This is a genomic window from Ruegeria arenilitoris, assembly GCF_013031355.1.
In the GTDB taxonomy this organism is placed as follows: domain Bacteria; phylum Pseudomonadota; class Alphaproteobacteria; order Rhodobacterales; family Rhodobacteraceae; genus Ruegeria; species Ruegeria arenilitoris_C.
In genome coordinates, this window is record NZ_WPZO01000001.1 from 224,221 (window position 1) to 281,891 (window position 57,671).

Genomic DNA, 57,671 nt, shown 5'->3' on the forward strand with positions numbered 1-57,671 from the left:
AAAATGTGTAAGAGTTCCCTCGCGCGGCCGATCCGCGCGCGGGATCATTGCAGCACCTCAGAGCAGGGAAAAACCATGACCACGCAGGAGACAGGCAAAGAACTCTGGGCCGTACGCTGGGCTGAGCGGGCTACCGGATTTCTCGAAAAACCGCTGGTCAGGATTGCGGTGCCGGTTCTGGTTACCCTGATCGCACTGGTGGTGTTGCATGAGCTGTCTCATCACGTGAAATGGGGCGACGTGCAGACGGATGTGGCGAACACCTCGTGGAAGCTGATGTTCGTCGCCTTCTGCTGGACCTGTTTCAGCTTTCTTTCTTTGTCCATGTATGACGTTTTCGCCGTGCAGAGTGTGGCGGATGGCGAGGTACCCCTGCCGGTCGCAGGCTTGGCCGGGGCCAGCGGTTATGCTGTATCCAATTGCCTTGGGTTTTCCTACATCACCGGCACGGCAATCCGGTATCGCATCTATGCCTCGCTTGGGCTGGACCTGAGCCGGGTCGCCGGTGTCATCGCGACCTCTTGGATCGCATTCTGGTCAGGGCTGGTTCTGTTGCTGGGCTTACTGCTGACCCTGCATCCCGACGGTATTTCCAACGTTCTGCCTATCAGTGACACCACGGAAACAGTGATCGGGTTGTGCATGCTTGCCGCCCTCGCAGTCTTGTATATCTGGCTTGCGAAAGGTGGCCGCAAGCTGGCTTATGGCGGGCTTGGGTTCAACCTGCCCGGTGGCAAGCTGGCTGGCTTGCTGACTCTGGCCGCGATCGGAGACCTGTTTGGCGCCTCGATGGTGCTTTACACGCTGATGCCCGATGACCTTGGGGTCGGCTATCCCTATTTCTTCACGATCTATATCGGTGCGATTGCCGTTGGTATCGTCAGCCATGCCCCGGGCGGGATCGGCGCATTCGAGGCGACGCTGATCGCCGGTCTGGGCGCTTCGGGCCGCTCAGACGTGATCGCGGCCTTGCTGCTGTATCGGCTGGTTTACACCTTCTTGCCCTTCGTCATCGCCAGCCTTTCAATCGCAGTCGCCTCGGCGCTGACGCATCGCCACCATATCAGCGGCGCGGCGACCTGGGTCTATCGTGCGATCCGCCCGATTGTCCCGATGGTGGCCGCAGGCGTGACTGCGGTGGCAGGGATAATTCTGCTGGTCTCGGGCGCCTTGCCGTCCAGCACGCAGAACCTCGGCGTGTTGCGGGATTTCCTGCCTTTGTCTTTTGTCGAGGCCTCGCACCTGGCGGGCAGTGCGGTTGGAGTGCTGCTGATCCTTGTGTCGCGCGGGCTGTTCCGCAAACTCTATCGCGCGTGGATCGTAGCGATGTTGCTTATGGTGGCGGGGTTTGTCGCTTCGCTGACCAAGGGGCTGGATACGCATGAGGCGATAGGCATGTTGGCGTCCATCGCCGTGCTGGCCACGTTCCGGGGGGCGTTCTATCGTGTCAGCGGGGCTTCAATCTTTCGCCTGAACATCCCGTGGCTGGTCAGTGTCTTCGCTTTGCTGGCGGTCATCTTCTGGATCGGGCTATTCGCCTATTCGCATGTCGAATATCAGAACGCTCTTTGGTGGGAATTCGCGTGGAACGGCGACGCCTCGCGCTTTTTACGGTCCAGCCTCGTGGTGGCAGTCATTCTAGGTGTGGTGGCTATTAACTCGCTGTTCGGGCGGGAAATTCCCCAGTTGCAGCGCACCGAGATTCCTCCGGCCGTGGAACGCCTCGCGCTGGAAAGCGAAGATACCGAGGCGCAGATTTCACTGACCGGAGACAAGCAGTTCCTGATCGCACCGGATGAAAGCGCGTTTCTGGCCTATGCCGATACCGGCAACGCGCTGATCACCAAAGGTGAGCCGGTTGGAGACGAAAAAGCCGGTCAGCAACTGATCTGGCAACTGCGCGAAATGGCTGATCGGGAAGGCAAGCTATGCGCGTTTTATAGCGTGTCCACCAAGTACCTGCCGACCTTCCTGGACCTTGGCCTTTCGATCCTGAAAATCGGTGAGGTTGCACGGGTGCCGCTGAAAGACTTCTCGCTGGATGGCAAGTCTCGCAAGCGGTTCCGGCAGGCCAAGAACCGGGCCGAGCGTGAAGGCTATGTGTTTGAGGTCATCCCGAAAGAGAAACTGGCCCCGGTATTGCCTGAACTTCGCAAAATCTCTGATGACTGGCTTCAGCAAAAGGCGGGCGAAGAGAAGGGGTTTGCCCTCGGTGGGTTTGATGAAAAATACCTGTATTATTTTGATCATGCCGTGCTTCGGAAGGGCGATACAGGCCAGATCGTCGCCTTTGCCAATCTGTTCCAAGGCGGAAACAAGTCCGAACTGTCTCTGGACCTGATGCGGTACGAGCCGGACGGTTCGAATTTCATCATGGACGCTTTGTTTGCCGAGATGATGTCCTGGGGCGCAGAGCAGGGGTTCCACTGGTTCTCGCTGGGGGCTGCGCCGTTTTCGGGGATCGAGAACCGGCAGTTGGCCTCATTCTGGAACCGCGTCGGCGGATTCGTCTATGAACACGGCGAGCAGTTCTATCACTTCGAAGGGCTGCGGTCGTTCAAACAAAAGTTCGACCCGGAATGGAGCCCGAACTATCTGGCCAGCCCCGGTGGCTTCGCAGCACCGCGCATCCTGTATGAAGTGAATATCCTGATATCCGGCGGTCTGCGTGGCCTGACCAAGTAGACCTTAGTTCAGGCTGGCGCCGGTTGGGGTTTCCTGCAGCAGGTCGCCCCAATCGGTGCGATAGGCCATTTCGGCCAGCACGGTTTCGGGCAGGAATTCATGATTCTGACGGATTTGCCAGCCGCCGCCCAAACCTTTGTAGACCGCCACCAGATTGCTGGACACCTGCTGCCGCGCCTCGATCAGGTTGGCCTGTGACCGTAGCAACGCGGTCTGCGTGTTCAGAATACGGGAGTAGTCGGCAATGCCGTCGCGGTATTGGTCAACTGCAATCTCAGCCGCCTTGCGGGACGCAGCGACGCTGTTCTCATAAAACCCAACCTGTTTGCGGGATTGGGCATAGGCAACCATCGCACTTTCAACCTCGGAATAGGCGGTAAGAACGGTGTTCTGGTAGTTGGCGATCAGCGCCTGATAGGCCGCGTCCTGAGCGCGAACGTTGTTTTTGATCCGGCCATAGTTCAGCACGTTCCAGACCACTCCGGCATTGGCCAGACTGGTTGTGCTGGCCGAAGAAAACAAATCCCGCCCGCCTGAGGCTTGCAAGCCGATGGACCCCGACAGAATGAACTGCGGATAGAGATCGGCCATTGCGATCCCCACCTGCGCCGATTGCGTGGCCGCCGCCAGTTCGGCTGCACGCACATCCGGACGGCGGCGCAACAATTCTGCCGGAACACCAACGGCCACGTTGGAACGGGCCGAGGGGATGCGACCGGAATTGCCCAGCAGGCTGGTCATCCGCGACGGTGTGTTACCCAGCAACACGGCCAGCGCATTCTTGGCCTGCTGAATGTCGCTTTCGATCTCGGGCACCAGGGCCTTGGTGTTGTTCAGCAGGGCGGTGGATTCCTGCACGTCTAATTCGGTCGTCACACCGTTGTTGAAACGCAATTCTGTCAGGTCCGCAGAAGCCTGTTGCAGCTGAATGTTCTCGCGCGCGACCCTCAAAGATTCCTGCAGTGCGCGGATATTCACATACAGCGCCGCAACATCCCCGGTTAGCGTTACAAGTGCGTCGTCGTAGTTGGCCACCTGGAGCGCCAGATTGGACCGCGCCGCCTGAACGCCGCGGCGCTGCTGGCCCCAAACGTCCAGCTCCCATTGCGCATCGAACCCGACTTGTGAGGTCGAAAACTCGGTATCCAGAGGAATGATCCGTTGGATATCGGAAACTGGCCTAAGATTATCGCTGATCTGCCGTCGCTCGATCGACCCGCCGATGGCCTGCGATTGCGGATACAGCTCTCCGAATGCGATCCCCAACTGCGCACGGGCCTGTAGGACACGGGCGCCGGCCACTTGCAGATCAAGGTTCTGGGCATAGGCCTCGGCAATCAGCTTGTTCAGGGTGGGATCGTTGAACGTTTCCCACCATTTCACCACCGGCGCGCTGCGCGATGTCAGGCCGCTGGGTCCGGCGCTGGGGCTGTTTACCTCGATCCATTCCTTCACGACCGGAGAATTGGGGCGCACGAAGTCCGGGCCAACTGGGGTACAGCCGACCAGCAGGGCCGCGCATAGGGCGGTACCGATCAGTCTGCGGTGAAGCTTGGCCCGGGTCATGTCATGCGTCCTCAGATATCCAGTGGTCGGATGAAGTTGGCGAAGGAGTAAAGGCGGATGTTGATGCGCCGCAGGAACTCGAAACTTTTGCCCTGTCCGGTGTAGATTGCCACCGCCGCGTGGCCACCAGCAGGGAAGGTGTGACCGTCGGGAATGTCGACCGAGATTTGTACTGCAATGCGACCCGGCAGTTTCGGCAGCTCGAACCCGGGCAGGCGGCCCGAGGGTAGGTACTGACCCTGACGAGTGGCCCACCAGATCGCCTCAACCTTGCCGTTCAGAATTTCACCGGGATAGAGATCAAGCGCGACCTCAACCGGTTGCCCAACTTCGACGAATTTCAGGTTCTGCTGGCGATAGGTGGCCAGAATGTAGGGGTTGTCCTTTGTGACAAAGCTGGCGATTGCCCCCAGGCGGATATCACCCACAACCAGACCCGGGCGGGCCTGTTGCGACACGATCATGCCGTCTTCGGGTGCGTAAATCGTCGTGTTATCAAGGAAGTACTGGGCTTTCTCCAGTTGAGCCTGCGCCTGAAGGATACCCGTGTTCACTCCGTCAATCTGAGAATCCAGCGCCAATTGCGCTTTCTCCAGATTGGCTTCGGCCTCTTTGATCTGCGCCTGATCCTCCGTGACCTGTTCGTTCCATCGGTCCAACTCGTCCTGACGTGCGCCGCCCGCAGGCACGAGATTTTCATAGCGTGCCTGTTGCGTTAGCGCGTAGGCCAATTGCGCATTCGCACGTTCTACGTTTTCCGCGGCGACAATGACATCCTGTTCCAAAATCTTGGCATTCTGCTCGGCAGCAACCAGTTGCGCGGTGGCCTCCTCGACCTCAAGCGAGAATACGGTGTCGTCAAAGCGATAGAGGGGATCGCCCTTCTTGACCTCGGTGTTCGGCTCGACCAGCACCTCTGTCAGGATGGTCGGCTCGGTCAGGCGCGGTACGATCTGGATGGTTGACCGCACAACATGGCTGTCGATCGAGAAGGGCTGAAAGAAACGCAGCGCCACCAGAAACACCAGCAACAGGTGGGCGCCAATCCAAAAGGTGACGATCCCCCAGGTGATGTTGAATTTCAGCCATTGGACTTTGAAAAAAATGAACCAGACAAAAATGATGTAGAACAGCGTAATGCCGAGGGCGACGAACATAGTCTGTGAATTCCTTTGGCCTTAGCTCTTCTGGGTGTCGTCAGGGTCCAGCGGGTCGCGGTATTCTTCCTTTACCGAACCGCCCAACCGTTTGATTTCCTTGCGGATGGCGTCTTTCTCGTCGTCGGGCGTGCGGCGAATATCGACCGTGACGCCATCGTGGAATGCCCACATGAAGGCGTGAACCCAAGGGACAACGGCCAGAAACCCCATCCAGCCCATGATCTTGACGGCTTCGGCATGGGGATGGTTGCGCTTGATCGCGATCCGCCCGGGCAGCCCCATGATGAACAGAAACAGCGCCATTACTGCCGCCAGCAGCAATATCAGTGCCACGAATGTCAGATAGTCGTAAAAGCCAAGCGGCTGTCCCAGTAGTCCCATGCTCGTGCCTCCTTTTGGGAAGGTTGACTCATCCTCAGCCGTTGCCACCCATTTCGTCAATCAATTTATAGCTGGTGGGAGGATCGGCACAGATACCCGGTCCACATTCCACCAAGGTCGAGACCGCGTTCAGTGCGGCCAAACCGAACATGATGAAGAACGCGGCTTTCGCCAGTAGGCTACCGCCGAAGCGGGGCTGAGGTTCGCTGTTGTACTGACGGTCAAACATCAGCATGAGTGCCGTGCCCAGCAGGATCAGGAAAAAGCAGATCGCTGCCCAGGTGTAGTAATGCAGTCCCAGCACGGGTGAGCCGTAGTGCCCGGTACCCGGCACGATATGCAGCAGGATCTGGCGTACGGCGACGCTGCCACCAAACATCGCGCCAAGCAGCATGATGCCGTAATTCCGGGGACGGGCACCGTACAGAAGGTTCAGCCCCAGACCCACGCCCACGGCGACAAAGCCAACACGTTGTAACAGGCACAAGGGGCAGGGCAGTTCGTAGAGTTTCAGCTGATAGACATAGGCCAGCAACAGCACCATGCTGACCGCCAACATGCCAAGTGCATTCAGAGTGCGTGAGAGTTCAGGTGTCATCCGGGCTCTCCTACAACTGGATTGTCAGGTGGCTGGTGGCGTGGAAATTCAGCCAATACACACTCAACGCCAGCGTGAAAAAGAACAGCACATTGGCGGCTGTCGTGCGATTAAAGTAATTCAGCCCCATCGTGGCTGTAAGTAACGCAAACAAAAGCGCTATCATGGCCCGGATCTCCCCTCCCGTGCGACGATTGCAATATGCGCGAGTGTGTCAGGCGAAGATCAGTCTGGCAAGAACCAGTGACTTGGATTCATCTTTAGTGCGAATTACTTAACGTCAACCACAGAGCTTTACCTGCGTGTTCCATTCCTTGCATTTGCGGGTCAGATCGTTGGGCAGGGCTTGGTCGGTATAGAACACGTCCACCTCGGACAATGAAGCAATCCGCGCCGGGGCGGTACGCTGAAACTTGGACTGGTCTGCAACAAGGCAGGTCTTGCGCGCCTGTGAGATGATGGTCTGGCTGACGCGCACTTCCTGAAAATCGAAGTCCAGCAGGTCTCCGTTTATGTCCAGTGCGGAACAGCCGATGATCGCATAGTCAAACTTGAACTGTTCGATGGTTGAGATTGTCAGGTTGCCGATTAGCCCCCCATCCGAGCGACGCAGCACGCCGCCAGCCACGACGATCTGACAATCTGGGTTTTCGACCAGGATGTTTGCGACGTTCATGTTGTTGGTGACCACCATCAGGTCCTTGTGGCCCAGCAACTGCCGGGCAACGGCCTCGGTCGAGGTGCCTATGTTCAGAAACACGGACGCTCCGTCCGGTATATCCTGCGCGCAGTGTTGCGCGATGCGCGCCTTTGTGTCCGCGTTCAGGGCGCGGCGGTCTTCATAGCCGATATTGGATACGCCCGATCGCAACACCGCGCCGCCATGCACGCGGTCGAGCTTTCCCATGTCGGCCAGTTCCGACAGGTCTCGGCGAATGGTCTGAACCGTTACTTCGAACCGCGCGGCCAGATCTTCGACCATCACGCGGCCGTCCTGTTTGGCGATGTTCAGAATATCGGACTGGCGAAAAGATAGGGACACGGTTGGCTCCAGATTGGGTGAGTTCGTTTTTGTTCTGTTTTTCGGAATATTCAACAGAATGACATCAAGAGGCGCAATAATTGACTATATCTGTGACAAAACGAACATAAACGAAAACAAACGTTGACGAAACGAGGCCTCCCAAGGTTAATGAGCGCGCGTCTTCCACCAATGGGGAATCACCCGGATATGAAACAGACACAGGAACAGGTCTCTGACCTTTTCATTATTGGCGGCGGCATCAACGGGTGCGGCATTGCCCGCGATGCGGCGGGGCGCGGGCTGTCGGTGACCTTGGCCGAGATGAACGATCTTGCCTCGGCGACGTCTTCGGCGTCGACCAAACTGTTCCACGGTGGGTTACGGTATCTGGAATATTTCGAGTTCCGCTTGGTGCGCGAGGCGTTGATCGAGCGGGAAACCCTGCTGCGCGCAATGCCGCATATCAGTTGGCCGATGCGATTTGTGCTGCCGTATCACGAGGATATGCGCTTTGACTCGGAAACCCCGACCTCGCGCCTACTCAGCACGGTGATGCCGTGGATGAAGGGTCGGCGTCCGGCCTGGCTGATCCGTCTGGGTCTGTTCATGTATGACCATCTAGGTGGGCGCAAAATCCTGCCGGGCACAGACGCGCTGGACCTGAAAACCGCACCGGAAGGGCGGCCGCTGCAGGACAAGTTCGAGACGGCCTATGAGTATTCGGATTGCTGGATCGAGGATTCCCGGTTGGTTGTCCTCAACGCCCGCGATGCCGAGGCGCGCGGGGCAAAGATCATGGTGCGCACCGAGGTTCTTTCGGCGGAACGCGTAGACGACTTGTGGGAAGTGACGCTCAGGGATCGTGACAGCGACGAGACACGTGTGGTTCGTGCCAGAATGTTGATCAATGCTGGCGGCCCGTGGGTTGGCGATATCATCCAGACGAAAGTCCGCGTGAACTCGCGCGAAGGTGTCCGGCTGGTGCGCGGCAGCCATATCGTGACCCGCAGGCTGTTTGACCACGACAAATGCTATTTCTTTCAGGGTGAGGATGGCCGCATCATCTTTGCCATCCCGTATGAGCGCGACTTCACCCTGATCGGCACCACAGATCAGGATCATCCGAACCCGTCCGAACCTCCGATCTGTACCGAGGCCGAGCAGGACTATCTGTGCGCCTTCGCGACGAAATACTTCAAGAGGCCGGTGACCCGAGAGGATGTTGTCTGGACCTATTCCGGCGTGCGTCCTTTGTACGATGACGGGGCCAGCAGCGCGACGGCGGCAACGCGGGACTATACGTTAAAGGTCGACGCGCAGGGCGGGGCGCCCGTTCTGAATGTCTTTGGCGGCAAGATCACGACCTACCGGCGGCTGGCCGAAAGTGCGTTGGAGAAAGTGGCCGAGCATTTCGCAGACCTGCCCGGACCTTGGACAGCAGGCGTTTCCTTGCCCGGCGGTGATTTCCCTGTCGATGGGGTGCAGGATCTGGTGGCTGGGCTTGAGGCGGATTACAGCTTTCTGGATCGCGCCTGGGCTGAACGTCTTGTGCGAGCCTATGGCACCGAAGCCCGCGCTATTCTGGGCGATGCCAAATCCTCGGGGGATTTGGGCGAGGATTTTGGTGCTACGCTGACTGCGCGTGAACTGGAATGGCTGATGGACAGGGAATACGCGCGCAAGGCCGAGGATGTGGTCTGGCGCCGGAACAAACTGGGTCTGCGGTTGACGACCGACCAAATTGCCCGGATTGAAGACTGGATGTCACAGCGCTGCGCGCAAGCCGCTGCCTAAGAAAAAAAGCCCCGCCGATTTGGCGGGGCTTTTCTTTGACTTACGCCGCTTCCTCGGAAGGTCCCGGATCGTTCTTGGTTCCCTTGATCCACTCCCTGAGGCTTTGCATCAGGGCATACAGAACCGGTACCAGAATGACGCCGACCAGTGTGGCCGCCAACATACCGCCGAACACCGCGACACCGATGGCTCGCTGACTGGCCGCGCCCGCACCATTGGCCGCCAGCAGCGGCACAACACCCAGCAGGAAGGACAGCGCGGTCATCATCACCGCGCGGAAACGCTGGTAAGCGGCCTCGACGGCGGCGTCCTTGATCGACAGGCCATTGGCCCGCTGTTCCATCGCAAACTCAACGATCAGAATGCCGTTTTTCGACGCCAGCCCCACAAGCATGATCATCCCGATCTGCGTATAGAGGTTGATGTCACTGCCAACGATGGCCACCGCGGCCACCGCTCCGAACAGGGCGACAATCACCGACAGCAGGATCGAAACCGGCATCGTCCAGCTTTCATATTGCCCGACAAGGAACAGATAGCCGAACAGGATCGCCAGACCCAGAATGACGATTACCAGGCTGCCAGAAGCCAGCTGCTGTTGCGCTGTCCCGGTCCATTCGAACGCATAACCCGGGGGCAGGGCGGTGGCCGATTCCTCGGTCATGACGGTGATCGCATCACCTGTGGAAAGCCCCGGGGCAGGAACCGCCGTCACGGTTGCCGAGCGGAACAGGTTGTGGCGTTTCAGCAGGACCGGCCCCAGCACGTTCTCAACATCAACGAGCGTACCCAGAGGGACCATCTCACCTTTTGTCGAACGCACGTAAAGGTTCGAGATATCATCGACCTTGTCGCGATAGCTGCCATCCGCCTGGATCATCACGCGATAGACCCGGCCGAACAGGTTGAAGTCGTTCACGTAGTACGACCCCAACTGGGCCTGCATGGTCTGGAACACTTCGGCCACGGACACTTGCAGCGTCTTGGCTTTTTCGCGGTCCAGATCAACGAACAGCTGCGGCACGTTTGCGCGGAAGGTGGTGTAGGCCTGACCGATTTCAGACCTCTGGTTCGCCGCATAAACGAACGACCCCACGGCCGAGGCCAGATCCTGAGGCGATCCGCCGCCGGTCTGCTGGACTTCCATCTCGACACCGGCCGACATACCCAGGCCTTGAATGGGCGGCGGGTTGAAAGCCACGATCGAGGCCGCGGACTCGCCATAGGCGATGGCCAGGACCTTTTGCAGGATCGCGTCCGCGCTCAGATCGTCTTCCTGACGCTCATCCCAGTTGTCGAGGTTCACAAAGATCGCTGCGCCGTTCGTCGTGGTCCCGTTCAGGATCGAGAATCCGTTGATCAGAACGGTGCTTGCTACGCCGGGGATTTCCTGAATCTGGTCGTCTACCCGAGCCGAGACAATCTCGGTGCGTTCCAGCGTTGCCGCGTCGGGCAGCTGAATATCAACGAACAGATAGCCGTTATCCTCAAGGGGTAGGAAGCCGCTGGACGTGTTGGACATGATGGTACCAGTGCCCATCGCCAGCGCAACGATGACTCCAAGACCGACGACCGGCAGGATCAGAAGCTTGCGCACGATGGCTACATACCCGCTGCGAATGCCGCCGATGAAATTCTCGAAGACGGCCAGCAACCCCTTTGGCGGGCCCGAGCGGGCGCGCAGAACCAGCCCGCACAAGGCCGGCGACAGGGTCAGTGCGTTGATCGACGAGATCACAACAGCGGTCGAGATTGTCACGGCGAACTGCGAATAAAGCCGCCCCGAGATACCCGGCATAAAGGTCACCGGTACGAACACAGCCAGCAGAACCAGCGTGGTCGCAATCACCGGGCCGGTGATCTGACCCATGGCCTTGCGGGTGGCTTCGGCAGGGGGCAGCCCCTCGTCGGCAATGATCCTTTCGACGTTTTCGACCACAACAATCGCGTCATCCACGACGATCCCGATAGCCAGAACCAGCGCAAACAGCGAGATCGTGTTCAGCGACATTCCGAACAACAGCAGGAAAGCGAATGTCCCGATCAGAGACACCGGGATCGCAACGGCCGGAATGATTGTTGCCCGCCAACTGCCCAGAAAAACAAACACAACCGAGATCACCAGAGTAAAGGTCAGGATCAGGGTCGTGATCACGTCGTTCAGAGATTGTTCCACAAAGTCGGTGGTGTTGAAAGGAACGTCAAATTCCACGTCCGTCGGAAAACTGCGCGACAGGCGGTCAAGTTCTGCCTGGACCCGCTCGGACACAGCCAATGCGTTTGCGCCGGGGGCCTGGTAAATACCGATGACGGTTGCAGGAACACTGTCAAAGTAACCCGAGGCCGCATAATACTGCGCACCCAGTTCAACCCGTGCGATATCCTTGACCCGAACGATCGAACCCGCGTCACCGGTTCGAATGACAATTTCACCGAATTCGGCGGCTGAGGTCAGGCGCCCCTTGGTTTTGATCGTGTACTGAAACGTCTGCCCTTCGGGAACAGGGGGGGCACCGATCGAGCCGGCCGACACTTCAACGTTCTGCTCGCGGATGGCGCTGATTACGTCACCAGGCGTGATGGACAATGCAGCCATTTTGTCCGGATCCATCCAGATCCGCATGGCGTATTCCAGATTGGTCAGAACGTCCGCCTTACCAACGCCTTGAACCCGTGCCAGAGCATCTTTCAGGTTGATCGAGGCATAGTTCGACAGAAACACACTGTCATAGGTGCCGTTGGGCGAGGTCAGCGTGACCAGCAACAGCATGTTGGTCGACGCCTTCTGCGTGACCACGCCCGAGGACGTCACCTCGGTCGGCAGCGAAGACATCGCCTGCGCCACCCGGTTTTGCACGTTGACCGAGGCGATGTCGGGATCGGTGCCAACCTCGAACGTGATGTTCAGCGAATACGAGCCGTTGTCGGACGAGGTGGACGTCATATAGATCATGTCGTCCACGCCGTTCACCTGTGCCTCAATAGGCGCAGCGACGGTGTTTTCCACCGTCTCGGCATTTGCGCCGGTATAGGTGGTGGACACACTGACCACGGGCGGCGTGATGTCCGGAAACTGGGCCACCGGCAGAACCATGTAGCCGATGATGCCCATGATGGTCAGGACAAGCGAAATAACTAGCGCCAGCTTGGGCCGGCTGATGAACAGGGCAGAGAACATCGGTTACTCTCCCGGCTGCTCAGAGGCCACGACCGCATCCACGGCCACACCCGGACGAACCCTTTGCAGGCCCTCGACGATGACGCTTTCACCTTCGCGCAGGCCATCCTTTACGATGATTGCAGTCTCGACGGTGTCTCCGGTGGTGATATAGCGCTGCTCGACCATCTGCTTGTCATTCACGACCAACACGAATTCTCCTCGCTGGTCACGTTGCAGCGCGGCCTGAGGGATCAGGACCTCAAGTGTTGGCTCCAAAGCTTCGATCTGAACGCTCAGGAACTGACCGTCGACGATCAAACGAGCGGTGTTATCAAATTCGGCCCGAACTGCAATTGCGCCTGTCAGAGGGTCGATGCGGTTGTCAACGAAGACGATCTTGCCGGTTTCATCCAGATTGGTGCCGTTGGGCAGGGTTAAGTGCACGTTTGGACTTTTGCTGCTTTCGGCCAACGAGGCTGCGCTCTCACCATATTGCTCAAGAACCGTAGTGAATTGTTTTTCGTTCAACGAAAAGTTCACATAGATCGGCGCCTCGCTGACCAGATTCACAAGAGGAGGGTTCGTCGGCCCAACCACGTCGCCCACACTTGTGGCGACGCGGCCGAGACGCCCGGAAAAGGGGGCGTGAATTTTGGTATAGCTCAGGTCCAGCTCAGCTTGCTGGATTGCGGCATGGGCTGATTTGACTTCAGCCTCGGCGACCAGTTCATTCGCACGTGCGATGTCCCGCTCGGATTCGGGGGTCGCGTCGCGTAGGTAAAGCTCTTCCTTTCGGGCCAGCTCTACCTTTGCCAGTTCCAGATTGGCCTCAGCACGGTCCAAATCGGCCTTGCGGGCTTCGAGTGTGGCTTCATAGAGATCGGGTTCGATCGTGAACAACAAGTCGTCTTTGCTTACGAGTGAACCGTCAGTTACTTCCTGGCTTTCAAGAAATCCGTTAACCCTCGCTACGATGTCAACCTTGTCGATCGCCTCGGCACGACCGATGAAAACAGCTTCTTCAGTGATTTCCTGCGTATAAGCCGCAGCGATGGACACCTTAGGGGGCGGGGCGTCGCTTTCATCCTGCGCCAGGGCCGCATTTGCCATGCACATACAGACCAAAGCGGCAACGGCTGGCCCGTAGAAGCGGGATTTGGAGTTCTTCAATGCAAGGGACATGGCAGGCGCCTCGTTAAAGCTATGGATCATGCGCCCGGGCTGACTGACCGCCCCGACGAGTCGAGTGAATTTCTGGTCAGGATGGCTGTTTTGCGTGTATATCTCAAGCTTCTTGAATGCGAATTAATCGTTCCGGTCGGCAGAATTTTTCGCGCCGTCAGGCGAACTTAGGCTGATTTTCTTAAGTCCGCTTTTTCAATTTCCCGCCGGAAAAACGAAAACGAGGGCCGCGCGGGCCCCCGTTTTTGTGTTCGACATTGAGTTTTGGATCAGTCGCGTGTTCCGGCAAACCGGGTCTGCCAGTCTTCGCGCTGCTCGTCGGTGATTTTGGCGAACAGAACGTCCGGCACGGTGAATTCATGACCCGCGGGCAGGGCGCTGAGCGCGGCCTCGACATCCTCGGGCCAGCCGGTGTCCAGCGTGTTCATCGCGCTCAGCATCTTCGCCGAGGTTTCGGGGATGAACGGGGCGCTTAGAACGGCGTAGAGACGGATCAGGTTCAGACCCAGGCGCACTTGTGTTGCCGCCTGTTCCGGATCTTCCTTGAACGTGGACCAAGGGGCAGCGGCCTGCAGATATTCGTTGCCCGCCACCCAGATCGCTCGCAACTCCTGCGCGGATTTGCGAACCTCCATCGCCTCCATATGCCCTTCATAGGCGCGGACACGACGGGTGAGTTCTTCGATCAGCGCCTGTTCGCGTTCGCCATAGCTGCCGCCTTCCGGCACGGCTTCGCCGAACTTCGAGCGGCAGAACTTGGTGATCCGGCTGACAAAGTTGCCCAGCACGTCGGCGAGGTCTTTGTTCACTGATTGTTGGAAGTTCTCCCACGTGAACTCACTGTCGCTGCTTTCCGGCGCATGGCTCAGAAGCCACCAGCGCCAAAAATCGGCGGGCAGGATTTCCAGCGCCTGATCCATGAACACACCGCGGCCCTGAGAAGTCGAGAACTGGCCACCGTCATAGTTCAGGTAGTTGAAGGATTTCAGGTGGTCGACCATCTTCCACGGCTCGCCCGAACCCAGAATGGTCGCCGGGAAAGACAGGGTGTGGAAGGGCACGTTGTCCTTGCCCATGAACTGGACATAACGCACGTCATCGGCGCCTTTGTCGGTGCGCCACCAGCGCTCCCAATCGGCATCAGATTTGCCGGTGGCATCCGCCCATTCCTTGGCGCAGGCAATGTATTCGATCGGCGCGTCGAACCAGACGTAGAAGACCTTGCCTTCCATCCCCGGCCAGTCCTGATCACCTTTTTTGACAGGCACACCCCAGTCCAGATCGCGGGTGATACCACGATCCTGAAGGCCGTCGCCGTCATGCAGCCACTTCTTGGCGATTGAGGTGGTCAGGATCGGCCAGTCGGTCTTGCTGTCGATCCACGCGTCCAGCTGATCCTTCATTGCCGACTGACGCAGATACAGGTGTTTGGTCTCGCGCACCTCCAGATCGGTCGAGCCGGAAATGGCCGAGCGCGGCTCGATCAGATCGGTCGGGTCCAGCTGCTTGGTGCAGTTCTCGCATTGGTCGCCGCGCGCACGTTCGTAACCGCAATTGGGGCAGGTGCCCTCGATATAACGGTCGGGCAGGAAACGGCGATCAGCGTTTGAATAGACCTGTTTTTCGCTGACCTCGCGGATCAGCCCGGCATCGTCCAGCTTGCCCGCGAAATGCTGGGTCAGCTTGCGGTTCTGCTCGCTGGACGAGCGGCCAAAGTGATCGAAGCTCAGACCAAAACGCTGCGCGATGTCGGCCTGAACGGCATACATGTCCGCGCAGTATTCCGCGACGGGTTTGCCCGCTTTGGCAGCGGCCAGTTCGGCCGGCGTGCCGTGCTCGTCCGTGGCACATAGGAACATGACCTCATTCCCCCGGCCACGCTGGTAGCGCGCGTACAGGTCGGCAGGCAATTGCGAGCCGATCAGGTTGCCGAGGTGCTTGATCCCGTTGATGTAAGGGATCGCCGAGGTGATGAGAATCCGAGCCATTTTGCGTTTCCACGTATCTATCTGCGCGCCCGTCTACCTTATGTGATCGGTCAGCAAAAGCCCGGTTTCGCCGGTAAACGCCCGAAACGACGGATAACTGCATGTCCAGCATGGTCTTCGCGTGATGGTCCCTAACCGTGTATGATGGGCGTGCATATTTTTCAGGGGGGATAAAATGAAGCTATTCTTGGTTCATCGCCTGATGCAGGCGTCCGCAATTCTCTGTTTAACCCTTTTCTTGACGCCGAGCAGCCAAGCAGACCAAGGCAAAGCCTTGGATGCGATTGACAGTTTTGACAAAGCGATGCTGTCGATTTTCCACCGCGGTCAGGATGAACTGACGGCGCAGACACGGCCGGTCATGGTGATTGCTCGGGATGTGACGATCCTGTCCGAGGATGGTCAGGTGTCGTTTCCAAGGGACGCGCCAAACTACCTGATCTTCAAATCCACATCCCACGTTCTTCTGGGGATTATCGGTGCCGTTACACCGTGGCCCAAAGAAAACGATGACGATGCAAGGTGGAAAAAGGACTTTGAGGCCATTACGCAGGAAATCGACACGCTTTTGCCGTGGATAGAGAAGCTCGACCTGCCAGAAGAAGAAATCGCCCGGCAACGGCAAATGCTTGAGGCCGCACGCACCTTCACCAATGCGGCGGTCCAGCGCGGCACCCTCAACCGTCAGGATGTCTCAGATGCGATCAACGACATGCGACCGGTCTGGGCAGCCAACATGCGCGAAGCGGCGCGGGCCGAGCTTTCCGCGTTGCACAAGGCTGTGTCTGATGCGCGTGCCGGCGTCAGCGAAAAGGTCTGGGACGAGATGTATGTCGTACATCACGGCGGCTCCAATGTGACCGGGATCAATGTCGTCGAACTGTATCTGGAACGCGTGATGCCGCAAAAGGTAGCGGCGGGTCAGATAATGTTTGCCGAAAATGCGCACGGCAACAAGGCGATGGCTGATTTCGTCGGCTATGAGAAGATGCAACGCCTTGTCGGCGCTTGGGCCTTCGGCGATCCGGCGCGTATGGAAGTTGACCTCTTGGGGTATGAGGCAGGTGCCTTGCTTGATGAAATGATCCCGTCCTCGCCGCCGGAGTAACGCTCCGGGCTTTATTCCTCGCGCGACCTCTTGAGCAGCCGCCCGATGGTGAACGAGGTGCGCGGCGCATAGACATAGTTGGTCCGCTCGTCCGGTGTCGGGCGCGAGCGCATCCGGGCGACGCCAAACACGATCAGAACCATATGTCCGGCTGCCACAAAGGCGAACAGGGCACCTGGGCCAAATTCCTGGATCAGCGTGGATGAGATGTAGGGTGAGGCAATTGCCCCCAACGCGTACCAGAACATCAGCGCGGCCGACAATTCCACCCGTTCTTCCGTGGTAGCAAAGTCATTTGCGTGTGCGGAGGATACCGAGAAGATCGGAAAGGTTGTCAGGCCAAAGATTCCAGCGGCCAGCATAACACCCAGCGTACCGGTGCCGGATGCGGCCATCGTAACACCACAGCTGAGGACGGCAGCACCGGATAGCCAGATCAGCACCCAGCGCCGGTCATATTTGTCGGCCAGCCATCCCAACGGGTACTGCGCCAGTGCTCCGCCCAGTACGAATGACGCGAGGAAGAACGCGATCTGATCCACCCCCAGACCGACTTCCTGCCCGTAAACGGGGCCGACCATGCGGAAAGAGGCCGAGCTGAGCGCCGCAACGATCACACCCGCCACCGCCAGGGGCGAACTGCGCCAGGCCAGTTTAGGTCGCAGGCGGGGGGCGTCAGGTGTGATCGGCTGGCTGGCCCGGGTCAGTGTCAGCGGCAATAGCGAAGCGCAACACAGGATCGCCAACAGGTTATAGGACACGTACGAGGCGGGCGGCAGCACGGCAATGATCAACTGCGCCCCCAGCGACGCCCCCATGTCGACGAACCGATACGTCCCCATCGCCCGCCCACGGGTTTCGTTGGTGACTTTGGCATTCAGCCAGGCCTCAATCACGGTGTAGCTGCCTGCAACGCAGGTGCCCGAGGCAATCCGCAACAGGGCCCATAAATAAGGGTTGTCAGTCAGTGTGTGCCCGATCAGCCCCATCGCCCCCAAGGCCGTACAAACGGCAAAGGCTCGTGAGTGTCCGACGTTCCCCATAAGCCGCGGGGCCCACCAGCAACCAATGAAAAAACCAAGGAAATGCGACGACCCCAACAGACCGATCTGCTCGGTCGTGAAGTCCAGTGTAATGCCCGAGATGGCGTCCAGCGGTCCGACGCCGCCGGTGGAAAGCTGCAGCAGAATGACGGAAAGAAAAAGGGCGGCAAAGGAAATGATCGTGCGCATGATGGGCCCAGCTTTACTCAATATTCCGGTAATGCGCGCGCCTTATCGACGCGGAGGCGTCGTTTTTTGCCTATTCCGCTTTTTTGATCTCGGCCCGTATGTCCAGTCCGACGGTGTCCTGCACCAGATCGGCATAGCCGGACGCGCCGAAATCGTGACGGTTCAGCGCGCCGGTCAGGCGGATGGACAGCATGTCCAGATTGTCCGACGCGCTGCCCGAGGGGCGAAAGAGGTCGGCCTGCAGAGCAATCGGTTTCGTGACGTCGCGCAGGGTCAGGTCACCGATGACTTTCGCCCCGCGCGATATACGCCCGCCTTCGCCCAGCTGCACCCTGGTCGATACAAAATGAATGGTCGGAAACCGTGCGACATCCAGAACGTCTGGGCCCAGCATCGCGTTTCGGGCGAACGGCAGTCTGGTGCGGGATTCGGCGGCGTTCAGGGTGACGCTGACGCGGCTGTTGGTCAGATTGCTCAGGTCGATCCGAATATCTGCCGACTGGATCGGCATGGTGCCGGACTGGGCGAGGCCTGACAGATCGAAGGTGAAGGCAACGGATGTTCCTTTGGGCACCAGCACGTAACGGCTCTGGCCAGCGTGGGCCGGGCGGGTCAGAGGCAGTGTGGCCAACCCGGCCAGAAGCGTGCGCCGGGTCAGGTGGGTCATGCCAAGGCCTCCTGCCTGCGGGGGCGTGAACGGTTCAGCAGCAACAGCAGGATGGCAATGTTCAAGCCGTTCCACAAAATGCCGTTGATGAAGGCCAGTTGATAATTACCGGTCACGTCGTAAATCCAGCCGGACATCCAGCCACCCAGAGCCATACCCATGATCGTCATCATCATGACGAACCCGACGCGGGCGCCGGCCTCTTGCGGGGGCATGTATTCGCGGACCACGAGGGCATAGCTGGGCACGATACCGCCCTGCGCCAGTCCGAACAGCAAGCTGATGACGTAGAGCGAGACCATCCCGTCATAAGGCAGGAACAGGAACAGAGCGATACATTGCAGGACTGAGCCGATCAGTAGGGTCATGACCCCACCCAGCTTGTCGGCCACAAGGCCCGAGATCACCCGGCTGACCACCCCGCCCAGCAGCATCAGCGACAACATCTCGGCCCCGACGGCCGGGCCGTATCCCAAGCCGACGCAGTAAGAGACGATATGAACCTGCGGCATCGACATCGCCACGCAGCAGCCGATCCCGGCTAGACCCAAAATGTATTGCAGGGCGCGTGGCGATATTCCAACGCTGCGGGCGTTGATCTGCGCATTGGCGGCGGCGGTGCTGTGCGCTTCGACCGGGACTTGACGGCGTAGAAGAAGGGATAGGGGGATTACGACTGCCAAGGTTATGACCGCCAGCGTCAGATAAACCTGCTGCCAACCGTCGCGGGCCAGAATGCCCGACAGGAGGGTGGGCCAGATCGCCCCGGACAGGTAATTCCCGCTGGCCACCAGCGCGACGGCGATCCCGCGCCGCCGCATGAACCAGTGCGAGATATCAGCGATCAGCGGCCCAAACCCGATCGACGTGCCCAGCCCCAACAGCAGATGCGCCACCGACAGCAGCAGGATATTCGGTGCCCATGTCGCCAGTAGGTAGCTGATTGCGCTTAGAATTGCAGCTCCGATCAGCGCCTTGGTCACGCCCAGCCGGTCAACCATCTGCCCCAGCCACATGTTCCCTAGCGCAAAACCGATCATGGCCAGCACATAAGGCAAAGAGGCCTCGGCCCGGCCGGCTCCGAACTGCGCCTCAACTGCGGGCATCACCACGATCACCGCCCACATGCCCACATTTGCCACCGTGGCGATGGCGAGCGTGATCAGAAGGCGTATCCAGGAATAGCGGCTGTCATGGATTGGGTGGCTCATGCTGGAACGCTAGGACGGGGTCGGGGCTTTTGCCAGTCACAAGTTTTGTGATCCTCGTGAGGTGTCACACCAAAACATCTTCGGTCTCGATCCGTTGCAGGTTCAGTCCGGCGCGCGGTTTGGTCTGGGTGGCTCGCCAACTGACCGGGGGCAGGGCGCGGGCGCGCCGACGGGTCAGGGTCCAGCGGCGGGCCTCTCCCTGATGGGTCGCGGCCATGTGCCAGCGAGTCTCAACCCCTTGCGCGCCGCCATCGCCGGGCGTCAGCAGCAGACCCAGCGGAGCCCGCCCCATCGCGCCACCCTGTTCTGCGGCCAGATGCATGCGCCGCACCGGCGTCAGGCCAGGCGCGCCGGGCAGATCGCCGATGATCAGCGGGATCGCTCCGCTGCGCAGGGCCTCTTCCATGCACCATAACAAGTCCTCGGCGCGGGTGGGGCGGACGAAGATGAACCGGGCGGGATCGGCAAAGGGCATCATACCGTCGGGGTTCAACTGGTCGGGTTCCCACGCGGGCGAAATCCACAGCACCGGCCCCTGCGCCTGACCTGCCAACCACATGGCAAAGCTGCGCCGGGCGGGGCCACAGGCCTCGTGCACGCGGGCCAGTTGCAGGGTGATCTGCGGGTGCAGGGCCAGCCCCGGCGCCTCACGCGCGGGTTTGCGGCCAAGAAGGTTTGTAGACATGCCATCAATCTAGCATGTTCTCATTTTGTTCTCAATCGGGGAGTGCCGCCAAAGACCCTTTTATCGCGACAGGATCATACGGCCATCGGTGAACTGGATATTCGAAAACCGGTGCAGATAGTCCATGCCCAGCAGCGACTGACGCAAATCACCCTCATTGACCCAGGCCGCAACGCCGTGGTCGGTGATCGGGCCCAGCTCAAGACTGTCCAGCCGGATGGGCGCGGTGCGCACCTCTCCGTTCGCGGTCGACGCGCGACCGATATAATTCAATTGGTCGGGGTCAACGCCGATGCGTCTGGCGTCCTGTTCGCTGAACACAATCTGGCTGGCACCAGTATCGACGAGGAAATTGATCGGCTCACCATTCACCAGCACGGGCAGGTAATAGTGGCCGTCATAGGCACGGGGCACTTCAATAGTCTCGCCGGTGACGGTCATCTGCGGGGCGGGGGCAACGGTCGAGCGGATATCTTCCCAAAGGCCAACAACGGCAATGACGCCGACAAAGATAAACACCCAGGCCATGGCCTGCTGCATGGTTTTGTTCAGGGTTTGGCGGTTCTGCGAGATGAACCAGAACAGCACCGCCGTGCCAAGCACGACCAGATACACCAAACGTCCAAAGTCACCTTCCATACCGTACCCCTTACTAGATTCACTTTAACGTATATGGGGATTTAAGATGCAAAACCAAAGGCCTTGAGGCCGTCCAGTATGAACTGAACCGACAGCGCCGCCAGCAGCATCCCCAGCAGCCGGGTAAGGACATTCAGGCCAGTCTTGCCAAGAATGCGAGCGATCAGGCCGCCGGACAGGAAGAAGGCCAGAACCACGGCCATCACCGCCAGCATGACGATGCAGGCTTCGATAATTCCCAGAACACCGGGGTGCTGGCCGGCCAGCAGGATGATCGTTGCAATTGAACCCGGTCCGGCGATCAGCGGAATAGCCAGGGGAAACACCGAAGGGTCGGGATGCTCCTCTTCCTCGGCCCGGTCCTCGCGCCGTTTGGTGCGGCGTTCGAAAAGCATGTCCAGCGCGGTCAGGAACAAGAGCGCCCCACCAGCAACGCGGAAGGCGGCCATCGAGATACCGACAAAACCCAGAACGGCTTCGCCAAAAGCTGCGAAAGCGATCAGGATGCAGACAGCCGTCAGGCAGCTGCGGATCGCTGTTTTGCGGCGGGTTTTGGCGTCCATGTCCTGCGTCAGCGCCACAAAGATAGGTGTGGTGCCGAAGGGGTCGATCACCACGAACAGGGTGGTGAAGGCGGTGATGAAAAAGGCCAGATCCATCATGCGGCATTCTCGGCGTTTTCAAGACGTTCGGCGGCGGCGACCCATAGGGCCTCGGCTTTTTGCATGGCTTCGACGACCTCGGCGAATTTCCGGTTCCAGGTTTCAAGATCGTTGATCTTATCGTCCTCGTACAAAGCCGGGTCCGCCAGCTTGGCCGAGAGCTTGTCGTGCATATCCGTCAGTTTTTCGATCCGGTCCTCGCATTTGCGCAGATCGGAGCGCAGGGCCAGCATCGCCTCGCGCGAGGGGCGCTTGGGCTTGGCGGTCTGCGGTTTCACTTTGACCGGTTTGTCCCGGGCCAGCAGCATGGTGCGATAGGCCTCGAGGTCGCCGTCGAAGGGTTTGACCGTGCCATCCGAGACCAGCCAGAGCCGGTCCGCGACCAGCGACAGCAGGTGCATGTCGTGGCTGACCAGAACCACCGCACCGGAATACGCGGTCAGCGCTTCGACCAAAGCCTCGCGGCTTTCGATGTCCAAGTGGTTGGTCGGCTCGTCAAGGATCAGCATATGCGGCGCGTCGATGGTCGCGATCAGCAATGACAGGCGCGCCTTCTGACCACCGGACAGCCGCCCGACCAGAGTTTCGGCCTGGTCCGCGTTCAGCCCGAACCCGGCCAGACGCGAGCGCCACTTACCCGGCGCCTCATCAGGGCGTAGGCGGCGCAGGTGGTCCAGGGGTGTCTCGTCCACATGCAGCTCATCCACCTGATGCTGTGCAAAATAGCCGATGCGCAGCTTGTTGCTGCGGGTCATCTTGCCCGCCATCAGGGGCAGGCGGTTGGACAGCAGCTTGGACAGGGTCGATTTGCCCTGACCGTTCTTGCCAAGCAGCGCAATCCGGTCGTCCTGATCAATTCGCAGGTTCAGGCGACGCAGGACCTCGGTCTCGCCATAGCCCGTCACACCGCCTTCGAGATGGATGATAGGAGGGGACAGTTCCTCGGGCTCGGGGAAACTGAACGCACGGAGTGCTGCCTCTTGCGGGGTCGAGACCAACTGGATGCGCTCAATCATCTTCAGGCGAGACTGGGCCTGTACAGCTTTGGAGGCTTTGGCACGGAACCGGTCCACAAAGCTCTGCAGATGGGCGATGCGGGCCTTGGCCTTGGCATTCTCGGATTCCGCCTGCGCCAGACGTTCGGCGCGGCGTTCTGCGAACTTGTCGTAGGGCACCGCGTAGTAGGTGAGCTTGCGGTCTTCCAAATGCAGGATCGACCCCACGGCCCGGTTCAGCAACCCACGGTCGTGGCTGATGATGATCACAGTATGAGGATACTTGGCCAGATAGCTCTCCAGCCACAGCGCGCCTTCGAGGTCCAGATAGTTGGTCGGTTCGTCCAACAGCAGCAAGTCGGGCTGAGAAAACAGCACTGCCGCCAGCGCCACGCGCATCCGCCAACCGCCCGAGAAATCCGAACAGGAGCGCAGCTGGTCTTCATCGTCGAACCCAAGTCCCTTGAGGATCGAGGCCGCGCGCGCCTCGGCCGACCAAGCGTCGATATCCGCCAGACGGGTCTGAATCTCGGCAATACGCGCCGGGTCTTCGGCGCTGTCGGCTTCGGCCATCAGTGCGCTGCGCTCTGTATCGGCGGCCAACACCGTGTTGATCAGCGACACATCGGAGGAGGGTACCTCTTGTGCCACACCGCCGATCCGAGCGCGTTTCGGCAGCACGATATTGCCCGACTCCAGCGCCAGTTCGCCTCGTATCAAACGGAACAGGGTGGTCTTGCCGGTGCCGTTCCGCCCCACCAGTCCAACCTTGTGGCCGTCAGGAATGGTGGCGCTGGCGCCGTCAAACAGGGGGCGGCCTTCGACCGCATAGGTGATGTCTTCGATCCGTAACATGGCCCGAGCACTGAGGCACCGCCCGAGCCTTGTCAATGGGATTGATCAGGGCAAAGCTGGCTAAGGCTGGCTGCCTGATATCATTTCAGGTGCAACGCGATCTCTTCTAACGGGTAAGAGTTGAAGCCAACCATGGGGCTGTCGCCGTTTTCGCTAAAGGCAAATACGTGGATCTCATCATGGTATAGCGTTGCGCGACAAAAGGTTTCGGTTTGGGGCAAGTTCTTTGGGCAGGTTTCCAGATCCGTGTGGGCCACTGAGGTTTCAAAGACTTCGTATGTCAGCGGCACCGCAAGATCAGCGGCCAATGCGGTGGTTGCCGTCAAACCGGCGATCAGGGTCAGTGTCATTTTCATCGTGATGCTCTCATTTTGCTTTCTGTCTCTGTTCGCGCAATGCATAGCTGACAAAAAAAGTCGGAAATTAAAAGCTCATACAGAAGACTGCGTCAATCCTTCGCGCTTTCGGGGCTATCATCCTCGGGTATCGGTTCTGCTCCGCCAAGCGCCCGTGGCGCTGTCGGCATTTTGGCCGGGGCCCTGCGCGCATTGGATCGACCAGTTGAACACGGCACTCGACACAATCTGATCGGCAAATCCACGCCGTTTCATCATTGTACTTTTCATGAGCCAAATACCGTGTTAGGCGGCGCGCGATGGATTTCGGCGCGACCCCGCGCCTTATGTTAAGGAGAGGCCGACATGGCACTGGAACGCACATTCTCGATCATCAAACCCGATGCAACCCGCCGCAACCTGACTGGCAAAATCAACGCCAAGTTCGAAGAAGCCGGCCTGCGTATCGTTGCGCAAAAGCGCATCCACATGACCAAGGAACAAGCCGGCAAGTTCTACGAAGTGCACGCCGAGCGTCCGTTCTATGACGAACTGTGCGAATTCATGTCGTCGGCTCCGGTCGTTGTTCAGGTTCTGGAAGGCGAAGGCGCCATTGCCAAGAACCGCGAAGTCATGGGCGCAACCAACCCCGCAGATGCAGCCCCCGGCACCATCCGCGCCGAGTTCGCTGAATCGGTTGGTGAAAACTCGGTCCACGGTTCGGACGCTCCGGAAACCGCAGCTGTTGAGATCGCCTACTTCTTCTCGGGCATCGAACTGGTCGGCTAATCCGCCATCAGATCGGATTTATGGGCCGCTCCCGGTAACGGGTGCGGCTTTTTTCATACCGGCTTGAGGTCGTCCACCGAGACCCGCACGCCGACCGCGTCCAGATCCGAGATCATCTGAGTTTCAGGCGCGGCGCGGACACTGCCCTTGATCGCGTCAAACCTCTGACGCAGGGCATTTTTCTCATCGCCTTTGCAGTCATTCCACGGCCGTCCCTGCAACCCCATCACCAGCACGTAGTAGCCGATGAAATGTGGCCGGGTTCCGGCACGCACCAAGCGGGCATAGGCTTCATCTGGACCCAATTCACGCAATTGCTGCGCCGAGTGAATCCCTGCGCGGGCGCAGGCCTGTTCGAAAGCTGGGCCAAGGTTGCGGATTGAAGAGACGGGATCGGACATGCCCAACTCATAGCCCTGTGGAGCAGTGATGTCGACCTGACGCAGGGTTTGTGCAACATCTGACTTGCCAGATAGGCTGCCCTGCGATTTCATGACGTTATGCTGTCAGGAGGTTGGCCATGTCAAAGAACACGGAAGCCGGCGAAACGCCTGACAAGAGAAAAAAGAACACTTCTATTGGGTTGGACGGAGAGACGTTGATAGCCCTCAAGATCCGGGCAATCGAAGAGGGGACGAGCATCCGGAAGATCATCGAGACTTTGGTGAATGACTATCTGGATACGCCGAAAAAGGGTCATTCGTGATGGGGCAGGCAAGTGGGTTTTTCATCGTTTCTGGCAAATTCGATCTGGCGGGGTTTGCCGACGCGCTCAAGGGGCTGACGCCCGAATTCGAGATGCCAGCAACCGCGCGACCGTTTGACCTGCTGGACTGTCATGATCAGTCGCTTCGGTCAGAAGGGCAGTTGCTGATTGAGGCCGACGGCGCATTGCAATTGCTGCAGGCCGACGGCGATGTTCTGGGGCAGGCCTGTACCGGCAAAGGAAAGTTCGTTCAGGACCTGCCGGACGGCCCTGTGAAAACGGCGGTGACGGGGTTCCCCAAATTGCGCGCGTTGATATGCATGGGCTCGGGCCTGATCGAATCCGGAAATTTTGCGGTGTTGGATGACCTGCAAAAGACGCAGGTTCGGGGCAGCGTTGTGACATTATCTACGGAGGAGGGGCAGGCGACCCTTCTGAACGTGCAGCCGATGCGCGGCTATGACCGTGCCTTTCACGCTGTCTGCGCGGCGCTGAAGACCATGGCGGCCTCGGGGTTTGAGGCGGTGTTTGCAAGCCTGTTTCCTGGCGCCATCCCCTATAACGCAAAGCCCGATGTTACTTTGGGCACACAGGAGCCTTCCATCGAAGTGGCGGCGGATATCATTCGCACCTATCTGGCCGTCGCACGCCAGAACGAGGCTGGCGTGATCGCTGATATCGACACCGAGTTCCTGCACGACTACCGCGTCTCGCTGCGCAGGGTCCGGTCGGTGTTGAGCCTGTTCAAAGGTGTATTCTCACCGGAACAGACCGAAACTCTGAAACGCGAATTCTCGGATCTGATGGCCCCGACTGGGCGAGTGCGGGATCTGGATGTCTACCTTCTGGAAAAAGACATTTACTTCAATTTGATACCGCCCAACCTTCATCAAGGTGCTGAGGCGATGTTCGCCCAATTCGCCAAGGAACGCACCCGCGCGCTGGCCGCGTTGACCCGGCGTTTTCGCAGCGCGGCTTATGGCAAGAAGATGGAGGAGTTGGCAGCTTTATTCGCCGACTTGAAAGGGTTGGAACCTGGTCCAAATGCGGATCGCGGGGCCTATAGCTATGCCTGTGCGCTGATCTGGAAACGGTATCGCAAGGTGTGCAAGCTGGCCCGCGGCATCACATCGGAAACACCGGATGAGATCGTGCATGACCTGCGGATCGACTGCAAGAAACTGCGCTATTTGATGGAGTTTTTCGGCCCTCTGTTCGACAAGGGTGATTTCAAAACACTCATCAAGCCATTGAAAAAGTTGCAGGATAATCTGGGCTTGTTCAATGACTACTCGGTCCAGCAAGAGGCGTTGTTGGCGTTCGTGGCATCCCAAAGCAACGCGCAAGGTCGGGCAAATGCGCAACTCGCCATGTCTGTCGGCGGGTTGATCGCCGTGCTCGACCAACGCCAAAAGGCCGAGCGCGACCGCGTGATTGCCAATTTCCAGCATTTCGACAGCCCGGACATCCAGAACCTGTTCCGAACCCTGTTTCACCACAAGGAGGATTGAGGAGTGAAGATCATTGCCTGCTACAGCAACAAGGGCGGAGTGGGAAAGACCGCGACCTCGGTGAACCTGGCATATGCCTATGCACAAGCGGGGTACACGGTGCTGCTGTGCGATCTCGATCCGCAGGGGGCGTCGGGGTTCTATTTCCGGGTGAAACCGTCGAAAAAGCTGACGGACGCGCGGTTCTTTGAAGATGTAGAACGGTTCACCAAGTCGATCCGGGCCAGTGATTTTGCCGGGCTGGACGTGCTGCCTGCTAACCTAACCTTTCGCGATTTCGACGTCTTCCTCTCGCGGATGCGGAACAAACGGTCGCGCCTGAAAAAGGCCTTGGCCACCGCGGGTAGTGATTATGACGTGATCATTCTGGATTGCCCGCCGAACTTTTCGACCCTGTCCGAGAATATCTTCAAAGCTGCCGATCAGATTCTCGTGCCTGTTATCCCGACGACCCTGTCAGAACGGACGCTTGAACAGCTGGTGAATTTCTTCGACGATCACAAGCTGCCAAGGAAGAAACTCAAGGCGTTCTTTTCGATGGTGCAGCGGCGCAAAACCCTGCATCTGGAGTCGATGGAGAAGATGCGTAAAGTGTACAAAAAGCGGTTCCTGCACACCGAGATTCCCTTTGCTGCGGATATCGAACGCATGGGGCAGAACCGCGCCCCGGTCAGTATCTATGCCGGGCGCAGCGCCGCAAATGTCGCCTATCAGGCGCTGTTCGATGAATTGGAAAACGGAGTGATTTCAACCAAATGAGCACCGAAATTGAACGCAAGTTTCTGGTCGCGGACCTGCCGGACCTGAGCAGCGCGGAAAAGGCCGTCGTGCGCCAGGGCTATCTGACCGCACCTGACGATTCCACTGAACTGCGTCTGCGTCAGAAAAACGATAGGTACTTTCTGACTCTCAAGGGTGAAGGCGCTTTGGCGCGGGTCGAGCGCGAGGCTGAAATCTCGGCAGAACAGTTCGATACCTTCTGGCCCGAAACGGACGGGCGCCGGGTGGAAAAGGAACGCTTTACCGGGCAGTTGCCGGATGGGCGGGTGTTCGAACTGGACGTGTTTCTGGGCGATCTGGCGCCGCTACGTCTGGTCGAGGTCGAGTTTCAGACTGAGGCCGAAGCCGAAGCCTATAATCCGCCTGAATGGTTCGGTGCGGATGTGACTGCGGACAGACGATACAAAAACAAGACGATGGCGATCAAAGGTATTCCGGCTTAGGGCTTGCGTGCCAGCTTGATTACCACCTCAAGTCCGGGGTCGCAGTTGTGCGCCTCAAACGCGCCGCCGTGCATTCGGGATATCGCGGCAACCAGGGCCAATCCCAATCCGGCATTGCGCTCGGTCCGGGCCGGGTCGAGCGTGACAAATGGCATTTGCAGACGCGGCAGGTACTCTTGTGGCACGCCCGGACCTCGGTCGCGGACGCTAAGGCTAGTATAAGGGCCGTCCTCGGATAGGTTGATCGTGACCGTTGTATCCTGCGGGGCATAGCGCATTGCGTTTTCCAGCAGGTTCGACAGTGCCTGGGACAACAGCGGCCGGTGCCCGGGAATTGACCCGGCGTTGCCCGTAACCTCAAGCCGGATACCCTGATCGTCGGCGACGGGTTCGTAAAGTTCGGCCACATCCTCCACCAGTTGTTGCAGGTCCACCGGTTCGAACTGTTCCCGGCCGACGCCGGCCTCGGCGCGTGAGATTTCGGTCAGCTGCCCCAGTACGTGCAGCACGTGGTCGATTTCGGTGCTGGCCCGCGCAACGTCGATCTCACGTTCCTGATCCGTTTTACCGGGGTCGGACAGAGCCTCAACCCGCTGTTTCAGGCGCGAGAGGGGTGAGCGCAGGTCATGCGCAATGGAATTCGATGTGGTGCGCAGGTTGCTGACCAATTCCTCTATCTTGTCCAGCATAGTGTTGAGCGTACCGGCCACCTGATCGAACTCATCTCCAGTGCCGCGCAGAGGCATTCGGCGGGACAGGTCGCCCGAGACGATGTTTTCGGCGGTACTGGCGATATCGGACAGGCGAGAAAAGACCAGACGGGTGAACAGCCAGCCAGTCAACACGCTCAGCGCCAGCGCAATCGCCAGTGCGATGCCAACCGAGCGCAGCAGCACGCGATCGAACTGTTGCCGCGCCAGCGCGTCGCGCCCAACCAGCAGGCGTTCGCCGCCGGGCAGGCGGACCGAGGCGGCCGAGATGGGCACCAACTGGTCATTATCGGCGCGGCGCAGCTCAAGGTCGACCCAACCGCTGCCCGCCGTGATCCCCTCGGGCCATTGTTTGAGGTTGCCTGCCAGTTTGGCGCCGAACCGATCCGTCAGAAGATAGAGAGCATCCCTTTCCGAGGCGGTGGGAATGCGCCGTTCAATCGCGGTCATCAATCCGATCAAGCCGCGGCGTTCGTATTCGTCCGCCAATCCGGTCAGTTCCGCCGACACGACCGAACGGGTCTCGCCCTCAATACTGCGGTTGGCGGTAACATAGACCAATGCCAGCACGGTGGCCGTCAGCAAAGTGCTGAGAACCATGCTGGCCAGTACAAGGCGTGTGCGAGAATTGTTGAAGGAAAGTCTTATGTTATCCATCAGATATCATGTAGCCCGCACCCCGGACGGTTTCGATCAACGGCGGTTCCCCGCCTTCGTCCAGCTGACGCCGCAGCTTTGAGATATGGACGTCGACCACATTGGTATTCGGGTCGAAATGATAATCCCAAACGCCTTCCAGAAGCATAGTACGAGACACCACGCGGTTCTTCCGACGCAGGAAGAATTCAAGGATCTGAAACTCGCGCGGGGTTAGGGTGATCTCACGCCCGTTGCGGGTGACCTTGCGGGTCAGCAAGTCCATCTCTAGGTCACGGCAGGTCAGGGTGGGGCTTTCCTCGGCCTCTTGCGGGCGACGCAGAAGGGCCTCGATCCGGGCGTGCAGTTCTTGGAACGAGAACGGTTTGACCAGATAGTCATCGGCCCCGGCCCGCAGCCCTTTGACCCGCTCGTCCACGGCGCTCATCGCGGTCAGCATAAGAACCGGGGTTTTCACGCCAGCCGCGCGCATCGACTTGATCAGGGACAGTCCATCGAGCCCCGGCAGCATCCGGTCCAGTACCACGGCGTCAAATCCGCCGTCTGTGGCATGGTACAGGCCCTCGCGACCGTCCTCGGCTGCTTCGACGACATAGCCTTCTTCACCAAATCCTTTGGCGATGAAATCTCTGGTGTCTGCGTCATCTTCGACGACCAACAGGCGACGGCTCATGATCCGAATTCCTTTCTACTGGAAGTAAAGCATAGTTTTCGGGCAAAGCACATGGTTTTGCTAAGTAATCTGCCGGGTGCGGAATTTCGCACCCGGCAGTCCCGGCGGTTTGCGGACAATTCAAACCCGCCAGGGAGGCGCCCGCCATATTTCCCCATCACGTGGCGCGCGCTGGTGTCAGATCAGGCGACTTCCACCGCTACGAAGATCTGGTTCCCGCCGCGATTGATCAGCACAAGCGCGGGATCGGTCTTTTCGCTGTCCAGCGCGGCTTTCAACGCGTCCGGGGTTGCGGTTTCCTGGCCGCCCAGTTTCACGATCACATCGCCACGCTGCAGACCGGCCTTGGCGGCAGGGCTGTCCGGTTTCAGGTCGGTGACGACCACACCGGCGACATTTTCTCCCACACCCATTTCGGCGCGGTTGGTGTCGGTCAGCGGGGCTACGGTCACGCCCAATGCGGTGCCCGAGATTGTTTCGTCCATGGACTTGTCGATCTCGGCCGAGGCGCTTTGATGCTGGCCAATGGTCAGTTCGATCTGCTGTTCCTTGCCATCGCGCAGAACGGTCAGAACGCTGTCGGTGCCCACCTTGGTGGTGCCGACAAGGATCGGCAGATCGCTGCTGGAGTCGACGGCCTCATCGTTGAAGGTCAGGATGACATCACCCTGCTTCAACACTCCATCCGCCGGGCTGCCATCAACGACGTCTGCAACAAGCGCGCCGTGCGAGGCATCGATGCCCATGGCCGCAGCGATCTCGGGGCTGACGTTCTGGATCGATACGCCCAGCCAACCTCGGCTGACCTGACCGTCATCGCGCAGATCAGCTGCGATGTGTTCCACGATATTCGAGGTCACAGCAAAACCCAGACCCACGGACCCGCCGGTAGGGGAGTAGATGGCCGAGTTCACGCCAACCACTTCGCCTTCCATATTGAACAGCGGACCGCCCGAGTTGCCTTTGTTGATGGCTGCGTCGGTCTGAATGAATTCGGCATAGGGCCCGGCCGAGATGTTGCGGCCCTTGGCCGACACGATCCCGGTTGTCACGGTCGAATGCAGTCCGAACGGATTGCCGATTGCCACGACGTCTTCACCCACGCGGATCACGTCGCTGTCGCCCAGGCTGACGGCTTGCAGCGCCTCGTCGGCTTCGATCTTCAGAACGGCGATGTCGGTCAGCGGGTCGGTGCCGACGACTTCGGCCTCGTAGGTGCGGTCGTCGGACATGCGAACGGTAACCGTTTCGGCTTTGTTGACGACATGGTGGTTGGTGACGATGTATCCGGCTTCATCCAGAACAAATCCAGAGCCCAGCCCCTGTGCTGGCCCGCGCTGAGGTGCGTTGAACCCTTCGGGTGCGCCAAAGCGTTTGAAGAACTCTTCAAACGAGTGCTGGTCACGGTTGAAGTTCTGCGCCGGATCCGGTGCCGCGCCCTGTTCCGCGATGATGGTGACGACCGAAGGCGATACGTTTTCGACCAGATCGGCCAGAGCTTCGTCGGCCATCGAGGGCAGGGCGGTGGTTGTCAGCATGGCGGCGCTCAGCGCGCCGGCGCCAACCCAACTGGCTGTCCCGGGCAAAAGAAGAGAGGATTTGCGGATGCTCATTTTTATCTCCTGTTTATATCACGCGGTTGCGGCCGCGCGTTGGAACAGGAGATGCGCGCTTTGTCTGAGTGTTTCCTGAGCGAAATGTTAATAAAACTTAATTTTGCCACAAACAGACGGTTCTATGCCGCCGAGTCGAAGGCGGCGATCGGAGGATTTGTGCGAATCACCGTGTACGAATCGGTGGATTGTTGCCGGTTTGGGTGCCAATAGGCAAAAAGGGTTGAATTGAATCAATTTCGTTAACAAAGCAGCTGCCAAATTATTCCATTTTTTGGCGATCTCCCATGAGTTGTGGTCATGCTTGAACATTGACGAAACTCGTAGATGCAATTGATCGCAAAAACGACAGATATCTTCTTAGGTTTGTGCTTAATGGCGGTTGATGGGGCGTGAGGCGGAAATCCAATTCTCCTTAAGGTTGAATTTCATCTTGGCGATGTTGCGCAAAAACCATTCCAAAAGATGCAAAATTAACCGTTCTTTCCAATTTTACGTTGTTTGATCGCATCGGATCGGTGACGATGAAAGAGCCCAAGCGAGGGGGAGCCGGTGGCACTAGGGGGTGCCTAAGGCTTGTCACAGTCACTGGAAACGCTGAGCGGCATGTTAACGAGGGGGTCTTGTTTAGGTTCGGCGGCGGAATAGCCAGGATGCCAATTGGCATTATTGGCCGCGTTTCCGGGATTGATGAAAAGTGGTAGTCCTGTTTTGGGTACCGGCCCGGTCGACAACGACCGGGCCGCGTTACTTTTCAGGTGGCGCGATTTGCGCGCCACGCGGCCCAATCCTCGGGCGTGTCCAGATCCAGCAGGGCATTTTGACCGGGCAAGGTGTGCAGATGTACTTTGGCGGCATTGGCGCGGACGACGGACTGCGCGCCTTCATCGCCTGACAACCCGCTAAGATGCTCAAACAGGCTGCGATCAAACACGACAGGGTGGCCCGGTTTGCCATTGGCCGTTGCACCGCGCCAGATCAACTTGTCCGGGTGGGATCGAACCGAACTAAGCATAGCCGTAAGGTCCTCGGTGGTGATTTCTGGTAAGTCCGCCAGCAAGATCATCACAGCGGGTGCATCGCCTGATACTTGCGCGAGTGCTCCGCGCAGGCTGGCATTCATGCCTTCGCGGGCGTCCGGGATACTGACCCGCTGCAAGTCCAGTCCGTCCAATACATCATGGCGTTCGTGCGGGGCCGGGGGCAGCGCGACGATTACCGGGGCCGCACGCAGGGCGATCAGGGTCGAGCGGCGCAGCAATGGCACGCCATCCACGATCTGCAACAGTTTGTCCTTGCCGCCCATGCGGCTGGATTGTCCGGCGGCCAGCAATAGAATGGGTATGTCCGTCATGCCGCCACCATGCCGCCGGATCCGTGCGGTGTCATCCCCGCATTCGCGTCCCGTCCGCATCGAACAGAGGCTCGGAGATCACCTTAGCTTTGCGCAAATGGCCGAGGATTTCGATTTCAACCTCCAAGCCGTCGGTCACCCGTTCAGCCGGCAGAAACCCGAGTGCAATCGACTTTTGGGCATAATGCGAGTACCCTCCTGACGTGCAGAATCCCACGACTTTGCCGTCCAGCCAGATCGGCTCATACGCGTTCACGTCGGCGTCGTCGGCTACGACCTCAAAGGCCACAAGTTTGCGTGCGGTTCCTTGGGTCCGTTCCTGTTCAGCTGCGGCCCGACCGATGAAATCTGTGGGTTTCGAGAACGCAATAAACCGGTCCAGCCCCGTTTCGGCAGCGGTGTAATCGGGAGAGAATTCCCTCATCCATGAGCCAAAGAACTTGTCCAGACGCAGGCTCATCATCGCGCGCATTCCAAAGGGCACCATGCCGTGCGGTTGACCGGCCTGCCACAGTGTCCACCAGAGCTGCCTCTGCGCCATCGGATCGCAATAAATCTCGTACCCCAGATCGCCGGTATAGCTGACACGCTGTACGATGCAGTCGGTCATGCCAACCGTTATGCACCGCACGTCGAGGAACCGCAGGTCCGAGATGTTGTCGCGGGTACAGGCGGACAGCACGTCAGAGGCCTTCGGACCGGCGATCTGAAACCCGTTCAGCCGATCGCTGATGTTTTCGATGGTCACGCCGTCTTGTTGGTGTTGCAGGAACCAACGCATATGGAACGCCTGCGCACCATAGGAGGCCGTTAGTTGGAATTCAGTCTCACTCAGGCAGGAGACAGTGAAATCTCCGATCAGCTTGCCCTTGGGGGACAGCATCGGTGTCAGGGAGACCCGACCAGGTTGCGGAATCCGCCCCGCCATGATCCGGTCCAGCCAGGCGCGAGCTGCAGGGCCGGAGATGCGATATTTGCCGAAATTGTGAACCTCGTTGATGCCGACACCATTGCGGACCGCGCGCACTTCACGCCCCGTTGCGTCGAACGCGTCCGAGCGACGGAATGAGGGTGTTTCGTATCCGGGTTCGTCGTCCTGCGCGAAATAGTTCGGCACTTCCAGCCCGTATTGCTGACCCCAGACCGCGCCCAGATCGCTGAAGATGTCGTACATCGGGGTCGTGCGGTTCGGGCGGGCAGCGGGCAGTTCCTCGTTCGGATAGGCGACGCTGAACCGTTTCTGATAGTTCTCGATTACTTTCGGCCGGGTGTAGCCGGGGCTGATCCAGTCGCCGAACCGGGCAACGTCCATGGCGAACACATCGCGTTCGGGTTCGCCCTCGATCATCCATTGCGCCAGCGTTAAGCCCACACCACCGCCTTGGCTAAACCCGGCCATCACACCACAGGCCGACCAGTAGTTGCGTATCCCCGGTACCGGCCCGACCAACGGGTTGCCGTCAGGTGCAAAAGTGAACGGCCCGTGGATCACCGATTTCACCCCGGCCTCGGCCAGAACGGGGAAGCGTTTATAGGCGAACTCGATGCTGTCAGTGATCTTGTCGTAGTCGTCCGGCAGCAGCTCGTGTCCGAACTCCCACGGAGTACCGTCCACCGCCCAAGGCTTACAGGGCTGTTCATAGAACCCAATGCACAGACCGCGCCCTTCCTGCCGCAGATAGCTTTCTCCGGCGGGGTCCATTACATGTGGGTGCTCGCCACCGGCGTCGATGATCGCCTCAATCTGGGGGATCGAGTCCGTGACCAGATATTGATGCTCCATCGGGTGCAGCGGGAAATAGACGCCCGCCATGGCACCGACCTCACGTGCCCAGAGACCCCCCGCGTTGACCACATGTTCGGCATGAACGGTGCCCTTGTCAGTGACCACGTCCCAAGTGCCATCGGGGCGCTGGTTTGTTTCGCGCACCATGCAATGGGTTTCGATGGTTGCGCCGCCCATCCGCGCCGCTTTGGCATAGGCGTGGGTGGTGCCCGATGGGTCAAGATGTCCGTCTAGCGGATCGTAAAGCGCGCCGATGATGCCGTCAGTATTAGTAATCGGGGCGATCTTCTTAATCTCTTCCGGTCCGACGATCTCGGTTTCCAGCCCCATGAACCGGTGCTTGGCACGTTCGGCCAACAGCATGTCGAACCGGTCCTGATTGTCGGCCAGAGTTACCCCACCTACATGGTGCAGGCCGCAGGACATGCCGGTGATCTCTTCCAGTTCTTTATACAGGCGGATGGTATAGCCCTGCAGCGCAGCCATGTTGGTGTCGCCGTTCAGAGTGTGGAACCCTCCGGCTGCGTGCCACGTGGACCCGCTGGTCAGTTCCGACCGTTCCAGCAGCATGACGTCGGACCAACCCAGCTTGGTCAGGTGGTAGAGCACCGAACACCCGACAACGCCGCCCCCGATGACGGCTACCTGAGTTGTGGTCTTCATGTTCCTGTCTCCCATACATTTTGACCAAAGACTGCAGGCGCGCGGCAGGGCGGGCTGTTCCGTTCACGACATCGCTTGTCGCTGAACAAGGTTCAGAGCGGGCGGATTTTCAGCTCGGTAATCCGGTTGCCTTCGCGTGCAGTGACTTCGAAACGAAACCCGTGGAACGAGAACACCTGACCGGTCACCGGGATCATCTGCGCCTCGTGAATAACCAATCCGGCGATTGTGTTGGCTTCTTCATCGGGCAGCGACCAGTCCATCGCCCGGTTGGCGTCGCGGATCGTCATCGCGCCTTCAACAAGGAATTGGCCGTCCTCGGTGCGGGTTACGGGGACGTCTTCTTCGATGTCGAACTCGTCGGCGATTTCGCCCACGATTTCCTCGAGGATGTCCTCCAGCGTGATCAAGCCACGCAGCGAGCCATATTCATCCACCACCAGCGCAAAGTGGCTGTGCATCCGTAGGAACTCTCGCATCTGATCGTCCAGCGTGGTGGTTTCGGGCACGAAATAAGGGTCGTTTGCCACCTTCGAGATGTCGAAGGATTTCAGCCGGTCGCTGTCTTCCTCGCTGGCGCCCGCATGTGCGTACATCGCGCGGAACAGGTCCTTGGCGTGCACCACGCCCACGATGTTCTCCTGCTCATCCCGGAACACGGGCAGGCGAGTGTGCGGGCTTTTCAGACATTGCTGCAGAATGGCCTCGGGAGCGTCGTCGGCATCGATCATCTCGATATTCGAGCGGTGCAGCATGATTTCTTCGACCGTGCGGTCACCCAGATCAAGGGCGCCCAGAATACGGTCGCGGTCTTCCTTTTCGACCACACCTTCCGAGTGGCCCAGATGCAGCGCTCCGGCGATCTCCTCGCGTACGGCAAGGATGTTGCTATCGGGGTCGATCTGCACGCCGAACAGCCGCAGCACGCCGCGTACCAGCAAGCGAACCGCCGCAACCATGGGTGAGAAAACCTTCACCACAACGCTGATTATCGGCGCCACAAGGGCGGCTGCTTTTTCCGCGTTGGTGATGGCGTAGGTTTTGGGCAGGACCTCGGCAAAGATCAGAACCAGCAGCGTCATCACCAGCGTTGCCAGCGCCACGCCGCTTTCGCCGAACAGCCGCGTGAACAGCGCGGTCGCCAGCGAGGCCGCAAGGATGTTCACAAGGTTGTTGCCCAGCAGGACCGAACCGATCAGCCGTTCGTTGTCATCGGTGATATCCAGCGCCTTTTGCGCCCCGCGCGAACCCTTGTCGGCCTGCGCCCGCAACTTACCGCGCGACGAGGCGGTCAATGCCGTTTCAGAACCCGAGAAAAAGCCCGACAGGACAAGCAAAAGCAGAATGGCGCCTGTGGTAAACCAGAATGCGCCGTCGATCAGAGAAGAAGAGGGTTCCATCGGTCCTTGGTTATTGGTGTTGCTGCATCCGTTATGGGGGCGCGTCCCCTGCGGATCAAGGGGTTAGCCCTTGTCTTCGGGGTCTTTGGCCAGCGGGTGGTGCTCCAGCACCAGTTCGGCCAGACGTTCGTCCAGAACATGAGTGTAGATTTCGGTGGTCGCCACATCGGCATGGCCCAGCAGCGTTTGGATCGACCGCAGGTCAGCTCCGTTGGCTAGCAGGTGCGTGGCGAAAGCATGGCGCAGCGTGTGCGGCGTGACCTTTTCCGGGGAAACGCCGCCCTGAACCGCCAGTTCCTTGACCAGCAGAAAAAACATGTGGCGCGTCAGGTGCCCGGATTTCCCACGAGACGGAAACAGGAACCTGGATCGCTGGCCACCATCGGCGACCACTTGATCCTCGGCCTCGTCCCGGACGATCAGCCACGCGGCCAGCGCCTCTCGGGCGGGGGGCGAGAGCGGCACCATGCGTTCCTTGCCGCCCTTACCCAGAACCAGAAGCATTCGGGGATCGCCGCGCGCGGATGAAACCGGCAGCGAGACCAGCTCGGTTACCCGCATACCGGTGGCGTAGAGCACCTCCATCAGGCAGGTGTTGCGCACCCGGTCGCCCTTGGTGCGTCCGGTCTGACGAGCGGCCTGCAGCAGCCGGTCGACCTCGGGCACGTCCAGAGTTTTGGGCAGGCGCTTCTGCCGTCCGGGGCCTTTGATCTGAATGGCAGGGTTGGTGTCGCGCCAGCCCTCTTCGAAGGCGAAACGATAGATTTGCTTGATCGCTGAAAGACGCCGCGCACGGGTGGATTGCGCCAGCCCCTGCGCGTCACAGTCGATCAGATAGTCTTCGATCCGATCACGCTCAGCCTCGGCGAACCCGATTTTTTGGCGTTCCAACCAGGCGGCAAAATCCTTCAGGTCACGCCCATAGGCCAGCAGAGTGTTGTTGGCCGCCCCAAGCTCGGCGGCTTGCGCCTGCAGGAAGGTGGAGATCCACAGATCCGAGGTTGCCGGGGCCACCATGGTCAGGTGTCCTGCAAGATCAGAAGGTTCAAGGCGGCGCGACGGGCGGTGTCCTCAAGGCCTACACGACGCAGGGTTGCAACGGCAGCAGTCAGATCGACAAGGTTACCACGCGCGCCGTGTGCAAACAGTTCCATTGTTTCCAGAATAGCCTCGCCCAGCTGACCGTTAGTCAGCATCGCATCAATGTCTGAAGGCACAGGCGCAGCCCAGGCAAATCCTTCAGCCACCGCATCAGCCCAAGGTGACGGGCTTCGCGTCCGCCCCGGATCGCCCTGCGCGAGTGCGGCCAGGAACTGAGTCTCTACCGAGTCATCGGGTGGCGACAGAGCGGCGGTTTCATAAAGTTCGGATAACAGCAGAATCCGCCACCGCAGGTTTTCGGCGGCCGTATCGGGCAGGGTCATCTGCGATAGTCGATCGGCGAACAGTTCCGCAAAAGGAACCTCCAGACCGACGCTGCGCATTTGTTCCCAGACTTTGGGCAACGCTTTGGCAACTGCGCCGGGTTTGCCGCTTTCCAGTGCGCTTTCGAACTTTTGCACCGCTGCGACCCGGTCCCAAACCGCGCCAGAGGCTGCGGGAGAGCGTTCGGTATACAGGCCGAGCAATTGGTTGGGGGTCAGCGCGCCGATCCGCGTCAGGCGCTCGGCTGCCTCGATCTGTGCTTTCCATCCGGCGACGTCTCGCAGGTCAGCATTTGCGAATGCGCGCGGCAGCGGGGTCGAGGGCAACCGTTCACCAATGGCTTCGAACAGGCGAAAGCTCAGCGGGTCGGGGTTGTCGGGCTGCGGCAGATACTCGGCTTCTTCGTAAAGCTCGGGGCTGAGGAACCGGTCCAGCACATCCAGATCCTCGGGCGGCAGAACCTGCAGCGCATGGGCGGCCTCAAGCGTCAGCGCAGCCGAGCTCCAGTCTCCCCGACGGGCCTTGCAGAAGATTTGCGCGGCATAATCCAGAGACAGATGTGGATGTGCGATTAGCGAGGTACAGCTGCGATCCTCGTCTCCGGTCAGAAGCGTCGCATCGAACCAGCGCTGAAACCGCTCGCGGCTATCGGTGGGGCCGGCCAGCTGCACCAGCGATTGCACCGGGTCGGCAGCCCCCAGTTGCATCAGACGGTCGAGCCGTGCCAGCAGTAATGTTTCTTGCGCATTCGGTCCGGCAGGAGCGCGGGCTTCGGTCAGCAGAAGGGTGAACAACAGGCGCTGCATCGCCGGGTTGTACTTGACCGGCACGCGGGCGATCAGTTGCGCCAGACGGTCGGGGTCGCTGTTCTGCCACAGGTCCACTGGCAGCCCGGTCACAGTGGATGACACCAACCCCAGCGGCGGCGACAGCGCTTCAAGCGGTGTGACCTCGACATCCGGCTGAACACCGGTCTGCGTCACGGGCGGTTCCAGCAACACAGTCCCCGGCAGGTTCTCTGGCGGGTCGCTTAGCCATTCTATGACGGAAAGAGGTTCCTGCTGTGCCTGCGCCGAACCGGCCAGAAACAGCGCAACCACTGCGGCCTTATTCGACATTCAGGATTACCGGCTCTCGTATCTCTTCTTGCGGCGCCGAAAAGTCGACGCCGAAGAACGGGCCCAGATAGGCGTATGCCACCAGCCCGATGAAACCCAGGCAAATCAGATATAACAGGAACTTGATCAGACGGCCCATTGCTCAACGCTGCCCCAATTTTCTCTTTTGTCGTAGTTATAGCTAGCATTTTTCCTAAGATCACGTCATTCACGGTGAAATGAGCGAAATTAAGCATAACACCTCCAACTCGGACCCGAATGCGGGCTTTGCACTGCACAAAACAGTGGTTCTTGTTGGTATGATGGGCGCAGGCAAGACGGCTGTGGGCCGTGCGCTGGCCGCGCGGCTGGGTGTTCCCTTCCTCGACAGCGATGCCGAGATCGAATCGGCTGCCAACATGACCATCCCCGAGATATTCGCCCGCGACGGAGAGCCGTTTTTCCGCACCAAGGAAAGTCAGGTCATCGGGCGCCTGCTGGATGAGGAAAAAGGCATCTTGTCCACCGGTGGCGGTGCCTTTTTGGCCGAACAGAACCGCACGATGATTACCGAGCGCGGTGTGTCGGTCTGGTTGCGGGCCGATCTTGACGTTCTGTGGAACCGGGTCAAACACAAGGACACGCGCCCATTGCTGCGTACGGCTGACCCATATGCGACCTTGCGCGCCTTGTACGAGGACCGTGTGCCGGTTTATGCGCAGGCCGACCTGATCGCTGAATCGGACGGCGAAACCTCGATCGAGAATATGGTGAACCGGGTGTTGGATGCCCTGGCAACACGCCCCGATGTTTTGGAACGGAAATAATGCACCAAACCGTACATGTAGAGCTGGGCGAACGCTCGTATGACGTGGAAATCGGTCCAGACCTGCTGGCGCAGGCAGGCACCCGGATCGCGCCGTTGCTGCACCGCCCCAAAGTGGCCGTTGTCACCGATGAAAACGTGAGCGCGCTGCATCTGGACGCTCTGCGCGACGGGTTGGCCGCTGCTGGGATCGAAATGACGTCGCTGACCTTGCCTGCGGGTGAGGCCACCAAAAGCTGGCCGCATTTTGAATGCACGGTCGAATGGCTGCTGGCGGAAAAGGTTGAACGTCGGGATGTAGTCATCGCCTTCGGCGGAGGTGTCATCGGTGATCTGGTCGGCTTTGCCGCTGCGGTTCTGCGGCGTGGAGTGCGGTTCGTGCAGATCCCGACCTCGCTGCTGGCGCAGGTGGACAGTTCGGTCGGCGGCAAGACCGGGATCAACGCACCGCAGGGTAAGAACCTGATTGGCGCGTTCCATCAGCCGTCTCTGGTGCTGGCCGATACTTCGGTTCTTGGCACAATGACCCAGCGCGATTTCCTGTCGGGTTATGGCGAGGTGGTGAAATACGGCCTGCTGGGCGATGCGGCGTTTTTCGAGTGGCTTGAGCAAAACGGAACGGATGTTTCGGGCGGAGACATGGCCGCGCGGGTGCGGGCCGTGACTCGCTCGGTTCAGATGAAGGCCGATATCGTGGCGCGGGATGAGACTGAGCAGGGCGACCGCGCGCTGCTGAACCTCGGCCATACATTCTGTCACGCGCTTGAGGCTGCGACCGGCTATTCCGACCGCCTGCTGCACGGCGAAGGCGTAGCCATCGGTTGTGCGCTGGCGTTCGAATTGTCTTCGCGCCTTGGCCTGTGCTCGCAAGAGGACCCAAGCCGCGTTCGCGCCCATCTACGGGCGATGGGGATGAAAACCGATCTGGCCGACATTCCCGGAGAATTGCCGGGGGCCGAGGCGCTGGTCGATCTGATGGCGCAGGACAAGAAGGTTATCGACGGCCAGTTGCGGTTCATCCTGGCGCGCGGAATTGGTGAAGCGTTCGTCACCTCGGACGTCCCGCGTGAGGCGGTGATTTCCGTGCTGGAAGACGCTTTGGCGACGGTCTGATCAGCGCCCGCGGATCACCATCAATTCACCGATGTTTTCGCGGGTGATATAGCCAACCATGTTCCCGGCTTGCGTACAGACCGCGATGGCCGGGGCGCCTTTGTGCAGCCCGTCCAGAACCGTCTCGAGCCCACTGGTCAGCTGCACCTGCGGAATATCCGTCACCATGACCAAGGTCGCCGGTTCCGAACGCGGAGCGTCCCCGGCCAAGGCGGTGAACAGCCGGTCGCGGGTGACGAAGCCCAAAAGATCGCCCGCTGAATCCAGCACCGGAAATTCATGTTGTGTGGTGTGAATGACGGCCTGAGCCGCGGTGGCCAGCGTGTCGGTCGGGGTCAGAGCGTGGAACTCGGTAATCATCGCATCCCGCGCCAGAACGCGCCGCACGATCGAGCGCATGGCCACGTCCTGGCTTTCGGAAGTGGCGGCGACAAAGACGAAAACTGCGATCAGGACCAAGATCGGGTTGCCGACGCTCAGACCCCAGAAACCGAACGCCACGGCGACGATCTGACCGGCGAGGGCGGCGACTTTTGTGGCCTTGACCCGGTCCATCTTCAGGCACAGCAGGGCGCGGAACACCCGGCCACCATCCATTGGAAAGGCCGGGATCATGTTGAACGCCGCCAGCAGCAGGTTGACATAGGCCAGTCGGTTCAAAAGCCCGGGGCCGGTCGAGTCGATCTGTGCCAAGGTATCAAGCGGCATACCTGCGCCGAGAACGACCAGTATCATCCAGATCACAAAGTTCACGGCAGGCCCGGCAAGGGCGACCCAGACCTCTTGCATCGGCTTTTCCGGCATCCGTTCCAGCCGGGCCAGCCCACCAATGGGCAGCAGGGTGATATCGGGGGTCTTGATACCATAGCGCCGCGCCATCAGCGCGTGGCCGAACTCATGCGCGACGACACAGGCAAACAGCGCCAACACGAAGATCAGGTTTTCGATGGCCGCTGGAACTCCACCGCTGGAATAGGCGGCAAAACCGACCCAAGCCAGCAGCAGGAAAAAGGTGACATGGACCCTCAGTTCCGACCCCAGTATCCGGCCGAGTGAGAAGGACCATGTCATGATATGTCTCCGTTTGGTTTAGAACGGGATCTCGTCGTCGTCGATGCCGCCGGATGCCGGAGCAGGGGCACTGGACGGACCACCGTAGGGGTCGCCATAGCCGCCACCGGCCTGACCGCCGCCATAGCCGCCCGACTGGCCACCATAGCTTCCGCCGCCGCCACCACCTTCACCGCGGGCGTCCAGCATCACCAGGGTCGAACCGAATCCTTGTAGGACCACCTCGGTCGAGTACCGATCCTGACCGGATTGATCCTGCCATTTGCGGGTCTGCAACTGGCCTTCAAGGTAAACTTTGGACCCTTTGCGCAGGTACTGCTCGGCCACGCGGACAAGCCCTTCGTTGAAAATCGCGACCGAGTGCCATTCGGTGCGCTCGCGGCGTTCACCGGTGTTGCGGTCTTTCCAGGTCTCGGACGTGGCGATGCGCAGGTTGCACACCTTGCCGCCGTTCTGGAATGTCCGGACCTCGGGATCGCGGCCAAGATTTCCGACCAGAATAACCTTGTTGACTGAACCCGCCATGTATTTCCCCGTTCTGAATTGACGTTTGCGCGCCCGAATCTGGCGCAGTGTTTCCAAGCGACCCTATACGGCCTGCGTCGTGGTTGAAACACGGTTGATGTGGGTAACACTCAGCAAGAAAATACCAAGGCTTAGTTTACCAAGCTTTCATTTTTAAGTGAAATATCTATACTCCACAGAGTTCCTGAACGAGCGAGATTGGCGTTAATGCGATTTCTGGTTAGTGGTTTTTTGATTATGTGCTTTGCTCTGGTCTCGGTTCCGGTGACTGCGCAGACGCTGTCGACAAAAAGCCGGAAGGACATTTTTCTTAAGCAAGCCAAGGTGTTGGATTCGCGTGCCGCAACCCAGTACCGCGATTCCGAGCGGCTAAAGCCCAAAAAAGCAAAGACCAGTGACAGCTTCAACAAGCGCTACACTGGTAAATACCGGGGACAGTATATGACCCTAGCCCGTCAGGCCGCGCGCAAGCACAACGTCCCGGAAGAACTCTTCCTACGTCTGGTACAGCAGGAAAGCGGCTGGAACCCCCATGCGAAATCGCACAAGGGCGCTTTGGGGCTGGCGCAGCTGATGCCCGGCACGGCGCGACTATTGGGTGTGAACCCGCATGATCCGAAGCAGAACCTGGAAGGCGGGGCGCGGTATTTGTCCTGGCAGTATCGCAAGTTCAAATCCTGGCGTCTGGCGCTGGCTGCTTATAACGCCGGGCCGCAGGCTGTTGAAAAGCATGGCGGCATTCCCCCGTACAAAGAAACCCAGAACTATGTGAAAGTGATCTGGGGCGGCTAAGCGTTCTTTTTTGTCACGTTGCACCGACTTCGCCGCGCTTGCGGAGTCTGGCCGTGATCAGCAATACCGTCAGCGCGCAGAGCATGGGCAGGCAAGCTGCAAGGATGGCGGTCTGGAAACTGGAAAACTGCGCGATCATCCCAACCGACGGTCCGGCGATCAGGGCTCCGATAAACAGGCTGTTGACATAAAGCGCATTTGCCCGGGCCATGCGTCCGTTCGCGTAGCTCTGCACATAGGTTAGACTTACCCCGGCAAACAAACCGTAATAGGCGCCTTCAAGTGCGGCCCCGACGGCCATCGCGGACAACCCCGAGACCTGCGACAAGACCAGAAATGCGCACAAACCCAGACCTCCGGACAGGATCAGCCCGGAAATGGGCGCAACCCGGCGCAGCAAGATCGGCGTGGCCAGGATGATCATAATTTCGGTGGCCGTCTTGATCGAAAAGGACAAGCCGGGTGCGAAATCGGGCAGCCCGGCTTCGCGCACATAAAACAGGGGCAGAGCGCTGCTGCACAGCACATGCGCGGCGGAAAAGAACAGGCAGGCGGTTACCGCCAGCCTCAAGGCGCGGTCGGCTCCCGAGTTGGTCTGGTGTGGTTTCTCGGCCATCTCGGCCCGGGCCGTGCGCGGCATTGTACGCCACCAGAGTGTCGCCCAGATTGCGGCCGCACCCAGCGCAAAGACAAATGTCCGATCCGCGCCCCATTGCCCAGCGACAAAAAACGCCAGCGCCGGACCCATCATCCAACCCAGCGAGGTCATCGCCCGCAGCCAAGCGTTGAACGAGGGTATGTCGAACCCAAAACGCTCGGCGCTGATGCGTCCGAAACTGTACATCGTCGACAACGAGCTGCTGCTGATGCTGAACCCCAGTACCCCGACGGTGACCAGCGTCCAGTAAGACGGCCAGACCAGAACGGACAGCAATGCAACGACATACCCCGCGATAGACAGGCCGACCAGCGGCGCAAATCGCTGACCATTGTCCAGACGCGCGGCAAATTGACGGTTAAGCGTCACGGTCAACAGGATTGCCAGCGCGCTGTAGATACTGATTTGCCAGGGCGGGTGGCCCAGCTCTTGTACGATGTAAAACGGAATGAACGGAGCCGTCATGCTGGCGCAAAACGTGCCGGACAGGTGCAGGCCCAATATGGCCCGCGCGCGACCGTCGGAGAGGAGTGTCATAAAATGCTCGCTATGAAATCGTGACCACCAATTGCAAACCGGCGGAGTTCTAAGCGCTATTAGAGCTACGTTTAAAAATATCACAAGGGGCGCCGGTGTGTTTCCGACGCCCCTGATCTGTGGTTTCTTGATTTACTCGGCTGCGATTTTAATGACCGGCTCCATGCGGGCCAGAATCTCTTCGGACAGGTGGCATTTGACCTGATGACCGTCGGCCAGAGTTTTCACTGGCGGCACATCGCGCTCACACATCCCGCCCGGAACTTCGGACTTCCACCGGCACCGCGTCTGAAATGGACACCCCGGGGGTGGGTTCATTGCCGACGGGATATCCCCTTCCAGCACGATATGCTGCTTTTCAATCGATGTGTCCGCGATGGGAACAGCGCTCAGCAACGCTTCGGTATAGGGGTGGTAGGGTGGGGCAAAGACCTGGTCCGTTGTGCCTAGTTCGACCACGTGGCCCAGATACATCACCATCACCCGGTCACTGAGATAGCGGACAATGGACAGGTCGTGGCTGATGAACAGCAGCGTGGTCTTGTGCTCGCGCTGAATCTCCATCAGCAGATCAGTCACCGCCGCCTGCACGGACACGTCCAACGCCGAGACCGGTTCGTCCGCAACCACGATCCGGGCATCCCCGGCAAAGGCGCGGGCGATCCCGACGCGCTGTTTCTGCCCGCCCGACAATTGGCGGGGCATTCGCTCTGCAAAGGCGCGGGGCAGTTTTACCAGATCCAGCAGTTCCAGCATCCGCTTCTTACGCTCGGCCTCGGACTTGCCGACGCCGAAGATTTCCAGCGCGCGGATGATTTGACGGCCCACGGTCATCGAGGGATTCAAAGTGTCAAACGGGTTCTGGAACACCATCTGCACTTCGCCCACGGTCTTGGCGTCGCGTTCCTCGATTGGCACGGCCTCGATATTTCGGTTGTCCAACAGGATTTGGCCATCCGTGGCTGTCTCAAGCCCCATCAACACCTTGGCGAAGGTGGACTTGCCGCAGCCGGATTCACCCACGATGGCCAGCGTCTCAGACTCATGCGCCTCGAAACTGAGCGTTTCGTTGGCTTTGACCACCTTGGTCTCGCCACCGCCGAACAGGGCATTCGCGGCCACCTCATAGTATTTCTTGAGGTTGTCCATCTTCAGCACGGTGCGGCCGATTTCGCCTTTTTCTTTCTGCTCACCCACGGTGATCGGAGCGTTCCAGTCGATCTCCTTGAACTTCAGACATCGCGTGTGGTGGCGGTCATTGCCCGGCACCGGCTCCATCAGAATGTTCTGAGCATCACAACGACCTTCTTCGAAATAGTCGCAGCGCGGGCCAAAGTTACAGCCAGGCGGACGTTCGTGGGGCAGGGGAAAGTTCCCCGGAATGGCCACCAGCGGGCGCGCGTTCTTGTCCGCCCCTGGCAGAGGGATCGAGCGGAACAGCGCCTGGGTATAGGGGTGCTGCATCTCGTCGAACACATCGTGGATCGAGCCGCGCTCGACCGCCTCACCCGAATACATCACACACAGTCGGTCGCAGGTTTCCAGAACCAGCCCGAGGTTGTGTGAGATAAACAGCATCGACGTGCCGTATTTCTTGCCCAGATCCTTAACCAGTTCGACCACGGCGGCCTCAACCGTCACGTCCAGAGCAGTGGTCGGTTCGTCCAGGATCAACAGCGCCGGTTTTGACATTAGCGCCATCGCGATGACAATCCGCTGCTGCTGGCCGCCCGACAACTGGTGTGGGAACGAATTCAACATCCGCTCGGGGTCGGGCAGGCGGACGTCGGTGACCACTTCCAGCGCGCGGGCATAAGCCTCGTCCTTGCTGACGCCCTCGTGGATCATCGGCACTTCCATCAACTGCTTGCCGATCTTCATCGCAGGGTTCAGTGAGGCCATCGGCTCCTGATAGATCATCGCGATTTCGTTGCCGCGAATGTCGCGCAACTCTTCGGTGGTCATTTCCGAAAGGTCGCGGCCCTTGAACTTGATCGAGCCACCAACGATGCGGCCGTTCTTGCCAAGGTCTTGCATGACCCCCAAGGCCACGGTGGACTTGCCACAGCCGGACTCGCCCACCAATCCGACGGCTTCGCCGGGCTGAACACTGACCGAGAAATCCATCACGGCAGGGATTTCCCTCAGACGGGTGAAAAACGAAATCGAGAGCTTGTCGATCTCTAGAATAGGCCCGTCATAATCCGCCAGTTTGTTCATCTGTGTTTCTCCTTGCGAGAGTCAGGGGCGTCCCCGTCATCTGGCTAAAAATATCTCGGGGGTCCGGGGGCAGAGCCCCCGGCCGCGATCACATCAGTCTTTCAGACTTTCTTCGCGCAGACCGTCAGCCAGCAGGTTCAAACCAAGAACCAGTGACAACAGCGCCAGCGCGGGCGGCAGGGCCGGGTGCAGATAGATCGACAATAGCTTGCGCCCCTCGTTGATCGTCGAACCCCAATCCGGGCTTTCCGGCGGCAGTCCAAGGCCAAAGAAGCCCAAGGTTCCCAAAAGGATGGTGGTGTAGCCAATCCGCAGACAGAAATCGACGATCAGCGGACCACGGGCGTTGGGGAGGATCTCCCACAGCATGATGTACCATGGGCCCTCACCACGGGTCTGCGCCGCAGCCACGTAGTCACGCGTTTTGATGTCCAACGCCAGGCCACGGACGATACGGAACACAGTAGGCGAGTTCACGAATACCACCGAGACGAACACCACAAGGATGCCTCCGGGGATGTCGAACAGATCCAGATAGGTCGGCAGACCCCAGATTCCGTAAGTGTCGGTATTGATGATGTAGCCACCGGTCGAGATCAGCGACAGGTACAGCCACAACGCGATGCCCAATACTCCGATCAACAGCGGGGTGCGGAAGCTCGGCCTTGTGTAAAAGCGCGAGTTCAGCAGGACCGCGAGGAACAGGATCGGGAACACAAACAACACCGCCGCCATGTAGTTCGGCACTCCGGTCGCCACGATTTCCGGCGTGACCAGCAGATAGAACAGCAAGATCACCGGGAAGGCGAGGATCAGGTTGGCGAGGAACGACAGGAAGGTGTCCAGACGACCGCCATAGAACCCGGCGGGCAGGCCCAGAGTGATCCCGACCATGAAGGCAAACATGGTCGCAAGCGGAGCAATCTGCACCACGATCCATGCGCCCTTGACCATACGGCTGAACACATCGCGGGCGAGGTTGTCGCCGCCCAGCAGGTACCAGGCATATTCACCCTCACCGACAGAAGGCAGCGGCGTTCCGGGGACCTTGTTCTTCATGCCCGACACCTGATCCAGAGGGTCATGGGTGATGATCAGGTCCATGGCGCCGAAGATGCCGGTAAAGACCCAGAACATCACAAGGCCAAAGCCGATCATACCAATGGGGCTGTCGAACAGTTTGCCGTACAGGCCCAGCTTGCGTTTGAATGCAATCGACATGGCAAACAGGATGACCAGCGACAGCCAGACAGGCAGGAACTGCTGTGAGATCGCGCCGATGATGCCCGCGCTGGTGCCCATGAGGATGCCCAGCACGATATAGGCCAAGGCCAGCGCAACACAGGCCGCAAAGCTGTATCGCAGCGCCTTCTGCGTCAGTCCGCGCAGCCCCGAGCCTGAGCTGATCGTACCATCGACATTCACGCTGACCGGGGTTTCCGGCAGCACGATACTGCCGAGGATCCAGACAACGAGCGATACCAGAAGAGCCGCAATCGCGATCATCAGCAACGGGTTCAGGAGGGCGATAGAGCCGGTCCAGGTAAGTGGTTCCATGATCTATCCCTCCTTACGAAATACGGATGCGCGGGTTGAGGTAGACATAGCCGATATCCGAGATCAGCTGCGTCACCAGCACCACAAAGACCGACACGACCGAGATCGCCAGCAGCAGCTGAATGTCGTTGTTGCCCGCCGCCTGAACCAGCGCCCAGCCAAAGCCCTTGTAGTTGAACAGGGTCTCGACGATCACGACGCCGTTCAGCAGCCAGGGGAACTGCAGCATGATGACGGTAAAGGGCGCGATCAGCGCGTTGCGCAGCGCGTGTTTCATCACGATGTTCGAGAAGGACACACCTTTCAGGCGCGCGGTTCGGATATATTGCGCCGTCATCACCTCGGTCATCGAAGCACGGGTCATTCGGGCGATATAGCCCATCCCATAAAGCGCAATGGTCAAAACCGGCAGGAAGAAGTTCTCAAAAGTTGGGTTCTCCATCGCCTGTGTTGCCGTGCCTTTGAACCATTTCAAGCCCACGGCGGATGAGGTGAAGATGGCGATGAAAATCACGCCCGACACATATTCCGGTGTCGCCGTGGTGGTGATCGCAAAGGTCGACAGGGTCCGGTCGGTGGCCGAACCTTCCTTCATTCCAGCCAGAACGCCAAGGATCAGTGCCGAAGGGACCATCAGCAACATCACCCAGAACATCAGCCTGCCGGTCAAGCCCAGACGGGTTCCAACAACGGTCGACACTTCCTGTTTGAAAACAGTGGAGTAGCCCCAATACCCTTGCAGGATGCCGCAGAACCTGGGGGCATCTTCTGCGGACTGACCCGGCAAAATACATCTGCCCAGAACCGTGCCGTCCTCATTCGTGTGCCGATAGGACGGAAGAACGCCCAGCCATTCGCCGTATTTGACCGGCATCGGCTGAAGATACCCGTTCTTTTCCAGATAGCTTTCAACCTGCTCATCCGACATCCGGAAATTGCCCTGCGTTTTCGCGAGCTTTTCAAGGTTCGGATATAGGTTTGTAAGGAAAAAGACTAAGAATGTCAGACATAATGCTGTCATGAGCATGATGCCGACACGCTTTAGAATGAAAAGTCCCATATTGGCCCCTGTTGGTAGGCTAGCGCCAAGGCCGTTCGGCCCCACGCGTTGCTGTTTTTTTTGTCGCCGCGTTCAGGACGAAAAGGCCGCGCCGTTGTGGCGCGGCCTGCTCAGGTTTCGGCTTAGCCCATGACGCCGAATTTATAGATCTGGGGCAGGTCGGCGATGTGCTTTTCGACACCCACCAGATTGTCGCGGTGGTGACGCATCGCGGTGCGCCAATAGGGCTGGATCACCACACCCTCGTCGATCATGATCGCCTGCAGCTTGCCCATCACTTCGCGACGCTTGTCCACGTCGGAGATCGAGTTCGCCTCGGCCAGCAGGGTATCGAACTCAGCGTTCGCGAAGCCGGACTCGTTCCACGCAACACCCGACTTGTAGGCCAGCGCAAGGATCTGCGTGCCCAGCGGACGGTGGTTCCAGTTGGTCGACGAATAGGCGTATTTGGTCCAGTCGTTCCAGAAGGTCGAACCGGGCAGAACCGTGTGCTTGGCTTTGATGCCCGCGTCGTTCAACTGGGCAACAACTGCCGCTGTGGTGTTGCGGCGCCAGTCGTCGTCGATGGATTGAACTTCGTGCTCGAAGTCGCCCATGCCGGCCTCGTCCATAAGCGCCTTGGCAGCGGCCGGGTCGTATGGGATGCGGACGACAGAAGAGTCGTGTTCGGGGTGCATCGGGCCGACATGGCTGTTTTCGGCAACAATGCCGTAACCGGACATGCCAAGCTCCAGGCAGACCGCGTTGTCGACGGCCATGGCAAGCGCCTGACGTACACGTTTGTCGCCATAGATCTTGTTGCCGTTGGCATCTTCCGCCAACTGGTTCGGACGGATGACGATGGTAAAGCCCGATGGGATTTCGGACCGGGTCAGGCCGATGCCGTCGAAGATGTCGACGAATTCGCCAACCGACTCCCAGTTCATGTCGATCTCTTCCGCCTCGTAGGCGGCCAGGAACGCGGCGGGGTCGGTGCCGTAGTCGATAAACTCGATCCGGTCGACATAACCACCCTTGCCAGCGGCATAGCCCCACCATTCAAAGTCTTCGTTGCGCACCAGAACGCCTTTGACGCCAACCTCGTGGCTTTCCGGCAGCATGAAGCCGGTGCCGATGGGATTGGCCAGCATGTTAGCCGGGTCGTGGCTGCTGTGAACGATGGCACCCGGATAGTCCGCCATACCAGGAATGATGGTGATATCGGGCGACTGGCAGACCAGCTTGACCGTGTGCGCATCGACAACCGTGATGGCGCCGTCTGCGGCCTTCTGGGTTTCAGGATCGATCAACGACGCCATGCGCGACGCCATCGAGTTGCCTTCAACCGATTGGTCGCACCACATCTCGATGTTGCGGGCGACATCTTCTGCGGTGAAGTCGTCACCGTTGTTCCACTTCACGCCCTGGCGAACATTCAGAGTGTATTCGGTGGCATTGTCGTTGGCTTCCCAGCTTTCCAGCAGCATGGGCTGGAACGAGCCGTCATTGTTGTACTCGACCAGATATTCCAGCCAGCCAGCGGTGAAGGTGGCGATCTGTGTCCAGTCAAAGGTCCGCGGATCTTTCAGCGCGCGCACTTCCATCTGATAGCGGATGGTACCGCCCCGCGGGGGCTCTTGCGCCGCAGCAGGTGATTGCAGGCCGATCATCCCGTAGGCCGCTGGCACGGCAACACCCAGCGCGGTGGCGCGGGCCAGGAATTCTCGCCGGTTCAGTTTGCCGTCCCGATACTCCTGAGCGTGCATTTCTGCGGCCCAGTGAGTCGGTGCTCCGGTGATGGTTTGGTTTTTCATTAATGTCTCTCCCTGATGACATGTATTGTTTTGAAGAAGTCTGGAACCGCTCGAACCGGTCAGTTTCCGGCAGCAGGTTCTCGGATTGTCTGAGTTCTTGGTGTCCCCATGACACCATTCGGCCCCAGAAATCTGATGAGGTCAATGTTCGAAATCGTCATCTATTGCACAAAAACGACATCAACGAAGGTTGTTTACCGTCGCGGCAGGTTTGGTCCGGGGTGAAACCGCCAATGTATACTGTCGTAAACTGGAAATTCCGCTTTTGGCGGGGAATCGTTCAAAAATACATCTTAAGAAAATTGTGTATCATTTTGAGAAGTCGATCTGTTTCCATTTTTTCATGCGCGCGCGGAACCAGGTACGTTGGCGCTTGGCGAACTGACGGGTCGAGATTGTCGCACGCTCGCGGGCGACATCCAAAGTCATCCTGCCGTCCAGATAGGCCATCAACTCGGGAACGCCGATGGCCTTGAAGGCAGGCAACGATGGATCATAGAGGTCGCGCATCGCCTCGACCTCTTGCAAGGCGCCGGTATCTAGCATCTGGTCGAACCGCCGGGTGATGCGATCCAGCAGCCATTCCTTGTCCACATCAAAGACGATCGGGACCGTGTCAGACAGGTCCAGAACCGGAGGCGGGGTGTCGGCCTGCCAGTCGCTCAGGCTGCGCCCGGTGGCCTGTTGCACTTCCCAGGCGCGCTGAACGCGAGCACGGTTTTGTGTGTCGATCCGGTTCAGTGTTTTTTCGTCGATACCAGCGATCAGTGAGGACAGGTCCATCTGATCTGCCTCAGCCCGAACTTCGGGTGGCGTGGCAGGGATGTCGGCCATCCCTTCAGTCAGGGCCGAAAAATAAAGGCCGGTGCCACCGACGATGATCGGACGCTGGCCCCCGGACAGCAGCGGTGTCACCTCACGCAGCCAGTGTCCGGTTGAGTACTCCTGATCATGGGCGATGTGACCATACAGCAGATGCGGCGCACGGGATTCTTCTTCAACCGAAGGACGCGCCGAAATCACCCGCCAGCAATCATAGACCTGGCTGGCGTCCGCATTCACGATCACACCGCCATAGGTTTCGGCGATCTGCAAGGCCAGCGCCGATTTTCCCGAGGCTGTCGGTCCCGCGATCAGCACAGGCTGATCCTCATTAATCGGGGGCAGACGGTCCCAAATCTGCGAACTTTCGTTATTGGCCATCCGGGTACGCCCCAATCCTCACCATCCGCATTGAACCTGCGGAGTTTTTGCTTCATTTTGCGCCGGAAATTAACCCCGTGCCAGCCCGGAGCGCAACATGAGCCTGACCGAAACACTCGAAACAACCGAGACCCCAAAAGCGAAGTACAATCGCGTGATGCTAAAAATCTCTGGCGAAGCGCTGATGGGGGATCAGGGTTTTGGCCTGCACCCGCCCACCGTCCAGCGCATCGCGCAAGAGGTCAAGTCGGTGCACGATCTGGGTGTTGAAATCTGCATGGTGATCGGCGGCGGCAACATCTTCCGCGGCCTCAGCGGCTCGGCACAGGGGATGGAGCGCACAACCGCCGACTACATGGGGATGCTGGCAACGGTGATGAACGCGCTGGGGATGCAGTCGGCACTGGAAGAGATCGGCGTCTTCACCCGTGTCATCTCGGCCATTCGCATGGATGAAGTGTGTGAGCCCTACATCCGCCGCCGCGCCGTTAGGCACCTTGAAAAAAAGCGGGTCTGCATCTTTGCCGCTGGAACGGGCAACCCGTATTTCACCACGGACACGGCAGCGACCCTGCGCGCCAACGAAATGGCCTGCGAGGCGATTTTCATGGGCAAGAACGGCGTTGATGGCGTCTACGACAAGGACCCGAAGGTTCACGCCGACGCGGTACGTTATGACACGGTCACCTATGATGACGTTCTGGCCAAACGGCTGCGTGTCATGGACGCTTCGGCCATTGCGCTGGCGCGGGACAACAACCTGCCGCTGATCGTCTTTGGATTGGATGAACCCGGCGGGTTCCGCGGCATCCTGGCGGGTGAGGGGACCTACACCAAGGTTCAGGGCTAATTCCGACGAACCGAATGCTCAGGCCGGGTCGACAGCCCGGCCTTTTTTTGTCTGCGAAGGTCCAGGCTTTTGGAGCAAATTCTCATTAAATTCACGTGTCGGTTTTTGTGATTTTTGTCGCTTTTTAGCGATAGGTGGTCTTCTCAGCCAACCCGTTTCGGCGCGGGATATTGAAAGTCCTGAGCACCGAATATGGGAAGGAAGAGAAACTATGTCAGACAACACGGAGACTGACTATGAAGTCGGTCAGGACAACGTCCAGATTATGGGGCTGGACGTTCACAATCCGGTCTTTGCTGTTTCGGGGCTCACCATCATTGCATTCGTGTTTTTCTCGCTCGTGTTCCGCGAGCAGGCGGCCGAATTCTTTGGGTGGCTTCGACCGGCACTGACCAGCCAGTTCGACTGGGTGTTCATGATCGCAGCCAACATCTTTGTGGTGTTTTCGCTTTTGCTGATCGTCACGCCTTATGGCTCGATCCGCTTGGGCGGCGACGATGCCAAACCGGATTACAGTTATGCCGGTTGGTTCTCGATGCTGTTTGCTGCGGGCATGGGCATCGGCTTGGTATTTTGGGGTGTGGCTGAGCCGATCTCGCACTACGGATCATCCATTGGCGGCGTCGCTGTCGGTGAAGATGGTGTGCGCACCGACTGGGCGCCGTTGGGGGCCGGGCTGGAAGACCCGGAAGCCTCGAAAAAGCTGGCAATGGCTGCGACCATCTTCCATTGGGGTATGCACCCCTGGGCCGTTTATGCCGTCGTGGCGCTGGCATTGGCGTTTTTCAGCTTTAACCGGGGTCTGCCGCTGACCATGCGGTCGGTGTTCTACCCGCTGTTTGGTGAGGCGACCTGGGGTCCGCTGGGGCACATCATTGACGTTCTGGCCGTATTTGCCACCATCTTCGGTCTGGCGACCTCGCTGGGTCTGGGGGCGACGCAGGCGCTGGCTGGTCTGAACTATCTGTTTGATGTTCCGATCACGGACGGCATGAAAGTGCTGTTGATCGGGTTGATCACTGTGTTTGCTCTGATCTCGGTTGTTGCCGGCCTCGACAAAGGGGTCAAGCGTCTGTCCGAGGCCAACATGATCCTGGCCGCGGCTTTGCTGTTACTGGTGCTGATCGTCGGCCCGACCGTCGCAATTCTGACCGGCTTTTTCGACAGCATGATCGAGTACTTCATCGCGTTGCCCGCCCTGTCGAACTGGGTCGGTCGTGAAGACACCAACTTCATGCAGGGCTGGACCACGTTCTACTGGGCCTGGTGGATTTCCTGGTCGCCGTTCGTTGGCATGTTCATCGCCCGCATTTCGCGCGGCCGTACCGTGCGCGAATTCGTGATCTGCGTGATCCTGATCCCGACCGTTGTTGGTGCGCTGTGGATGAGCGTTTTCGGTGGCGCGGCGCTGGATCAGGTGATGTCCGGTTCGGGGCAGGGCCTGTCGGATGCGGCGCTTGAGCTGAAGATGTTCAAGATGTTTGAAGCTTTCCCGATGACCGGTCTGCTGTCCTTTGTCGGCATCATCCTGGTTGTCGTGTTCTTCGTGACCAGCTCGGACTCGGGCTCGCTAGTGATCGATACGATTACGGCTGGCGGCAAGACCGATGCCCCTACGGCGCAGCGCGTGTTCTGGTGCATTCTGGAAGGTGCGATTGCTGTTGTGCTGTTGCTAGGCGGTGGGCTTGGTGCCTTGCAGGCCGCCGCGATTGCAACCGGCTTTCCGTTTGCGATCGTGCTTGTGCTGATGTGCGTATCGATCTTCATCGGTCTGGCGAACGAAAAACGCCGCCGCTGAGTTCAACTTCACTACGAAAAGCCCCGGCCATGCGTCGGGGCTTTTTTCTATTGGGCTGGGTTGACCGATGTCCTCGCCCTTGTCTAAGTATCCGCGTCCTTCGGGTGGCCCGTTCTGCCCGGAAAGACTGCCCCTGCCTTTGGTTTCGACCGAGGGCTGTGGTTGGGCTGGAAGACCTGCCGTGATTTCCGAGTTGTCCGAAATCATGCGCGGGCATCGTATCGGAACAAGCTGCATGAATGAGGAGAGGTGTGCCATGAGCACTCTGGATATCAATTTCGTTCGGGATCAGTTCCCGGCTTTTTCCGAGCCCAGCCTGCAAGGGCAGGCGTTCTTTGAAAACGCGGGCGGATCATACACTTGCAAACCGGTGCTGGACCGGCTGACCCGTTATTACACGCAGCGCAAGGTACAGCCCTATGGCCCCTATGACGCCAGCCGTCTGGCGGGCGAAGAGATGGACGAGGCCCGCGCACGCATGGCCGCGATACTGGGCGTGGATACCGACGAGCTCAGCTTTGGGCCTTCGACCACGCAAAACACCTATGTCCTTGCGCAGGCGTTTCGTCAGTGGATGAAACCCGGTGATGCCATCGTGGTGACCAATCAGGATCACGAGGCCAATTCCGGCCCGTGGCGGCGTTTGGCCGAAGACGGCATCGAAATCCGCGAATGGCAGATTGATCCGGAAACCGGATCGCTGAACCCGCAGGATCTGGAAAACATGCTGGACGAAAAGGTCCGTCTGGTCTGCTTTCCGCACTGTTCCAATGTGATCGGAGAGATCAACCCGGTGACCGAAATCACCTCGATCGCCCATGCGGCCGGTGCGTTCGTCTGTGTTGACGGTGTTTCATACGCGCCGCACGGGTTTCCGAATGTCGGCCATATGGGTCCGGATATCTACCTGTTCTCGGCCTATAAAACCTATGGACCGCATCAGGGGTGCATGGTGATCCGGCGCGCGTTGGGAGAGCTGCTACCCAATCAGGCGCATTTTTTCAACGGCGACGTGCTGTACAAGCGGTTTACCCCCGCCGGGCCAGATCATGCCCAAATCGCGGCCAGTGCGGGCATGGCGGACTATGTCGATCTGCTGTGCGATCACCATAACGGCCCCGAAGGCGATGCGACCCAACGCGGAGCTTTCGTGCATGACCTGATGCGCGGGCAAGAGGTGGCCTTGCTGCAGCCGGTGCTGGATGCGGTCAAGGATCGCAATGCCGTGCGTCTGATTGGTACATCGGATGCGGCACGCCGCGCGCCGACCGTTGCGCTGGCCCTGAACCGGAATGCAGAGGCAGTTGCGGCCGAGCTTGTCAGCCACGGGATCATGGCGGGTGGTGGTGACTTCTACGCCGTACGCCCGCTGACTGCGATGGGGGTCGATCTGGATCAGGGCGTGCTGCGGGTCAGCTTCACGCACTATACCTCGCAACAAGAAATTGATCAGTTATTGAACGCACTTGACGCTGTTTTGTGATCCGGTTTCCGTTCGGCTTCGTAATGCGAAGAAAACAACCGGGCGGTCATGGAAAACACTCAATCTCCGATCATCATGTGGTTCCGACGGGACTTGCGCCTGTCGGACCATCCCGCGTTAAGCGCGGCGGTCCGGACCGGACGTCCAGTGATCCCGGTCTTTATTCTGGACGACTTGGCCGAGGCGTTGGGCGCGGCACCAAAGTGGCGGCTTGGGCTTGGGTTAAAGGTCTTTGCGCAGTCCCTTGAAAGGGCCGGCAGTCGCCTGATCCTGCGGCGCGGAGACGCCCTGACAGCATTGCAGAACCTGATCGCGGACACTGGTGCCACGACCGTGTATTGGTCAAGGGCCTATGATCCGGATGCCATTTCGCGGGATACCCGTATCAAGGCAGCTCTGACCAGAGAGGACGTAGAAACCACGTCTTTTGAAGGTCACCTTTTGTTCGAACCATGGACCGTAGCCACCAAGACCGGTCAGCCTTTTCGTGTGTTCACTCCGATGTGGCGGGCAGTTCAGGGCCGGGACGTCGCCGCGCCCGAGGTCGCGCCATCAGCGATCCCCGCACCGCAACATTGGCCGGTTTCCGATGACTTGGCAGAATGGAAGCTGGGCGTGGCAATGAACAGAGGTGCCGCGATTGTCGCGCCA

At 59.2% G+C, this 57,671-nt stretch carries 50 protein-coding genes (1 of these 50 running past the window's edge); 15 read left to right on the forward strand and 35 right to left on the reverse strand.

Going from position 1 to position 57,671, the window contains the following annotated elements; genetic code table 11:
• Nucleotides 1-75 precede the first annotated feature (75 nt).
• On the forward strand, nt 76-2,685 hold the full coding sequence (gene mprF / locus GOX63_RS01105) for a bifunctional lysylphosphatidylglycerol flippase/synthetase MprF (RefSeq protein ID WP_170324646.1): 2,610 nt from the start codon (nt 76-78) through the stop codon (nt 2,683-2,685).
• A 3-nt stretch (nt 2,686-2,688) separates the two neighbouring features.
• On the opposite strand, the gene GOX63_RS01110 is transcribed toward mprF, so the two are convergent.
• The 6 genes from GOX63_RS01110 to GOX63_RS01135 all read right to left on the reverse strand — a co-directional run bounded on the left by GOX63_RS01110 (nt 2,689) and on the right by GOX63_RS01135 (nt 7,432).
• Nucleotides 2,689-4,251, reverse strand: coding sequence for an efflux transporter outer membrane subunit (locus GOX63_RS01110; RefSeq protein ID WP_170544547.1), 1,563 nt, complete (start codon nt 4,249-4,251; stop codon nt 2,689-2,691).
• A gap of 11 nt (nt 4,252-4,262) precedes the next feature.
• Nucleotides 4,263-5,408: an HlyD family secretion protein gene (locus tag GOX63_RS01115; protein ID WP_170544551.1), complete on the reverse strand. Its 1,146-nt coding sequence runs from the start codon at nt 5,406-5,408 to the stop codon at nt 4,263-4,265.
• A gap of 21 nt (nt 5,409-5,429) precedes the next feature.
• The gene (locus GOX63_RS01120; protein ID WP_170324649.1) at nt 5,430-5,792 is read right to left on the reverse strand and encodes a DUF3302 domain-containing protein; all 363 of its coding nucleotides are present in this window, start codon (nt 5,790-5,792) and stop codon (nt 5,430-5,432) included.
• A gap of 34 nt (nt 5,793-5,826) precedes the next feature.
• On the reverse strand, nt 5,827-6,390 hold the full coding sequence (locus GOX63_RS01125; protein ID WP_170544554.1) for a disulfide bond formation protein B: 564 nt from the start codon (nt 6,388-6,390) through the stop codon (nt 5,827-5,829).
• 10 nt (nt 6,391-6,400) lie between these two features.
• Nucleotides 6,401-6,556, reverse strand: a complete 156-nt coding sequence (locus tag GOX63_RS01130) for a DUF5993 family protein (protein WP_170544557.1) — start codon at nt 6,554-6,556, stop codon at nt 6,401-6,403.
• Nucleotides 6,557-6,670: 114 nt separating this feature from the next.
• Nucleotides 6,671-7,432, reverse strand: a complete 762-nt coding sequence (locus tag GOX63_RS01135; RefSeq protein ID WP_170544561.1) for a DeoR/GlpR family DNA-binding transcription regulator — start codon at nt 7,430-7,432, stop codon at nt 6,671-6,673.
• Between the two features lie 189 nt (nt 7,433-7,621).
• Between GOX63_RS01135 and glpD the strand changes: the two genes are divergently transcribed.
• Nucleotides 7,622-9,208, forward strand: coding sequence for a glycerol-3-phosphate dehydrogenase (gene glpD / locus GOX63_RS01140; RefSeq protein WP_170324653.1), 1,587 nt, complete (start codon nt 7,622-7,624; stop codon nt 9,206-9,208).
• Between the two features lie 40 nt (nt 9,209-9,248).
• Here the strand turns inward: glpD and GOX63_RS01145 are convergent, their stop codons facing one another.
• From GOX63_RS01145 to metG, 3 genes are all read right to left on the reverse strand, one after another.
• The gene (locus tag GOX63_RS01145) at nt 9,249-12,386 is read right to left on the reverse strand and encodes an efflux RND transporter permease subunit (RefSeq protein WP_170324654.1); all 3,138 of its coding nucleotides are present in this window, start codon (nt 12,384-12,386) and stop codon (nt 9,249-9,251) included.
• A gap of 3 nt (nt 12,387-12,389) precedes the next feature.
• Nucleotides 12,390-13,484 carry an efflux RND transporter periplasmic adaptor subunit gene (locus tag GOX63_RS01150; protein WP_437436602.1) on the reverse strand — a complete coding sequence of 365 codons (1,095 nt, stop codon included), beginning with the start codon at nt 13,482-13,484 and terminating at the stop codon, nt 12,390-12,392.
• Nucleotides 13,485-13,819: 335 nt separating this feature from the next.
• The gene (gene metG / locus GOX63_RS01155; RefSeq protein ID WP_170324656.1) at nt 13,820-15,538 is read right to left on the reverse strand and encodes a methionine--tRNA ligase; all 1,719 of its coding nucleotides are present in this window, start codon (nt 15,536-15,538) and stop codon (nt 13,820-13,822) included.
• Between the two features lie 175 nt (nt 15,539-15,713).
• On the opposite strand from metG, the gene GOX63_RS01160 reads away from it, so the two are divergent.
• A complete protein-coding gene (locus GOX63_RS01160) occupies nt 15,714-16,646 on the forward strand; it encodes a hypothetical protein (RefSeq protein ID WP_170544563.1) in 933 nt (310 codons plus the stop codon).
• Nucleotides 16,647-16,657: 11 nt separating this feature from the next.
• Here the strand turns inward: GOX63_RS01160 and GOX63_RS01165 are convergent, their stop codons facing one another.
• From GOX63_RS01165 to GOX63_RS01200, 8 genes are all read right to left on the reverse strand, one after another.
• Entirely contained in the window at nt 16,658-17,878 is a 1,221-nt protein-coding gene (locus GOX63_RS01165) for an MFS transporter (protein WP_170324658.1), read from the reverse strand.
• A gap of 70 nt (nt 17,879-17,948) precedes the next feature.
• Nucleotides 17,949-18,545 carry a YceI family protein gene (locus tag GOX63_RS01170; RefSeq protein ID WP_170324659.1) on the reverse strand — a complete coding sequence of 199 codons (597 nt, stop codon included), beginning with the start codon at nt 18,543-18,545 and terminating at the stop codon, nt 17,949-17,951.
• Nucleotides 18,542-19,756, reverse strand: a complete 1,215-nt coding sequence (locus GOX63_RS01175; protein ID WP_170324660.1) for an MFS transporter — start codon at nt 19,754-19,756, stop codon at nt 18,542-18,544. The genes GOX63_RS01170 and GOX63_RS01175 overlap by 4 nt, the downstream gene beginning before the upstream one ends.
• A 64-nt stretch (nt 19,757-19,820) precedes the next feature.
• Nucleotides 19,821-20,441, reverse strand: coding sequence for an ImuA family protein (locus GOX63_RS01180; protein ID WP_170324661.1), 621 nt, complete (start codon nt 20,439-20,441; stop codon nt 19,821-19,823).
• 60 nt (nt 20,442-20,501) lie between these two features.
• Nucleotides 20,502-21,080 carry a retropepsin-like aspartic protease family protein gene (locus tag GOX63_RS01185; RefSeq protein ID WP_170324662.1) on the reverse strand — a complete coding sequence of 193 codons (579 nt, stop codon included), beginning with the start codon at nt 21,078-21,080 and terminating at the stop codon, nt 20,502-20,504.
• A gap of 41 nt (nt 21,081-21,121) precedes the next feature.
• Nucleotides 21,122-21,742, reverse strand: a complete 621-nt coding sequence (locus GOX63_RS01190; RefSeq protein ID WP_170324663.1) for a MarC family protein — start codon at nt 21,740-21,742, stop codon at nt 21,122-21,124.
• The gene (locus GOX63_RS01195) at nt 21,739-23,592 is read right to left on the reverse strand and encodes an ABC-F family ATP-binding cassette domain-containing protein (protein WP_170324664.1); all 1,854 of its coding nucleotides are present in this window, start codon (nt 23,590-23,592) and stop codon (nt 21,739-21,741) included. The genes GOX63_RS01190 and GOX63_RS01195 overlap by 4 nt, the downstream gene beginning before the upstream one ends.
• Nucleotides 23,593-23,672: 80 nt before the next feature.
• Nucleotides 23,673-23,948, reverse strand: coding sequence for a hypothetical protein (locus GOX63_RS01200; protein ID WP_170324665.1), 276 nt, complete (start codon nt 23,946-23,948; stop codon nt 23,673-23,675).
• Between the two features lie 345 nt (nt 23,949-24,293).
• Here GOX63_RS01200 and ndk point away from each other — a divergent pair, with 345 nt between their 5' ends.
• Nucleotides 24,294-24,716 carry a nucleoside-diphosphate kinase gene (gene ndk, locus GOX63_RS01205; RefSeq protein ID WP_068334875.1) on the forward strand — a complete coding sequence of 141 codons (423 nt, stop codon included), beginning with the start codon at nt 24,294-24,296 and terminating at the stop codon, nt 24,714-24,716.
• Nucleotides 24,717-24,769: 53 nt separating this feature from the next.
• On the opposite strand, the gene GOX63_RS01210 is transcribed toward ndk, so the two are convergent.
• Nucleotides 24,770-25,117, reverse strand: coding sequence for a TfoX/Sxy family protein (locus GOX63_RS01210; protein WP_170325509.1), 348 nt, complete (start codon nt 25,115-25,117; stop codon nt 24,770-24,772).
• Nucleotides 25,118-25,236: 119 nt separating this feature from the next.
• Here GOX63_RS01210 and GOX63_RS01215 point away from each other — a divergent pair, with 119 nt between their 5' ends.
• Genes GOX63_RS01215 through GOX63_RS01230 form a run of 4 tightly spaced genes read left to right on the forward strand, consistent with a single transcriptional unit; the run spans nt 25,237 to nt 28,156 of the window.
• A complete protein-coding gene (locus GOX63_RS01215) occupies nt 25,237-25,422 on the forward strand; it encodes a hypothetical protein (RefSeq protein ID WP_170324666.1) in 186 nt (61 codons plus the stop codon).
• Nucleotides 25,422-26,933 carry a CHAD domain-containing protein gene (locus GOX63_RS01220; protein ID WP_170324667.1) on the forward strand — a complete coding sequence of 504 codons (1,512 nt, stop codon included), beginning with the start codon at nt 25,422-25,424 and terminating at the stop codon, nt 26,931-26,933. Before GOX63_RS01215 ends, GOX63_RS01220 begins: the two co-directional genes overlap by 1 nt.
• A gap of 3 nt (nt 26,934-26,936) precedes the next feature.
• Nucleotides 26,937-27,692 (forward strand): ParA family protein, encoded by a 756-nt coding sequence (locus GOX63_RS01225; RefSeq protein ID WP_170324668.1) that lies wholly within the window; start codon nt 26,937-26,939, stop codon nt 27,690-27,692.
• Nucleotides 27,689-28,156: a CYTH domain-containing protein gene (locus GOX63_RS01230; protein ID WP_170324669.1), complete on the forward strand. Its 468-nt coding sequence runs from the start codon at nt 27,689-27,691 to the stop codon at nt 28,154-28,156. Before GOX63_RS01225 ends, GOX63_RS01230 begins: the two co-directional genes overlap by 4 nt.
• Here GOX63_RS01230 and GOX63_RS01235 read toward each other — a convergent pair.
• The 9 genes from GOX63_RS01235 to GOX63_RS01275 all read right to left on the reverse strand — a co-directional run bounded on the left by GOX63_RS01235 (nt 28,153) and on the right by GOX63_RS01275 (nt 39,694).
• Nucleotides 28,153-29,523 carry a sensor histidine kinase gene (locus GOX63_RS01235; RefSeq protein ID WP_170544566.1) on the reverse strand — a complete coding sequence of 457 codons (1,371 nt, stop codon included), beginning with the start codon at nt 29,521-29,523 and terminating at the stop codon, nt 28,153-28,155. The two genes, GOX63_RS01230 and GOX63_RS01235, sit on opposite strands and share 4 nt — an antisense overlap.
• On the reverse strand, nt 29,516-30,196 hold the full coding sequence (locus tag GOX63_RS01240; protein ID WP_170324671.1) for a response regulator transcription factor: 681 nt from the start codon (nt 30,194-30,196) through the stop codon (nt 29,516-29,518). The genes GOX63_RS01235 and GOX63_RS01240 overlap by 8 nt, the downstream gene beginning before the upstream one ends.
• Nucleotides 30,197-30,378: 182 nt before the next feature.
• Nucleotides 30,379-31,809 (reverse strand): DegQ family serine endoprotease, encoded by a 1,431-nt coding sequence (locus GOX63_RS01245; protein ID WP_170324672.1) that lies wholly within the window; start codon nt 31,807-31,809, stop codon nt 30,379-30,381.
• 754 nt (nt 31,810-32,563) lie between these two features.
• Nucleotides 32,564-33,163 carry a nucleotidyltransferase family protein gene (locus tag GOX63_RS01250; protein WP_170324673.1) on the reverse strand — a complete coding sequence of 200 codons (600 nt, stop codon included), beginning with the start codon at nt 33,161-33,163 and terminating at the stop codon, nt 32,564-32,566.
• A gap of 31 nt (nt 33,164-33,194) precedes the next feature.
• Nucleotides 33,195-35,612 carry a GcvT family protein gene (locus tag GOX63_RS01255; protein WP_170544569.1) on the reverse strand — a complete coding sequence of 806 codons (2,418 nt, stop codon included), beginning with the start codon at nt 35,610-35,612 and terminating at the stop codon, nt 33,195-33,197.
• A gap of 92 nt (nt 35,613-35,704) precedes the next feature.
• Nucleotides 35,705-37,012, reverse strand: coding sequence for an HlyC/CorC family transporter (locus tag GOX63_RS01260; RefSeq protein ID WP_170544571.1), 1,308 nt, complete (start codon nt 37,010-37,012; stop codon nt 35,705-35,707).
• Between the two features lie 63 nt (nt 37,013-37,075).
• The gene (locus GOX63_RS01265; protein WP_170544574.1) at nt 37,076-38,029 is read right to left on the reverse strand and encodes a tyrosine recombinase; all 954 of its coding nucleotides are present in this window, start codon (nt 38,027-38,029) and stop codon (nt 37,076-37,078) included.
• Between the two features lie 2 nt (nt 38,030-38,031).
• Nucleotides 38,032-39,555 (reverse strand): hypothetical protein, encoded by a 1,524-nt coding sequence (locus GOX63_RS01270; protein WP_170324677.1) that lies wholly within the window; start codon nt 39,553-39,555, stop codon nt 38,032-38,034.
• Nucleotides 39,545-39,694 (reverse strand): hypothetical protein, encoded by a 150-nt coding sequence (locus tag GOX63_RS01275; RefSeq protein WP_170324678.1) that lies wholly within the window; start codon nt 39,692-39,694, stop codon nt 39,545-39,547. The genes GOX63_RS01270 and GOX63_RS01275 overlap by 11 nt, the downstream gene beginning before the upstream one ends.
• A gap of 79 nt (nt 39,695-39,773) precedes the next feature.
• Here GOX63_RS01275 and GOX63_RS01280 point away from each other — a divergent pair, with 79 nt between their 5' ends.
• Both GOX63_RS01280 and aroB read left to right on the forward strand, forming a co-directional pair.
• On the forward strand, nt 39,774-40,361 hold the full coding sequence (locus tag GOX63_RS01280; protein ID WP_170324679.1) for a shikimate kinase: 588 nt from the start codon (nt 39,774-39,776) through the stop codon (nt 40,359-40,361).
• The gene (gene aroB, locus GOX63_RS01285) at nt 40,361-41,473 is read left to right on the forward strand and encodes a 3-dehydroquinate synthase (RefSeq protein ID WP_170324680.1); all 1,113 of its coding nucleotides are present in this window, start codon (nt 40,361-40,363) and stop codon (nt 41,471-41,473) included. Before GOX63_RS01280 ends, aroB begins: the two co-directional genes overlap by 1 nt.
• On the opposite strand, the gene GOX63_RS01290 is transcribed toward aroB, so the two are convergent.
• The gene (locus GOX63_RS01290) at nt 41,474-42,544 is read right to left on the reverse strand and encodes a site-2 protease family protein (RefSeq protein WP_170544577.1); all 1,071 of its coding nucleotides are present in this window, start codon (nt 42,542-42,544) and stop codon (nt 41,474-41,476) included. It lies immediately after the preceding gene.
• A gap of 18 nt (nt 42,545-42,562) precedes the next feature.
• Nucleotides 42,563-43,069 (reverse strand): single-stranded DNA-binding protein, encoded by a 507-nt coding sequence (ssb, locus tag GOX63_RS01295; protein ID WP_170324682.1) that lies wholly within the window; start codon nt 43,067-43,069, stop codon nt 42,563-42,565.
• Between the two features lie 207 nt (nt 43,070-43,276).
• Here ssb and GOX63_RS01300 point away from each other — a divergent pair, with 207 nt between their 5' ends.
• Nucleotides 43,277-43,861 carry a lytic transglycosylase domain-containing protein gene (locus GOX63_RS01300; RefSeq protein WP_170324683.1) on the forward strand — a complete coding sequence of 195 codons (585 nt, stop codon included), beginning with the start codon at nt 43,277-43,279 and terminating at the stop codon, nt 43,859-43,861.
• 13 nt (nt 43,862-43,874) lie between these two features.
• On the opposite strand, the gene GOX63_RS01305 is transcribed toward GOX63_RS01300, so the two are convergent.
• From GOX63_RS01305 to miaA, 6 genes are all read right to left on the reverse strand, one after another.
• A complete protein-coding gene (locus tag GOX63_RS01305) occupies nt 43,875-45,056 on the reverse strand; it encodes an MFS transporter (RefSeq protein ID WP_170324684.1) in 1,182 nt (393 codons plus the stop codon).
• Between the two features lie 132 nt (nt 45,057-45,188).
• Entirely contained in the window at nt 45,189-47,276 is a 2,088-nt protein-coding gene (locus GOX63_RS01310) for a dipeptide ABC transporter ATP-binding protein (RefSeq protein WP_170324685.1), read from the reverse strand.
• A gap of 93 nt (nt 47,277-47,369) precedes the next feature.
• The gene (locus tag GOX63_RS01315) at nt 47,370-48,833 is read right to left on the reverse strand and encodes an ABC transporter permease (RefSeq protein WP_170324686.1); all 1,464 of its coding nucleotides are present in this window, start codon (nt 48,831-48,833) and stop codon (nt 47,370-47,372) included.
• Between the two features lie 13 nt (nt 48,834-48,846).
• Nucleotides 48,847-49,893 (reverse strand): ABC transporter permease, encoded by a 1,047-nt coding sequence (locus GOX63_RS01320; RefSeq protein ID WP_170324687.1) that lies wholly within the window; start codon nt 49,891-49,893, stop codon nt 48,847-48,849.
• Between the two features lie 122 nt (nt 49,894-50,015).
• Nucleotides 50,016-51,686, reverse strand: a complete 1,671-nt coding sequence (locus GOX63_RS01325) for an ABC transporter substrate-binding protein (RefSeq protein WP_170324688.1) — start codon at nt 51,684-51,686, stop codon at nt 50,016-50,018.
• A 309-nt stretch (nt 51,687-51,995) separates the two neighbouring features.
• Nucleotides 51,996-52,889, reverse strand: coding sequence for a tRNA (adenosine(37)-N6)-dimethylallyltransferase MiaA (gene miaA / locus GOX63_RS01330; RefSeq protein WP_170324689.1), 894 nt, complete (start codon nt 52,887-52,889; stop codon nt 51,996-51,998).
• Between the two features lie 97 nt (nt 52,890-52,986).
• On the opposite strand from miaA, the gene pyrH reads away from it, so the two are divergent.
• From pyrH to GOX63_RS01350, 4 genes are all read left to right on the forward strand, one after another.
• Nucleotides 52,987-53,739 carry a UMP kinase gene (gene pyrH / locus GOX63_RS01335; protein ID WP_170324690.1) on the forward strand — a complete coding sequence of 251 codons (753 nt, stop codon included), beginning with the start codon at nt 52,987-52,989 and terminating at the stop codon, nt 53,737-53,739.
• A gap of 211 nt (nt 53,740-53,950) precedes the next feature.
• A complete protein-coding gene (locus tag GOX63_RS01340) occupies nt 53,951-55,537 on the forward strand; it encodes a BCCT family transporter (RefSeq protein ID WP_170324691.1) in 1,587 nt (528 codons plus the stop codon).
• Between the two features lie 256 nt (nt 55,538-55,793).
• A complete protein-coding gene (locus GOX63_RS01345) occupies nt 55,794-57,020 on the forward strand; it encodes an aminotransferase class V-fold PLP-dependent enzyme (RefSeq protein ID WP_170324692.1) in 1,227 nt (408 codons plus the stop codon).
• Nucleotides 57,021-57,068: 48 nt separating this feature from the next.
• Nucleotides 57,069-57,671 carry the start of a cryptochrome/photolyase family protein gene (locus tag GOX63_RS01350; protein ID WP_170544579.1) on the forward strand. The gene runs 822 nt beyond the window's last position, so 603 of the gene's 1,425 nt are visible here — the first part of the coding sequence; its start codon is at nt 57,069-57,071; its stop codon lies off the right edge, out of view.

Bases quoted from the DNA above. Each gene is read 5' to 3' on its own strand.
- mprF (WP_170324646.1), top strand. From the start codon at position 76: ATGACCACGCAGGAGACAGGCAAAGAACTCTGGGCCGTACGCTGGGCT.
- GOX63_RS01110 (WP_170544547.1), bottom strand. From the start codon at position 4,251: ATGACCCGGGCCAAGCTTCACCGCAGACTGATCGGTACCGCCCTATGC.
- GOX63_RS01115 (WP_170544551.1), bottom strand. From the start codon at position 5,408: ATGTTCGTCGCCCTCGGCATTACGCTGTTCTACATCATTTTTGTCTGG.
- GOX63_RS01120 (WP_170324649.1), bottom strand. From the start codon at position 5,792: ATGGGACTACTGGGACAGCCGCTTGGCTTTTACGACTATCTGACATTC.
- GOX63_RS01125 (WP_170544554.1), bottom strand. From the start codon at position 6,390: ATGACACCTGAACTCTCACGCACTCTGAATGCACTTGGCATGTTGGCG.
- GOX63_RS01130 (WP_170544557.1), bottom strand. From the start codon at position 6,556: ATGATAGCGCTTTTGTTTGCGTTACTTACAGCCACGATGGGGCTGAAT.
- glpD (WP_170324653.1), top strand. From the start codon at position 7,622: ATGAAACAGACACAGGAACAGGTCTCTGACCTTTTCATTATTGGCGGC.
- GOX63_RS01145 (WP_170324654.1), bottom strand. From the start codon at position 12,386: ATGTTCTCTGCCCTGTTCATCAGCCGGCCCAAGCTGGCGCTAGTTATT.
- GOX63_RS01150 (WP_437436602.1), bottom strand. From the start codon at position 13,484: ATGTGCATGGCAAATGCGGCCCTGGCGCAGGATGAAAGCGACGCCCCG.
- metG (WP_170324656.1), bottom strand. From the start codon at position 15,538: ATGGCTCGGATTCTCATCACCTCGGCGATCCCTTACATCAACGGGATC.
- GOX63_RS01160 (WP_170544563.1), top strand. From the start codon at position 15,714: ATGAAGCTATTCTTGGTTCATCGCCTGATGCAGGCGTCCGCAATTCTC.
- GOX63_RS01165 (WP_170324658.1), bottom strand. From the start codon at position 17,878: ATGCGCACGATCATTTCCTTTGCCGCCCTTTTTCTTTCCGTCATTCTG.
- GOX63_RS01170 (WP_170324659.1), bottom strand. From the start codon at position 18,545: ATGACCCACCTGACCCGGCGCACGCTTCTGGCCGGGTTGGCCACACTG.
- GOX63_RS01175 (WP_170324660.1), bottom strand. From the start codon at position 19,756: ATGAGCCACCCAATCCATGACAGCCGCTATTCCTGGATACGCCTTCTG.
- GOX63_RS01180 (WP_170324661.1), bottom strand. From the start codon at position 20,441: ATGTCTACAAACCTTCTTGGCCGCAAACCCGCGCGTGAGGCGCCGGGG.
- GOX63_RS01185 (WP_170324662.1), bottom strand. From the start codon at position 21,080: ATGGAAGGTGACTTTGGACGTTTGGTGTATCTGGTCGTGCTTGGCACG.
- GOX63_RS01190 (WP_170324663.1), bottom strand. From the start codon at position 21,742: ATGATGGATCTGGCCTTTTTCATCACCGCCTTCACCACCCTGTTCGTG.
- GOX63_RS01195 (WP_170324664.1), bottom strand. From the start codon at position 23,592: ATGTTACGGATCGAAGACATCACCTATGCGGTCGAAGGCCGCCCCCTG.
- GOX63_RS01200 (WP_170324665.1), bottom strand. From the start codon at position 23,948: ATGAAAATGACACTGACCCTGATCGCCGGTTTGACGGCAACCACCGCA.
- ndk (WP_068334875.1), top strand. From the start codon at position 24,294: ATGGCACTGGAACGCACATTCTCGATCATCAAACCCGATGCAACCCGC.
- GOX63_RS01210 (WP_170325509.1), bottom strand. From the start codon at position 25,117: ATGTCCGATCCCGTCTCTTCAATCCGCAACCTTGGCCCAGCTTTCGAA.
- GOX63_RS01215 (WP_170324666.1), top strand. From the start codon at position 25,237: ATGTCAAAGAACACGGAAGCCGGCGAAACGCCTGACAAGAGAAAAAAG.
- GOX63_RS01220 (WP_170324667.1), top strand. From the start codon at position 25,422: ATGGGGCAGGCAAGTGGGTTTTTCATCGTTTCTGGCAAATTCGATCTG.
- GOX63_RS01230 (WP_170324669.1), top strand. From the start codon at position 27,689: ATGAGCACCGAAATTGAACGCAAGTTTCTGGTCGCGGACCTGCCGGAC.
- GOX63_RS01235 (WP_170544566.1), bottom strand. From the start codon at position 29,523: ATGGATAACATAAGACTTTCCTTCAACAATTCTCGCACACGCCTTGTA.
- GOX63_RS01240 (WP_170324671.1), bottom strand. From the start codon at position 30,196: ATGAGCCGTCGCCTGTTGGTCGTCGAAGATGACGCAGACACCAGAGAT.
- GOX63_RS01245 (WP_170324672.1), bottom strand. From the start codon at position 31,809: ATGAGCATCCGCAAATCCTCTCTTCTTTTGCCCGGGACAGCCAGTTGG.
- GOX63_RS01250 (WP_170324673.1), bottom strand. From the start codon at position 33,163: ATGACGGACATACCCATTCTATTGCTGGCCGCCGGACAATCCAGCCGC.
- GOX63_RS01255 (WP_170544569.1), bottom strand. From the start codon at position 35,612: ATGAAGACCACAACTCAGGTAGCCGTCATCGGGGGCGGCGTTGTCGGG.
- GOX63_RS01260 (WP_170544571.1), bottom strand. From the start codon at position 37,012: ATGGAACCCTCTTCTTCTCTGATCGACGGCGCATTCTGGTTTACCACA.
- GOX63_RS01265 (WP_170544574.1), bottom strand. From the start codon at position 38,029: ATGGTGGCCCCGGCAACCTCGGATCTGTGGATCTCCACCTTCCTGCAG.
- GOX63_RS01270 (WP_170324677.1), bottom strand. From the start codon at position 39,555: ATGTCGAATAAGGCCGCAGTGGTTGCGCTGTTTCTGGCCGGTTCGGCG.
- GOX63_RS01275 (WP_170324678.1), bottom strand. From the start codon at position 39,694: ATGGGCCGTCTGATCAAGTTCCTGTTATATCTGATTTGCCTGGGTTTC.
- GOX63_RS01280 (WP_170324679.1), top strand. From the start codon at position 39,774: ATGAGCGAAATTAAGCATAACACCTCCAACTCGGACCCGAATGCGGGC.
- aroB (WP_170324680.1), top strand. From the start codon at position 40,361: ATGCACCAAACCGTACATGTAGAGCTGGGCGAACGCTCGTATGACGTG.
- GOX63_RS01290 (WP_170544577.1), bottom strand. From the start codon at position 42,544: ATGACATGGTCCTTCTCACTCGGCCGGATACTGGGGTCGGAACTGAGG.
- ssb (WP_170324682.1), bottom strand. From the start codon at position 43,069: ATGGCGGGTTCAGTCAACAAGGTTATTCTGGTCGGAAATCTTGGCCGC.
- GOX63_RS01300 (WP_170324683.1), top strand. From the start codon at position 43,277: ATGCGATTTCTGGTTAGTGGTTTTTTGATTATGTGCTTTGCTCTGGTC.
- GOX63_RS01305 (WP_170324684.1), bottom strand. From the start codon at position 45,056: ATGACACTCCTCTCCGACGGTCGCGCGCGGGCCATATTGGGCCTGCAC.
- GOX63_RS01310 (WP_170324685.1), bottom strand. From the start codon at position 47,276: ATGAACAAACTGGCGGATTATGACGGGCCTATTCTAGAGATCGACAAG.
- GOX63_RS01315 (WP_170324686.1), bottom strand. From the start codon at position 48,833: ATGGAACCACTTACCTGGACCGGCTCTATCGCCCTCCTGAACCCGTTG.
- GOX63_RS01320 (WP_170324687.1), bottom strand. From the start codon at position 49,893: ATGGGACTTTTCATTCTAAAGCGTGTCGGCATCATGCTCATGACAGCA.
- GOX63_RS01325 (WP_170324688.1), bottom strand. From the start codon at position 51,686: ATGAAAAACCAAACCATCACCGGAGCACCGACTCACTGGGCCGCAGAA.
- miaA (WP_170324689.1), bottom strand. From the start codon at position 52,889: ATGGCCAATAACGAAAGTTCGCAGATTTGGGACCGTCTGCCCCCGATT.
- pyrH (WP_170324690.1), top strand. From the start codon at position 52,987: ATGAGCCTGACCGAAACACTCGAAACAACCGAGACCCCAAAAGCGAAG.
- GOX63_RS01340 (WP_170324691.1), top strand. From the start codon at position 53,951: ATGTCAGACAACACGGAGACTGACTATGAAGTCGGTCAGGACAACGTC.
- GOX63_RS01345 (WP_170324692.1), top strand. From the start codon at position 55,794: ATGAGCACTCTGGATATCAATTTCGTTCGGGATCAGTTCCCGGCTTTT.